We start from the raw sequence: 54,725 nt of genomic DNA on the forward strand, positions 1-54,725 counted from the left end.
CCCAGAACATCGCCTAACTGGCTCGTTCAGCAAAATCCGCTCACCGGACGCTCACCAACGAACGCCGGCTTCTTCTTGATGTCCTTAAGCGGGCTTTATTGCCACGCATAGCCGATCCGACACCGCGTGAGTCTGTCGCGGCAGGCCTTGTGCCCGAGGGCACGGGCCAACCAGATTCTGCCGACGCCGGATGGTCCATAAATGGCAAGGTTGTCGTGGGCATCGATCCAGTCGCCGTCCATCAGCTTCATGAGCAGGGCGCGATCGAGACCGCGCTCACTGCGGTAATCGACATCCTCAGGCACGCCATGACAATAGGGATTTTCGCCAGGAAATTGGGGCCAGTAACGGCAGGGTTGTCCGGGGTTGTGCTGCGCAGTGCAGGCCGATGATACGTCGTATGCCGTTGTGCGTTTGGGAGGCGAGCTGCGCCATTTATGAAAAAAAATTGCACCGAACAGGAAAGCTGCACGACCCGTATGCGTGCACTACGGCAGCGTCGCGGCGGACGACCAAGGAGGGTTATCCGGCAAGACGATGATTGGGGGACCCGCCGGACCCCTCGATCAGGGTAATGTTCCTGCCCTCTGATTTCGCCCGTAGCAGCGCGGCATCTGCCCTTTGCAATAGTGTGGCGGCTGACTTGCCATCTTCGGTCGAGGCAATCCCGATTGACACGGTCACTGCTCCCAGCGGTCGACCCTGATAGGTAATGGGGGTGGCCTCCACCGCCATGCGAAGCTTCTCCGCAATCCCGAAACCAGCGTCCTTTGTTGACTCGGGCAGAATGACCGTGAACTCCTCGCCGCCGAAGCGATAGACGGAGCCTGATTTGCCGGCCGTTTCGGTCATGAGCGTCGCGACTTGCCGCATCACGTGATCGCCGGCATCGTGTCCGAACTCGTCATTGAAGTGCTTGAAGTGGTCGATATCCACCATCAGGCACGCGGTCGGACGATCCAGGGAATCTCGGCGAAGGCGGTTCATTTCGTCATCTAGCGAGCGTCGATTCAGAAGGCCGGTGAGAGGATCCCTCACGGCAAGGTGCGTCAACCGATCTCTCAGCTGCAAATTGGCGATCGCCAGCCCGATATTCTCGGCGATGATTTCGATGTACAGCCTAGCGCTTTCCATCGCTTTGCCGCCATCCGCTCCCTCGAAATAGAGGAGACCGACCGTGTCGCCATGGGCAGACAGCGGTATGCAGATACAAGCATCATCCCCGGCCTCCAGATGTTGACAGGGCACATCGCCGCCCGAATGATCGCTGACATGGGGACTGCCTCGCCTCAACCCCCAGCATTCCGCCGGCGCCAAGATGTCGTGTGACCGTGTCGGCTGGCGCCATTGGCTGGCAGATGTTAGTGCCGACCGGCTGCTGTTCATGAGGTACAGGTTCCCGGCGAGGTGTGGAAAGATCCGTGGCGCGAAAAGTGAGACCACCTCGGCAAGCTCCTCGTGTTGCTGGCAGGCCTGAAGCCGATGCATCATTTGAAGGATGTGGTCCTTCGTCTTCTGGTCACGGCGCCGCTCGGCATCCAGGCGCTCCCGTTCGAGGCCATTGTCTCGGAAGATCTGGATCGCCTCGTTCATCTCCCCGATTTCGTCGCGACGACTATCGGGGAGCACCTCGACGTCGTAGTCCTGCTTCGCCAGTCGATTGACGATGCCGGTCATTCGGAGCAGCGGTGTTGCAACCCGACGCTTCAAGACAAAATACAAAACCCCGATAAAAACGGCGGCGGTTAGCCCGAGCATGGATTTGGCTATGTTGTCCCAAAGATCGGTGCGCGTCCTTGCGCCAGCGAACTCGTCGGCGGCGCGGGTTGCGACAAGATCGATGAAATGCTGAACGCTTGTGAGCAGGTCGGTCTGCAAGCGTTCGTGCTCCGGTCCGAAAAGGGTTTGCCGGGCGCCATCGCGATCGCCGTCTCCGTAGTCAGCAACCGCTTTTTCCTCGATCTGGTCCAATGCTTCCGCATCAGTTTCCAGCCGGCGCAGCGCAAAGAGCTCCTGTGGCGACAGGCCGGTGGACTTCAAGCCCTTGATTGCCTCTTCGCGAGCGCGTTCCTCTCCCTGGGCGCCGCGAAATGCCTGAAGATGGCGCTCTTCTCCCCGCATCACGAACAAACGAGCATCCTCGGTGGTCTGTTCGGCTGCTAGGGCGAGCTGATCGACAAGTTCGTCGAGCCGCTCGCGGGTCTCCACCGCGGCTCGTTCGCGAACAGCACTGTGGGCGGACAAAATGAAGGCTCCGCCCGAGAGAACGGTGAGCACAACCGTAACGGCATATGCCCAGTTGGTGATCGTGCTGATCCGCATCCTGTCCCGTGCTCCGCGACACGTTGGTTCGCCTGCGTAGGCGTCCTGTATTGCTAAACTAGAGCGATAAATGAGCACTTAATTCAGACTAGCCAGCAGAAACGCCTGGCTGGCACCAGCGAAAGCGTCGCCGGCAGTCTAGCACGTTGTTGATGGTTACCGCCGCCCTTTTGTCTATTTGACGCGACGCCCGGCCTTCGCTCGCCGGGGGTGCCGGCTATTGATCCGACGCGAAAGAAAAAGTATTCCTTTTGTCGACAAAAGGATTCCAGATGACTGATAGCGACACGAATTCCACTCCCGAACGCAAGCGTGGTTCTGGCGTCAAGATGGTCTATGACCTCCTGCGCGACGAGATCCTTGATCTGGTTCTACCGCCCGGCAGCCCGATCGATGAGGTGCAGTTGGCCGAGCGGTTCAAGATGTCGCGCACACCGATCCGCGAGGCGCTGGTGCGGCTCGCGGGCGAGGGGCTGATAGATACGTTGCCCAATCGTTCGACCATGGTCTCGAACATCGATTTCCTTAACATGCATACCTTCTTCGATGCCTTGGTGCTGATGTATCGCGTGACCACGCGTCTAGCCGCCCAGTATCACCGCGCCGAGGATCTGCAGGTGATCCGCGCACATCAGGCTGATTTTGCTGCCGCCGTGGCAGCACAGGACGCCTTGGCAATGATTGCCACCAATGCCGCCTTCCATTCGGCCATCGCCGAGGCTGGACGCAACGCCTATTTCACGGGCCTCTTCAATCGCCTTCTCGATGAAGGACGGCGCATTCTGCGGCTCTATTACCAGTCTTATGAGGATCGCTTGCCGCAACGTTTCGTCGAAGAGCACGAGGACATTATCGCTGTCATCGCCGCGCGCGACAGTGAGGCCGCCGACCGCTTGGCGACGATCCATGCTGAACAGATCGTCCAGCAAATACAGAAGCTTTTTGCGCGCGGCGGAAAGTTGGATATCGCCCTTTGACGAGCTGCATAATTGTTGTCGACAAATAATATGCAAGTGGTATAACCGCCTTCGAAGATACGGGGGACGGCGCCATTGGAGGCGCGACTGTCCCTGTCCTTCCCGCCAGGCAATAGGAGTTTTCCAATGAAGGCCAAGATTTTCTCCGGTGTAATTCCGGCTCTGATGACCCCCTGCAAGGAGGATCGCACCCCCGATTTCGACGCCCTCGTACGCAAGGGACAGGAGTTGATTGCCCAGGGCATGTCGGCCGTTGTTTACTGCGGCTCCATGGGCGACTGGCCGCTGCTGACCGACGCGCAGCGCATGGAAGGTGTCGAGCGTTTGGTAAAGGCCGGTATCCCGGTCATCGTCGGCACCGGCGCTGTCAATAGCGCATCTGCCGTCGCGCATGCGGCTCATGCTCAGAAGGTCGGAGCAAAGGGCCTGATGGTCATCCCGCGCGTCCTGTCGCGTGGTTCGGTAATTGCCGCCCAGAAGGCGCACTTCAAGGCAATCCTCGCTGCCGCTCCCGATCTTCCGGCGGTCATTTACAACAGCCCCTACTATGGCTTCGCCACCCGCGCGGATCTGTTCTTCGCGCTGCGTGCGGAACATCCGAACCTCGTCGGCTTCAAGGAGTTCGGCGGCGCGGCTGACATGCGTTACGCAGCAGAGAACATCACCAGCCGCGATGATAGCGTTTCGCTGATGATCGGCGTCGATACGGCCGTCTTCCACGGCTTCGTGAACTGCGGTGCGACAGGCGCCATCACCGGCATTGGCAATGTGTTGCCGAAGGAAGTGCTGCATCTGTGCAACCTGGCGCAGGCCGCGGCTTCCGGCGATGCGGATGCCCGCCAGCGGGCGCTGGAGCTCGAGCAGGCGCTGGCCGTTCTCTCCTCCTTCGACGAAGGCCCGGACCTCGTGCTCTTTTTCAAGCACATGATGGTGCTGAAGGGAGACAAGGAATACACGCTTCACTTCAACGAAACCGACGTCCTGACGGATAGCCAGCGCGGCTATGTCGAATCTCAGTTCAAGCTTTTCAACACGTGGTACGCCGAATGGAGCAAACTCCCGGGCGCTGTTGAAAAGTACAAGGCCTGATTTCAAAGGCCCTCCGTTCGGAGGGCCTTTTTTCATTGTAGGCAGATCTGAAGCACGGCTCAGGCCACCGCCTCCAAACCGAGCGCGAAAAGCCGTTCGAGCTGGTTGATTTCGGCGTCGGTCAGCGTGATGCCGTCGGCCTCCGATTTTGCGCGCGCCACATAGCGGCGCTGCGAAGGCAGGCGGGCGCCCTGACCAACGATCGCCTCGAACAATGTCTCTGCCCGCGCAAATGGATTGCCCGGCCGGCCGGCGGCGAAGGCTTCGGGGGAGAAGGCAATGATCAACTCGCCGTGGAAGGGGGCAAGCGTCGTCGTGCCGAGATAGTCGAGCACCTCGGGGCTTGTCAGGTCGCCGATCATGATGCCCGCCAAAAGCTCGATCATCGTGCCGATCGCAGATCCCTTGTGCCCGCCGAAGGGCAGCATGGCGCCGGCAAGCGCAGCTTCAGGATTGGTCGTCGGATTGCCGTCGGCATCGATTGCCCAGCCCTCGGGCAACGACGTGCCGGCTCGCCGGTGCAGTTCGATTTCGCCGCGTGCGGCGACCGAGGTTGCAAAATCGAAGACATAAGGGGGCTGACCGATGCGCGGCCAGGCGAAGGCAAAGGGGTTGGTGCCGAGCAGCGGCTTGTTGCCGCCGGTCGGTGCAACGGTCGCATAGCTTGGGCACATGACCAGGCCGGCAAGGCCCTGTTCGGTCAGTGCTTCCGCTTCCGACCACAGCGCGGAGAAATGTGTGCAGTCGTTGATGACGAGTGCTGCAAGTCCACAGGAGCGGGTACGCTCAACGAGTGCCGGCAGGCCGAGTTCGAAGGCCGGATTAGCAAAGCCGCCCTTGGCGTTGACCTTCACAATGGCCGAGCCCTCCTGCCGCAGCAGTTCCGGCACCGCATCCGGCTTCACCTTGCCCGCCTTGACAGTACGCAGCGCACCCTCGATCCGGTAGATGCCATGCGATTTGCAGGCATCGCGTTCCCCGGCGACGATCACCCGAGCGAGCGCCCCGGCTTGGATCTCGTTGAGGCCGGCGTTGCGGAAGATCGCATCGACCCTTTCCTGCAGGGCCGGGACGGTCAGGGTGGTATTATCGCTCATCTTGTGTCTCTCATGGATGGCCCGGCCGCCGATGGCGATCGAGTGTTGATGTTGTAAATACATAGAGTATACAAAGATCTGACGCGCGCAATTCGCCTGCGGATGGATTTTCGCGTAAAGCACCCCGGGCTCTCAAGAAAGGAATCGCAGATGGTCTTCACTCCCAATGGAAAACACCTCGTCGCGGGCGAATGGCTCGACGGAGCGGGTACTTTTGCATCCGCGCCGGCGCATGGTCCAGTGTATCAATTCGCCGTTGGTACGGTCGACTTGGTGAATCGCGCTTGCGAGGCAGCAGAAGATGCGTTCTGGAGTTACGGCTACTCCACGCGCGCGCAGCGGGCGGCGTTCCTGCGCGCCATCGCTGACGAGATCGAGGCTCGCGCCGAGGCAATCACAGAGATCGGTAGCCAGGAAACGGGGCTGCCCGAAGCCCGCTTGCAGGGCGAACGCGGTCGCACGACCGGTCAGCTACGGCTCTTCGCCGACCATATCGAAAAGGGCGAATATCTCGACCGCCGCCACGACACAGCACTGCCCGACCGCCAGCCCGCACCGCGGCCGGAGATCCGGCTCATTCAGCGCCCTGTGGGCCCGGTTGCCGTCTTCGGCGCCTCGAACTTCCCGCTGGCCTTCTCGACTGCCGGCGGTGATACGGCGGCAGCACTTGCCGCGGGTTGCCCTGTCGTGGTCAAGGGTCACTCCGCGCATCCGGGGACCGGCGAAATCGTCGCGCAGGCTATCGAGGCGGCCATCCGCAGGACGGGTGTCCATCCAGGCGTGTTTTCGCTGATCCAGGGCGGCAGCCGCGACGTCGGCCATACGTTGGTGCAGCACCCACGGATCAAGGCGGTCGGCTTCACCGGCTCGCTTGGCGGCGGCCGCGCACTCTTTAATCTCTGCGCCGCGCGGCCGGAGCCTATTCCGTTCTTCGGCGAGCTCGGCTCGGTCAATCCAATGTTCCTGCTGCCCGAAGCGTTGAAGGCACGTGCCGAAACGCTCGGCCAGGGCTGGGCGGGGTCGCTGACCATGGGTGCGGGCCAATTCTGCACCAACCCCGGCATTGCCGTGGTGACTGAGAGCGCTGACGCCGATCGCTTTGTCGCCGCGACAGTCGAAGCACTCGGCAAGGTGGCGCCGCAGACCATGCTGACAGATGGGATCGCGAAGGCCTATCAGGATGGGCAGGCGCGCTTCACAACTCGCAACACGGTCAAGTCGCTGTTCACCAGCGAATCCTCCGGCCGCTCGGCCGCTCCCAACCTGTTTGAGACGACTGGCGCACAGTTCCTCGCCGATCACGCCCTAGGCGAAGAGGTCTTCGGGCCGCTTGGCCTCGTGGTTCGTGTGCGGACGATCGATGAGATGGAGCAACTGGCTCGCGGTTTCGAAGGTCAGTTGACGGTGACGATTCATATGGATGCAGGCGACATTGCCGACGCACGCCGTCTGCGCCCCGTGCTGGAGCGCAAAGCAGGACGCGTACTGGTCAATGGATTCCCGACCGGGGTCGAGGTGGTCGATTCTATGGTTCACGGCGGACCCTATCCGGCTTCGACGAACTTCGGCGCCACCAGCGTCGGCACGATGTCGATCCGGCGTTTCCTGCGCCCGGTCTCGTACCAGAACATGCCCGAAGGACTTCTGCCGGAAGATTTCCTCGGCTGATTCCCATCACGGGTAAAAAAGCAAGGGCGGCCACGACTTGGCCGCCCTTTTTTGTCGACATGGCCGCTATTTGACTTATACTTTTTGCATACGTTATGTATTTTAGCATTGATTTGCGCGCGCCGACGGGGAATAGTGCGCCTCGCTGTCAATGGACAATCCAACTCTGGGAGAGAGAAAAATGAAACCCTCGGTCCTCGCCTTCGGCCTTCTGGCCGCCGCCACCCTTCTGATCAGCCCGGCCAAGGCCGACAAGCTGGACGACATTATCGGCTCGGGCACGCTGCGCTGCGCTGTCGTGCTGGACTTCCCGCCGATGGGTTCGCGCGACGAGAACAACAATCCGATCGGCTTCGACGTGGACTATTGCAACGATCTGGCCAAGGCGCTCGGTGTAACAGCCGAAGTCGTTGAGACACCGTTCCCCGAGCGCATTCCGGCACTGATGTCCGGCCGCGTCGATATCGGCGTTGCCTCCACGTCCGACACGCTTGAGCGTGCCAAGACCGTCGGCATGACGGTTCCCTACTTTGCGTTCGAAATGGCAGTTACAGCCAACGAGAAATCGGGCGTTAAGTCCTTCGAAGACATGAAGGGCAAGGTCGTCGGCGCCACGGCGGGCACCTATGAAGCGATCGCGCTCGAGGAACAGGTCAAGGCCTGGGGCACCGGCGAGTTCCGTCCTTATCAGACGCAGGCAGACGTCTTCCTCGCGCTGAGTCAGGGCCAGATCGATGCCACCGTTTCCACCTCGACGGTTGCGCAGGCAAACGTCAAGACCGGCAAGTTCGCGGGCATCGCAGTGGTCGGCAAAGCCCCGTTCGACATCGACTACGTCTCGCTTTTCGCCAACCGCGAGGAGTACGGCCTGATCAACTACCTGAATCTGTTCATCAACCAGCAGGTTCGTACTGGCCGCTACGCCGAACTTTACAAAAAGTGGGTCGGCGGCGACGTCCCGTCGCTCGCGGTCAACGGCGTCTACCGCTAATCCGGGCCGTTTCTCCCACGGCGCGAGGTTATCCCTCGCGCCGTAGCTTTACGAAAAGGTGAGACGGTCATGTTCAACTACACCTTCCACTGGAACCAGGCGCTCAAGGCATTGCCGCAAATGCTCGACGGCGCGCTGGTCACGCTACACATTGCGCTCTTGTCCATGATCATCGGGCTTGTTTGTGCGATCGCGCTGACTTTGTTCCGGCTATCCGGAAACCGCATCCTTGGTGGCTTCGCCACCGCCTGGGTCGAGATCGCGCGCAACACGCCAGCGCTGTTCCAGATCTATATGACCCATTTTGGTCTTGGCAACTTCGGCATTCACCTTACCCCGTTTACCGCGCTCCTGGTTGGCATTGCTTTCAACAACGCCGGTTATCTGGCCGAGAATTTCCGCGGCGCCCTGAAGGCGATCCCAGACACGCAGACACGCGCCGGACGTTCGCTTGGCATGACCTCCATGCAGGCTTTTCGCCTGATTGTCTTGCCACAGATGCTGCGCGTGGCCTTTCTGCCGGCGACCAACCAGATGGTCTGGGCCGTCCTGATGACATCGCTCGGCGTGACCGTCGGCATGAACACCGACCTTGCCGGCGTGACGCAGGAACTGAACGCGCGCTCCTTCCGCACCTTTGAATTCTTCGCCTTGGCAGCCGTGATCTACTACGTCATCGCCAAGGTTTTGACCCTTGCTGCCCGGGCGCTTGCCTGGCGTATCTTCCGTTACTGAGAGAGGTGAGAGATGTTTAACACTGCCCTCACCTGGGGTGACCTGGCCTTCCTGGCGCAGGGCGCGGGGATGACGCTTGCAGTCACCGCCGTTTCAGTCGCTGCGGGAACGGTCCTCGGAATCCTTTTCGGGATGATGCGTGTCGAACTCGGACCCTATTGGTCGGCACCGCTGACCTTCGCGCTCGACGTCTTCCGCTCGGTGCCTCTGTTGATCCAGCTTGTGCTCGGCAATGCTTTGCAGTCGATCATGCGGCTTGGCTGGCCTCCGTTCACCACTTCCTGCGTGGTGCTGTCGCTCTATACGGCCGCCTATTGCACGGAGATCGTACGCGGCGGCATTTCCTCGGTGCCACCAACTACGCGTCGCGCGGCTCGCTCACTCGGCCTGACCTGGTGGCAGGATTTGCGCTATATTGTTGCGCCGCTTGCTACCCGCGTTTCGCTGCCGTCCTGGATCGGCCTGACGCTCGGCGTCATGAAGGATTCCGCGCTGGTGCTCTGGCTCGGCCTGATCGAGTTGCTGCGCGCGTCGCAGATTCTCGTGACCCGGCTGCAGGAGCCGCTATTCATTCTGATGATCTGCGGCGCCGTCTACTTCATCATCAGCTTCCCTATCGCCCGGATTGGCGGGTATCTCGAAAAACGGTGGTCCCCCAATGATTGAGATTGAAAATGTCCGCAAATCCTTCGGCCCGTTGGAGGTACTGAAGGGCATCAACCTGACTGTTTCGAAGGGCGAGGTGCTCACCGTCATCGGCGGCTCCGGTTCGGGGAAGTCGACGCTGCTGACCTGCATCAACGGTCTTGAAGGCATCGACAGCGGCCGCATCGTTGTCGATGGGACCGATGTGCATGCCAAGTCCACCGACCTCAATAAACTCCGTCGCAAGCTCGGCATCGTTTTCCAGCAGTGGAACGCGTTCCCGCATCTCACGGTGCTGGAAAACGTCATGCTCGCGCCACGCAAGGTACTCGGTCTTTCCAAGGCGGAAGCCGAAACGATCGCCGTAAAGCAGCTCACCCACGTGGGCCTCGGGGAGAAGCTCAAGGTCTATCCGAACCGCATGTCCGGTGGCCAGCAGCAGCGCATGGCGATTGCCCGCGCGCTCGCCATGTCGCCGGAATACATGTTGTTCGACGAGGTCACCTCGGCGCTTGACCCGCAGCTGGTTGGCGAAGTGCTCGACACGTTGCGCATGCTCGCCTCCGAGGGGATGACCATGATATGCGTCACCCACGAAATGAAGTTTGCGCGTGAGGTTTCAGACCGGGTTGCCTTCTTCCACAAGGGCGTGATGACCGAGATCGCTCCGCCGGAAGAGCTGTTCGGCGCGCCGAAGCATCCGGAGCTGCAAGCTTTCCTTGCTGCCACCCATTGAGGCGATGATGAACAATCAAACCCAACCTGATGTCATCGTGATCGGCGCGGGGGTCGTTGGGCTATCCGCGGCGATCGCAGCGCAGGCAAGAGGGCTTTCGGTGGTCGTACTCGACCGAGAGGGGCCCGCTGCCGGAGCATCGGCAGGCAACGCCGGCGCCTTTGCCTTCACCGACATCCTGCCGCTTGCCTCGCCTGGTATTCTGAAGAAGGCGCCGCAGTGGCTGCTCGATCCGCTCGGGCCGCTGTCGGTACCGCCCGCCTATGCCTTGCAGATCGCGCCCTGGATGTTCCGGTTCTGGCGCGCCTGTGCGCCGGGCCGCGTCGCCCATTCCACAGCGGCGCAGACAGCGCTGATGGACCTTTCGAAGGCGGAGCTTGAGCCGTTCCTGCAGCAGACCGGCACCGCTGCCATGCTGCGCAAGGATGGCAATCTCCAGGTCTACGAGGGCGAAGCCGAATTGAAGGCCTCGCTCACCGGCTGGAAGGCGCGGGAAGCGCACGGCGTCGAGTTCCATCACCTCGATGCGGCCGGGATCGCGGAGATCCAACCCGGCCTCGCCCGGCGCTTTACGCATGGCACCTTCACGCCCGGGTGGTATTCCATCGCCGATCCCAAGCTCTATACACTTGCCCTGGCGGGTCATTTCCGCGCCATGGGCGGCACGATTGAGCGCGCGGAGGTAACGGCATTGCGTCCCGTCGAGGGCGGCGTCGATGTTGTGAGCACCGGCGGCGGTTCGCGACGTGCCGCGCGGGTGGTCCTGTCGGCAGGCGCCTTTTCCCATCAAGTGGCCCGCACGATCGGCGAAAACATTCCGCTCGAAACGGAGCGCGGCTACAACACCACGCTTCCACCCGAGGCTTTCGATCTGCGAACGCAGATCACGTTCAGTGGCCACGGCTTCGTCGTTACCCGGCTATCGACGGGTATCCGCGTCGGTGGCGCCGTCGAGCTCGGAGGGCTCAAGCTTCCGCCGAACTTCCGTCGCTCGGAGGCGATGCTGGAGAAGGCGCGCAGTTTCTTGCCCGGGCTGAAGCCGCAGGGCGGCGTGCAGTGGATGGGGTTCCGCCCGTCCTTGCCCGACAGCTTGCCCGCCATCGGCCAAGCGCGCGACATGCAGCGGGTGGTCTATGCTTTCGGTCACGGCCATCTCGGCCTGACGCAGTCGGCAGGCACCGCGCGGATCGTCGCGGATATGCTGACAGGCAGGAAACCCGCCATCGACATCGCGTCCTTCTCGCCGCAAAGATTCTGACGGAGGCCAAAAGCGCGCCAACCGCGATGTTGGTTCGCAACGCCCCCGTTGGTGACCGTCCTCTCTCCGCTCAAGGCTTCGCGCGAAATGAACCAGTCCGCGCTCGATCGCAGCATTCTCGGCGGCTTCGCCAAAGGTCCAGTCATTGCCACCAAGGAGGCCTTGAGCTTCTGGGGTGGGGTCGACCCGGCGACCGGCAGCGTGATTGACGTGCACCACCCACTTCACGGGACCTGCCTGACCGGTGGCATCCTGATGATGCCGTCGAGCCGCGGGTCCTGCACGGGTTCCGGCGTTCTCCTCGATCTTGTGCTGACAGGGCGTGCACCGGCGGCTTTGGTTTTCTCCGAGGCCGAGGATGTGCTGACGCTCGGCGCGCTGATCGCGTCGGAAATGTTCGGCAAGCCGCTGCCCGTCCTGCGGCTTGGGCCGGAAGCCTTCGCGGCGCTTGCCCGCGCGAAGACCACTGCGATCAGCGATACGGCCGTTGTCGCTGACGGGCTGGAGATTCCGATTGATCCGCCGGCGACCGCTGCGCTCGACCTCACCGATTCTGATCGCGCCATGCTTGAAGGACGGCAGGGCATCGCCGTGCAGCAGGCCATGCGCATCATCTGCGCGATGGCGGCGCAGCAAGGTGCGCACGGGCTCGTGGATGTTATGCAGGGCCACATCGACGGCTGCATCTACGCCAGCCCGGCAAATCTGACGTTTGCCGAGAAGATGGCCGATATGGGCGCTCGGGTTCGCATACCGACAACCATGAACGCCATTTCCGTGGATCGTGCCAATTGGCAGAAGCAAGGCGTACCGTCGACCTTCGGCGACCCGGCTGCGCGGCTCGCCGATGCCTATGTCCGGATGGGCTGTCGGCCGACTTTCACGTGCTCTCCCTACCTGCTCGACAGCGCGCCAAAGGCGGGCGAATCCATTGCATGGGCGGAATCCAACGCGGTGATCTTCGCCAACACGGTCCTCGGGGCGAGGACGGCAAAGCACCCCGACTTCCTCGATCTCTGCATCGCGCTGACGGCCCGCGCACCGCTATCCGGCGTCCATCTTGACGAGCACCGGAAGGCTCGGCGGATCATCGATATCGAACTGCCAGAACAGGTCGATGACGCCTTCTGGCCGCTGATCGGCTATCTCGCCGGTCGCGCGGCGCCGGACCGCATTCCGCTTCTGCGCGGTCTTAGCCCCGCCCAGCCGACGCAGGACGATCTCAAGGCTCTGTGCGCCGCCTTCGGCACCACTTCTGCGGCGCCCATGCTGCATGTCGAAGGTGTTACGCCCGAAGCTGCTGGCGCTGCGCGGGACGATGCCGATCGTGCATCGATCTCCCGCGCCGACATGGCTGCGGCCTGGACGGTTCTGAATGGCGGGCCTGAAGAGGTGGAACTCGTCGCTATCGGCAGCCCGCATGCCTCCTTATCCGAGTGCCGCGCTTTGGCGGAGGTTCTGGCTGGCCGCCGCCGGCATGCCGACGTCGCGGTGATCGTCACTGCCGGTCGTCAGGTCATCAGTGATGCCCGCGACGAAGGCCTGCTCGGCAGGTTGGAGGAAGCGGGCGTGCAGGTCCTCCCTGATCTTTGCTGGTGCTCGATTTCCGAGCCGCTATTCCCGACGCACACGCGTGCCCTGATCACAAATTCGGGCAAATACGCTCATTACGGTCCCGGACTTTCGGGGCGGGCCGTTCGTTTTTCCAATCTTGCCGATTGCGTCACGGCGGCTCTGACGGGTCGCGTCGCCGCCCGGCTCCCCGAGTGGCTTTCCTGAGGAGGTATCATGCGCAGCACCAAGACCATCCATGTGATTTCCGCCCATGCCGAAGGCGAGGTGGGCGATGTCATCGTCGGCGGCGTCACGCCCCCTCCGGGCGAAACGATCTGGGAGCAGAGCCGCTGGATCGCCCGTGACGGGACGTTGCGCAATTTTGTGCTGAACGAACCGCGCGGCGGCGTCTTCCGTCACGTCAACCTGCTGGTGCCCCCGAAGCATCCCGATGCCGATGCCGCCTTCATCATCATGGAGCCGGAAGACACGCCGCCGATGTCCGGATCGAACTCAATCTGCGTGTCCACGGTGTTGCTGGACAGCGGCATCCTGCCGATGCAGGAGCCGGTCACTGAGATCACTCTGGAGGCCCCCGGCGGCCTTGTTCGCGTACGTGCCGAGTGCCGCAACGGCAAGGCCGAGCGGATCTTCGTACAGAACCTGCCGAGTTTCGCGGAGCGGCTGGATGCGAAGCTGGAGGTCGAGGGCCTGGGCACGTTGACCGTCGACACGGCCTATGGCGGCGACAGTTTCGTCATCGTCGATGCGGCTGCAATGGGCTTCAGCCTGTCGCCCGACGAGGCGCACGATATTGCGAAGCTCGGCGTGCGCATCACCAATGGCGCCAATGCCGCACTCGGATTTCATCACCCTGAGAATCCGGATTGGAAGCACTTTTCCTTCTGCCTCTTCGCCGGTCCCGTAGAGCGCACCGCCAAGGGCCTGCGTGCCGGCGCAGCGGTTGCGATCCAGCCCGGCAAGGTCGACCGCTCGCCGACCGGCACGGCGCTATCGGCGCGCATGGCCGTGCTGCACGCGCGCGGTCAAATGAAGCTCGAAGATCGTCTGACGGCTGTCTCGTTGATCGGCTCCACCTTCTCCGGCCGCATAATCGGCACCACGCAAGTCGGCGGCCGCCCGGCCATCCTGCCGGAAATTTCCGGCCGCGCCTGGATCACCGGCACGCATCAGCATATGCTCGACCCATCGGACCCCTGGCCGGAGGGCTATCGCCTCACCGACACCTGGGGCGCGCGCTGAACGTAAAGGGAGGCCTGCCCGACGGCGGGCCTTCTTTCCAGAACTCGCTTGCTCAACGATCCATGTGATAGCAGGCAGCGGTCTGCCCTGGCCGAACCTGCTCTGTTGGCGGCATTTCCGTGCGGCAGATATCCGTCGCCTTCCAGCAGCGCGGAGAAAACACACAGCCCGGGGGCGGATTGAGCGGCGAGGGAGGATCGCCCTGAAGCCGGATGCGCTGACGGTTCCGCGCGAGCTTCGGGTCGGGCACCGGTGCGGCCGAGAAGAGGGCCTGTGTGTAGGGGTGCGCTGGCCGGTCGAACACGGTGGCGCAATCACCGGCCTCGACCACCTTGCCGAGATAGAGCACCAGCACGTCGTCGGAGATCAGCCGGACAACCGAAAGATCGTGGCTGATGAAGATCAGCGTCAGCCCGAATTCCTTCCGGAGCTTGCGCAGGAGGGTGATCACCTGCCCCTGGATCGACACGTCGAGCGCCGAAACGGGCTCGTCGCAGATGATGAGCTTCGGTCGTGTCACGACAGCACGGGCGATGCCAATACGCTGTGCCTGGCCACCCGAGAACTCGTGCGGATAGCGGTTGATCATCTCCGGCACTAGGCCGACGGCACTCATGATTTCCCGTACGCGCGCCAGCCGCTCCGCTTTCGTGAGCTTCCGTTCGAAGACAGTGAGCGGTTCGGCAATAATGTCGCCGACGGTCATGCGCGGGTCGAGGGAGGCGATCGGATCTTGAAAGATGATCTGCATGTCGCGGCGAGCGGCACGCATTTCCTCGTCCGACAGGTCGAGTAGGTTGCGCCCCTGCCACAGGATGCGGCCCTTCTGCGACTTCAGGAGACGCAGGATCGAGCGGCCGAGTGTCGACTTGCCGCAACCGGACTCGCCGACGATGCCGAGCGTCCGGCCTTCTCTTAGGTCGAAGCTGACGTTGTTCACGGCGGTCAGCAGCGTCGGCGGTTTGAAAAAGCTCTTTGACGCTATCTCGAACTGGGTGGTGAGGTTCTCGACTCTCAAAAGCGATCGGTCAGCCATGGTTCAGAACCTCCTCACGGCGCGGGAAGGGATGAAAGCAGGCCGCGGAATGGCCTTGCGCGAGCATTTCGAGCTTCGGCGACGTGTCGATGCAATCGTTCTGCACCAGGGGACAGCGCGGCGAGAAGCTGCAGCCCTTCGGCAGGTGTTGAAGATTGGGTGGGCGGCCGGGGATGACGGCGAGCTGATCGACGTCCTGGTCGGGCCGGGGGATCGAGGCGTGCAGCGCCGCTGTATACGGATGCGCTGGTACTTCGAAGAGCTCGTCGACCGGCGCTTCCTCGACGATCCGCCCGGCATACATGACGGCCACCCGGTCCGCGAGGCCCGCAACGACGCCCAGATCATGGGTAATCATGACAAGAGCCGTGTTCATTTCCGCCGTCAGATCGTTAAAGAGATCGAGGATCTGCGCCTGGATCGTTACATCAAGCGCCGTCGTCGGTTCGTCGGCGATGAGCAGCTTCGGTTTGGTCAGCAGCGCCATGGCAATGACGATGCGCTGGCGCATGCCGCCCGAGAGTTCGTGTGGATACAGGTTGAAACGCCGCGAGGGGTCGGGAATACCAACACGCTTAAGCATGTCCAAAGCTGCGGTGGAGGCCGCCCGCGCTGTAAATCCCTGGTGGACCTCAAGCTGTTCCGTCAACTGGCGGGAAATCCGAAGCGACGGATTGAGCGCGGTCATGGGGTCCTGGAACACCATGGCCATGTCCTTACCACGGACACGGTCGAGCTCGCGTGGCTTCAGCGCCAAGACGTCCTTGCCCTCGAGCAGTGCCTGGCCGCTGGTGCGGCCGTTCTTGGCGAGCAGCCCCATGACGCCGAGGAAGGTCTGGCTCTTGCCCGATCCGGATTCGCCCACGATCGCCACGCGCTCGCCGCGCCGGATCGAAAGGTTCATGTTCGACACGGCTTTCACCTCGCCATCCGGCGTCGCAAAGGTGATCGAATAGTCTCTCAGTTCGAGAAGCGTATCGTTCTTGGTTTCTTGTTGCATCCTATCGATCCTTCGGGTCGAACGCGTCGCGCAGGCCGTCGCCGATGAAAAGCAGGCTCATCAGCAGGGCGACGAGGAAACAGGCCGGGAAGATCAAGAGCCACGGCATGCTTTCCATGGCGTCGGTGCCCTCGGCGATCAGCGTGCCGAGCGAGGTCAGCGGTTCCTGAACGCCGAAGCCAAGATAGGACAGGAAGCTCTCTGTCGCGATGATTTCGGGGACAGTCAGCGCGGCAAAGATCACGACCGGCCCGACGAGGTTCGGAATGATGTGCTTGAGGATGATCTTGAACGGCTTCTGACCGGACGCGCGGGCGGCTTCGATGAACTCGCGCTGCTTGATCGAGAGTGTTTGTCCGCGCACGATTCGCGCCATGGTCAGCCATTCCAGTGCACCGATTGCCGCAAACAGCAGGTAGACGTTGCGGCCGAACACGACCATCAGAAGGATGACGAAGAGAATGTAGGGCAGCGCATACATGATATCGACGAAACGCATCATGATCGCGTCGAGCCTGCCGCCGATGTAGCCGGAGACTGCTCCATACAGTACGCCGATCACCACTGAAACGAAGGTGGCGGTCGCCGCAACCGCCAGCGAAACACGGGTGCCGTAAAGCACGCGCGCAAGCAGGTCTCGGCCATTCGGATCGGTTCCGAAATAGTGGCCACTCTCCATGTCAGGCGGCATCCGGAAAGCCGCCCAATCCGGTTCCTCATAGTCGAACGGAATGAGGTACGGGCCCACAAACGCGGCCAGGATCAGGAGGACGAGAACAATAATGGCAACGACGGCTGCCTTGTTGCGGGAAAGACGACGCAGGGCATCGCCGGTCAGCGAGCGGCTCTTGTGGGACAGCCCTTCGGCCTCGAGAAGTTCGGCCGCGAGCAGCTCTCTCTTTGCGGGATTGAGGATCATCGATTTCTCACTTTCGGATCGAGCCACGCATAAGCGATGTCGACGAGAAGGTTCAGAAAGACGATCAGGACCATGTAGAAGATGACCGTGCCAAGAACCATGCCGTAGTCGCGGTTCAGCGCTGCGTTGACAAAATAGCGGCCGATGCCGGGCAATCCGAAGATGCTCTCGACAACCAGTGAACCAGTGAGGAGGTAACTCGCGGCCGGACCGAGATAGGAAACAACCGGCATCATGGCAGGCTTCAGCGCGTGACGCATCACGGTCAACCGCGGACCGATGCCCTTGGCCTTGGCGGTGCGGATGTAGTTCTGGTTCATCACTTCGATCATCGAGCCGCGGGTCATGCGCGAGATGCGACCCGCATGCGGCAATGCCAGCACGACGATCGGGATGACGAGGTACTTGAACGAGCCGTCACCCCATCCGCCGACAGGCAGCCAGCCGAGCCGGATGCCGAAAATCAGCTGCAGGATGGGCGCGATCAGAAAGTTCGGAAGAACCAGGCCGACGAGAATGACCAGGCCGAGGAGATAGTCAGGCGCCTTGTTCTGATAAAGCGCCCCAAGACAGCCGACGGTCACGCCGATGAGGATGGCAAGGATGAAGGCGAGGCCACCAATCGTGAACGTGTAGGGCAGGCCGATCATGATCTGCTGGGCAACGGTAAAGTCTTCGTTGGCAAATGATGGCCCAAGGTCGCCCTTCAACACGTCGAATAGGTAGATCAGGTATTGGTCGATCAGCGGCTTGTCGAGATTGTAGTGAGCCGCGAGGTTCTTCAGGATCACCGGCGGCAATGGCCGTTCGCCATCGAATGGGCCGCCGGGAGCAAGGCGCAAGACAAAGAAGCTGAGTGTAACGGCGATCCACATGACGGGGATCGTCGATAGCAGGCGACGGAGTGCGTATTTGATCATGGTCTTGGATCGGCCCTTCCCACAGCAGGCAGGAAGGGCCGGCGTTCCTTATTCTTTGATCGACAGCCAGCGCGTGCGATGGATGTCCTGAATGTTGTCTTCGAAGCCCTGAACCTTCGGCGAGACGACATTCTTCGAGACGTAGTAATACAGCGGAATGGCGGCGCTGTCGTCGAGCGCAAGCCGCTCAGCCTTCTTGAAGATCTCGGCGCGCGTCTTCAGATCGGTCTGAGCGTTGGCTTCCTTGATCAGCTTGTCATATTCCGGATTGCTCCAGCGGCCGTAGTTCATCGAGACGCCCGAAACGAGCAGGCCGAGGAAGTTGTCCGGATCGTTATAGTCCGCGATCCAGCCGGCGCGGCCGATCTCCACCTGACCATGCTGCATTTCGTCGTAATGCACCTTGGTTTCGGTGTTGTAGAGCTCGATCTGAACGCCGAGCGGCTTCCACATCGAGGCGATGGCGACCGCCACGCGCTTGTGGTTGTCGTTGGTGTTATAGCGAAGCTGTGCCTTCAGCGGGTGGTCAGGTCCGAAACCTGCTTCCTTAAGCAGCTTCTTCGCCTCTTCAACCTTCTCCTTGTATGGCATGTCCTTCCAGCTGACATAGGCTGGATCGCCGTAGTTGGCCGTGCCCGGCGGCACCCAGGAGTAAGCCGGTAGTTCGCCGGTGCCGAGAATCTTCGGACCGATCACTTCGCGGTTGACGGCCATCGAGAGGGCCTGACGGACGCGCTTGTCGTCGAATGGCGGCTTCGTGGCATTGAGGACGTAGTAGTAGCTCGCGAGGAATGGCGTGACGTGCGCCTGACCCGGCAGGTTCTTCTTCATCCACTCGTATTGATCGGTCGGGAAGTCGGTCATGATGTCGAACTCGCCGGCGCGATAGCGCTTCAGAGCCGCTTCTTGGTCTTCCAGGGTGAAGAACTTGACGCCGTCGATCTTCAGGTCCTTCTCGCCGTAGTACTGGTCGTTCTTGACGGTCGTGACGGACGCGCCCGGGATCCATTCGGTCGGCTTATACGGACCATTGGTGACGATGTTGCCGATCTTGACCCAGTCATTGCCCTTCGCCTCGACCACGTGCTTCGGCAACGGATAGGCGGTGTAGTGCATCAGCGAGTTGACGAAGTAGGGGGTCGGGTTCTCGAGCGTGATCTCGAGCGTCTTGTCATCGATCGCCTTGACGCCGAGCTGGTTGAAATCGGTGATCTCGCCCTTGTTGATCTTCTCCGCGTTCTTGATCGTGAACTGCAGATAGGCGTATTCGGCGGCATTCTTCGGATCGAGAAGGCGCTGGAAGGCGAAAACGAAGTCCCCCGCGGTCACCGGCTGGCCGTCCGACCACTTGATACCGTCGCGCAGCTTAAAGGTATAGACCTTGCCGTCCGGCGAGACAGTCCAGCTTTCGGCCTGGCCCGGGATCGGATCGTCCTTCGGGTCTTCCGTTACGAGGCCCTCGAAGATGTCGCCTGCAATGCGGTTCTCATAGTCGCTCGACAGCTTCTGGGGGTCGAGCGACTGCGGGTCGCCACCATTGTGGATATTGAGCGTCGCTGCGTGCGCCGACACGGCCAGTAGTGAGCCAAACACTGCTGAAGCCAGGAATTTTTTCGTAAGGAAGTTCATTTGGGGGCCACCTTTCTAGGCTTTGCGCCTTTTATTAGTCGTTTGTTCCCGTGACCAGTTACGTTCAGGTCAATGCGCAACCTATCGTAAAGGTCTGGCGTTGCAAGCCCCCAAATGAAACAGCGAACGACGCTTCCTGAGGCTGTAATTTTTGGTCTCCATGCCATCACCAGGCCACAGAATGGGCGATTTTTCGCAGCAGCGAGGCATTTCGATCGAATGGGCGTGTTGTGCGAGTATCAATCTTTGGTTGAATAAACTGACTATAGCCGGCTTAGCATTTCATGCCTTTGCGACGAATTGCATTGATAAATCAATGGCGAATGCGTCCATTTGGCGTCTGTTTGCGACATGTGGTCGCCATCGATTTTTGAAATGTTGCGTTGTCCCCGGCGGTCCCATGAAAGACCAGACCAAATCATGCAAAGAGACTTCAGAGAATCATGATCCGAACAAGGCCACGCTTGTCTGTGAAGCAGGCGCCGCCCGAACGATATCCGCACCTGAGCTCCACGAGTCCACGACCTCCACGTCGTTGGCGGCAGGTTTAAAAAAGCCTTCTGTAGGACAGGACGTGTGAGCCTGGAAAGTAGAGCGATGCTGGCCAGCATCGCTCTACGCCATCAATCTCAAAGAATCTGCAGCGTCGGGATCGCCACCACGAAACGTCCGTCCCATGCTCGGATGTAGTCGTTCGATCTGACGATCTCTTCTGTAAGATTCCAGGGCAGGATAACGAGATAGTCCGGCTTCGCGACTTCGATATGCCTCGGCGCATAGACAGGAATATGGCTTCCCGGCAACAACCTGCCCTGCTTGATGTCGCTGCGATCGACGACAAAGGCGATGTCGTCGGCGCTGACGCCGCAGACGTTCAGGAACGTGTTGCCCTTGGCCGCAGCGCCATAGGCGGCGACCGTTTTGCCTTCGGCCTTCGCACGACGAAGGAAGTCTTTGAACGCCTCGCACACACCCTCGATCCGGGTACCAAACCGTTCGTAGGTCGCCATCTCCTTGAGGCCGAAAGCCTCTTCCTTTGCACGGAGCGCAAGCAGCCTGTCCGTCACAGCGCGGGTGCCTTCCGCCTTTTGAGCGAAGATGCGCAGCGAACCGCCATGCGTCGGAATTTCCTCGACATCGAAGACCTTCAGCCCGCAGGCGCCGAAAATGCGCTCGACCGCGAGCAGCGACATGTACGAGTAATGTTCGTGATAGATCGTGTCGAATTGGATGCCATCGATCATCGTCAGAAGATGCGGGAACTCGAATGTCGAGACGCCGTCCGGCTTCAATAGGATCGCAAAACCACTGACGAAATCGGCGATATCAGGCACGTGCGCGAGGACATTATTGGCGGCCGTCACGTCGGCGCGTACGCCACCCTCGACCAGCGCCTTAGCGGTTTCCCTGCCGAAGAAGGCCACCTTGGTCGCCACGCCGCGGGCTTCCGCGATCTTCGCGGCGTTGGCGGCTGGCTCCACGCCGAGCACCGAGATGCCTTTGGCTGCGAAATATTGCAGGAGATAGCCGTCATTCGACGCGACCTCGACCACTGTCGAATCCGCCGAAAGTCCGAAGCGCTCCGTCATCATCTCGGCATAGCGCTTGGCATGCTCAAGCCAGCTGGTCGAGAACGAAGAGAGGTAAGCGTAGTCGGCGTTGAAGATTTCGTCCGCCGGCACGTTCTCGGTCGTCTGGACCAGAAAGCACTCCGAGCAGACCATGACCTTCAACGGGAACGCGCGTTCTTTGGCGATCGCTGCCGCGTCCGGCAGAAAGGAATTGGACCACGGTGTCGATCCAAGATCCGCGACAACGGTCGTCAGCGGCGCTGAGCAGAAACGGCATTGGTGAGACATGTGGTTAGGAGCCTTTCGTGAAAGCATCAATCTGGCCCGCGACGAGCGAGAACGGGTCTTCGCCCCGGCGCCATTGATCGTACCAGCGTGCAGCCCAGTCTATCGCTTCGGCTTGGCTCAACCTTGCCCGCCACGCAAGGCAGCGATAGGCTTCGGCAGGATCGAGACCAAGCGCATGCATCTCTCGCGGCTTGTCTGACGCCGAGGTGTCCTGCCAGCTCTGTCCGAGCCCCATGGCTGCTTGGACCGATGAGGCGACAACGCCGACGGGGATTTGAGCTTCGTCGGGTGATGGGCCGAAATTCAGCGCGTTTGCCGATGCCGTGCCGGCATACAGGGTCTCGCAGAACAGGAAATAGCCGTTTAGGCAATCGAGCACATGCTGCCATGGGCGCGTTGCAAGCGGGCTGCGGATATCAAGAATCTGTCCGGCAATGGCGGCGCGGACGATGTCGGGAACCAGGCGGTTCTCCGAGAAGTCGCCGCCGCCGAGCACGTTTCCGCCGCGTGCCGTGCCGACATGCACTCCCTTCTGGTGGAAAAAGGAATCCCGATAGGTCGCGGTAGCGATCTCGGCTGCGGCCTTCGAGCCGGAGTAGGGGTCATGCCCGCCAAGTCGATCCGTTTCGACGAAATGCCGTCCGCTTTCGTCGTTACTGTAGACCTTGTCGGTCGTCACGACGAGGATGGCCCTAAGCGCCTCTAGCGGACGCGCTGCCTCTAGCAGGCGTATCGTTCCCATGACGTTGACATCGAACGTATCAACCGGCTCGCGATAGCTGCGTCGCACCAGCGGCTGCGCTGCCATATGCAGGATGATATCGGGATTGCACTCGCTAAGCGCCTCCGTGAGCCTCGTTCCGTTGCGAATATCGCCGATCGTTTCGGCAGCCAGTCCGGCGGGGCCTGCGAGTGCATGCAGCGACGGTGTCGCCGCCGGCGCGAGCGCATAGCCTGTTACCTCAGCGCCAAGCCGTGCAAGCCATATCCGCGCCCACGTCCCCTTGAAGCCGGTATGGCCTGTCAGGAAGACGCGCTTGCCTGACCAGAAACGCTGATCCGGCAGCCGGCTCATGACCAGACTTTCCACGGCGCATGGCCGCTCTGCCAGAGCTCCTCGAGCTGGTTCTTGTCCCGCAGCGTATCCATTGGGCGCCAGAAGCCGTCATGCGGGAAGGCCATCAACTGGCCGTCGCTGGCAAGTCCTTCAAGCGGCGCACCCTCAAACGGAATGAGATCTCCCTCGATGCGATCGAGCACCGTGCGGTTGAGCACGAAGAAACCGCCATTGATGCGTCCGTTGTCGCCTGCTGGCTTCTCGGTGAAGCTCTTGACCTGCCCGCCCTCCGTCAGCAGCGCGCCATAGCGTCCGGGGGGCACGACGCTGGTTACCGTTGCCTCGCGTCCGTGGCTTCGGTGGAATTCGGTCAGCGCCATGATGTCGACATCGGCAACGCCGTCGCCATAAGTCAGACAAAACGTATCATCGAGATAGTTGGCGACACGTTTCAGGCGTCCGCCGGTCATCGAACCCTCGCCTGTTTCCACAAGCGTCACGCGCCAAGGCTCGGCCTTGGTGGCGTGATAGGTGGTCTCGCCGCGCTCCATGTCGAAGGTCACGTCCGCCGAATGCAGGATGTAGTTGGCGAAGTATTCCTTGATCATGTAGCCGCGATAGCCAAGGCAGATCACGAAGTCGTTGAAGCCGAAATGGCTGTAGATCTTCATGATGTGCCAAAGAATCGGTCGCCCCCCGATCTCGATCATCGGCTTCGGCCGCAGGTGGCTCTCTTCGGAAATGCGGGTACCGTATCCACCCGCGAGAATGACGATCTTCATAGCAGTGTTACCTAGGCTCGACGCCGAAGAAAACCATCCGGCGCGACAGTTACCATCAGTTTGCTTTCGAAGTCGCGATCGATCTCGAATTCCGAGTGCGACTTGAGATAGGTGTGTACAGCCGTTTTCGGATTATCGCCGACGTTCCAAGGACGATCGGCAAAAAAGCCTGGCGGGAGATCTTCGACGAAGGTATCGAAAACGACACAGTAGCAGTCGGGGGTAACGAGCGGTGCGTAGGCTTCGAGTTCCGCCAGAACATGCTCATGGGTGTGCATCGAATCGAGGCAGACCATTACGCGTTCGTAGCCGCGTGCCATCGACTTGACCTGATCGACGACGTCACGGGCAATCGACGAGCCCTGCAGCATCGAAATTCTGCTGGACATCGGATGAGCTTCGATCGCCGCCCGGTTATGGGCACGGATGTCGATATCGATGCCGACGACCTTCCGCTTTGATACCCTCGGGTCGATCGTAGCTCCCACGGCGATCGCGTCACACATGTCAAGCATTGCAAGGAGCGAAGCACTCAGAACCAGCGAGCCGCCATGCGCAATGCCAGTTTCGATGATGAGGTCTGGCCGCGTGCGCCAGACCAACTCTTGCACTGCCTGGATATCCTGCGGGTACTGGATGATCGGGCGGCCCAACCAATCGAAGTTATAGACATAACGCTTATCCATAGACAGTTCGCGCCAATGGCGGGATGCCTTCTGGAAGTCGACGTCTGCGTTGTAGGTGGCAGCTGTTGCTGCTCGCTCGTCCATGAATTGCTTGATGGGATCCATATGAAATCCTCTGTTGCCGCCGTGTTCGTGCGCGGATCCTAAAATGTTGCGGACGAATGTTCCAGAATCGTCGAAATCCGCTGCAACACGGGTTGTGGGTGAAAGTCAAACTCCTCGCGTATGCGACTCGTAGCAATTGGCGGGAAGCTGCTCATGGGAGCGTTGTCGTCTACCGAAAAAGAGCAACCGGTTTGTGTCGAGATTGCTGAGATCCATTGCGCGTGACTGATCTGCATGCCACTTGCGACATTGTAGATCTTGTGCCGCCCTGCCAGGCTGATGCGGTGCAATAGAGCCGCAACATCGTCTATCCAGATGTAGTCTTTGGAGGAGTTGAGGTCGGTTTTGAGTTGGATATGGCCACGTGCTCCTTCGCGGCACAAAGCGCCTGCGAAGCTCTCTGTCGCTGCAGTTTGCGGCCCCACCACATTGGATAGCCGTGCGATCCGAACGTTGGTTCGTCCGCTGGCCAAGCATACCGCCTCACCGGCCAGCTTCGAAATGTTGTAAAGGTCGGATGGATCCTCGGGCAAAACTGAAAGCGACCTATCCTCTGATGTATCCGAACTGCGGACGTAAACGCGCGTAGAGGAAAGATAAAGGAATGACTTGAAGTCCGCCTGCCTGAGGAGGTCCGCTGCGACGCTGACATGCGCTTCAATTGTGTCAAACGGCCGCTCTCGAAAATCCGCCGTTAGGCCGATAGCGTAGATAACGTGCGCCCCATTGCAGGCATCCACCAGGGACTGGGAGCGATCGGGCACGAAAGCAGTATGCCCCAATCCTGTGAGGTAGCGCGCCACGTGGCTGCCGACAAAGCCAGTTCCTCCCAGAATGGTAAAGTTCAATTTCGCTGCCCCACGACCTTCAACGGATTGCCCGCGCAAACGGTAAAAGGCGCCACTTCGCCGCGAACCAATGATCCGGCCGCGATCACACAGCCTTGACGCAAGATCGCTCCATCCAGGACAACGCAGTTTGCGCCAATCCAGACATCATCCTCGACAATGATACCTCCCCGGCTTGGCAGAAATCCCTGTTCCCGAATCAGTTTCCCGCTATCCTTATAGGCATGGTTGACGGGCGCAAACGTGCAGTTAGCGGCGATAAGAACATTGTCTGAAATCGAGATGCCGTTACCGGTGTAGAACACGCAACCGCTATTGACGTAGGAGAAACGTCCGATCTGGAGATCTCCCGCTCCACCGGCCGGCTTGATCTTGACGAAGCTGTCGATCATCGATCCTTCACCGATGGAAATCGAAGTTCCTCGTGTTGAATCCTCGATATCGGCCAAGGCACTTATCCGTGCCGTGGGATGGATAGTGATCACAGCGTTTCTCGTTCTCGATTCGCGCAGGGGACTGCTCGCTTATACAGATGTGCGTAGCCAACTCAATGGCCTGAGGCGAACTTGGTGTACGTCTTGAATTGCCGGCGCTATGGAGTATGACGCTAGATAGCGTGCTTGCTTCTCGATCGCGAACAGATGTCCCGTTTCACCCGCATCCCCACTGCCCTCAGCAACCTCGTCGTCATCGAGCGCCAGCGCCTCGGCGATGAGCGCGGCTTCTTCTCGCGCTTCTTCTGCACTGCGGAGCTTTCCGATTTCGGCGTCGGCTGCATCGCGCAGATCAATCACACGATGACACAGGCAAAGGGGGCCATTCGCGGGATGCATTTCCAGCAGGCCCCGCACGACGAGGCGAAATTCGTCTCCTGCCTCGCCGGCGCCGTGTTCGATGCGGCTGTCGATCTGAGGCCGGGTTCGCCGACCTATCTCCAATGGCATGGTGAGGTTCTCTCCGCCGAGAACGCTCGTTCGATGATGATCCCGCCGGGTTTTGCCCATGGTTTCCAGACGCTGACGGAAAACTGCGAGTTGATCTACCTGCACGACAAGCCTTACGCGCCGGGGGCCGAAGGCGGGGTCAACGCGCTCGATCCCAAAATCGCGATCGCCTGGCCACTGCCCGTCGCGCAGATGTCCGAGCGGGATCGCAACTTCCCGATGCTCTAGGAAGCGCTGCGGCTGTCGGTATACGTTTGCCGTTCGCGGCGGTTAGGTTTGACGCCGGACTGCCTGCCGCTAGATTGAACATGACGAAAGGAGGACGTGATGAGCGAAGTCAATCTGCCTTGGGAGGGCGGCTGCCGATGCGGCCGCGTGCGACTGAAGATTAGCACCAAGCCGCTGCTGACCATGGCCTGCCATTGCACGGGCTGCCAGAAGATGTCGTCGAGCGCCTATTCGCTGAGCGCCGCGATCCCGGCGGAAGGTTTTGCGATCACGGAAGGGGAGCCCGTGATCGGCGGTCTGCACGGTGCCGAGGCGCATCACTATTTCTGTGGTCACTGCATGACGTGGATGTTCACACGGCCGGAGGGAATGGATTGGTTCGTCAACCTTCGTCCGACGATGCTGGACGATCCGCGCTGGTTCAAACCGTTTATCGAAACCTGGACGCGCGAAAAGTTGCCCTTCGCCGAAACCGGCGCGGTCCGCAGCTATGAGGCGCTACCTGAGATGGACGCCTATGAAGGACTGGTGAAGGAGTACATGGCCTGCAGCTAAGGCAAGGCGGGATCATGTAGCAGCCCGGCCATGCGTCGCGCCGGCCGGGCTGAAAATGGTTCCTTACTCGTCGCCCATCTTGAGGGCAGCGATAAAGGCCTCCTGCGGGATCTCCACCTTGCCGAACTGGCGCATGCGCTTCTTTCCTTCCTTCTGTTTTTCCAGAAGTTTGCGCTTGCGGGTGGCGTCGCCGCCGTAGCACTTCGCCGTCACGTCCTTGCGCAGCGCCGAGATGGTCTCGCGGGCAATGACGTTGCCGCCGATCGCTGCCTGGATCGGGATCTTGAACATGTGCTTTGGGATCAGCTCCTTCAGCCGCTCGCACATATCGCGGCCACGCTTTTCGGCGGCGGCGCGGTGTACCAGCATCGAGAGAGCATCGACCGGCTCGCCGTTGACGAGGATCGACATCTTTACGAGGTTGCCGGCGCGATAGCCTTCGAGGTGATAGTCGAAGGACGCGTAGCCCTTCGAAATCGACTTCAGACGGTCGTAGAAGTCGAAGACGACTTCGTTGAGCGGCAGCTCGTAGGTCACCATCGCGCGGGTGCCGACATAAGTGAGTTCGGTCTGGATGCCGCGGCGATCCTGGCAGAGCTTGAGGATGCCGCCGAGATAGTCGTCGGGCGTCATGATCGTCGCCTTGATCCAGGGTTCGCGAATCTCGTCAATCTTGACGACGTCGGGCATGTCGGCCGGGTTGTGCAGCTCGCGCTCGGTGCCGTCCGTCATCGTCAGCTGGTACACGACCGAAGGTGCGGTGGCGATCAGGTCGAGATTGAATTCACGTTCAAGGCGTTCCTGGATGATTTCGAGGTGCAGCAGGCCGAGGAAGCCGCAGCGGAAACCGAAGCCGAGGGCAGCCGACGATTCCATCTCGAAAGAGAAGGAGGCGTCGTTGAGGCGAAGCTTGCCCATGGCCGCACGGAGATCCTCGAAATCGGCCGCATCGACCGGGAAGAGGCCGCAGAAAACCACCGGCTGTGCCGGCTTGAAGCCGGGCAGGGCTTCGGCGGTCGGGCGCTTGTCCTCGGTGATTGTATCGCCGACGCGGGTATCGGCGACTTCCTTGATCGAGGCGGTGATGAAGCCGATCTCGCCGGGGCCGAGGCTGTCGGCATTGACCATCTTCGGCGTCAGTACGCCGACGCGCTCCACCTGGTACTTGGCATCCGTGCCCATCATGCGGATCGTCTGGCCCTTGGTCAGCACGCCGTCGATGACGCGGACAAGAACCATGACGCCGAGATAGGTGTCGTACCAACTGTCGACGAGCAATGCCTTCAGCGGCGCCTTTTCGCCGCCGGGGCTCTTTGGCGCCGGCAGCTTCTGCACGATCGCTTCCAAAACGTCGGGGATGCCGAGGCCGGTCTTCGCCGAAATAAGCACTGCTTCGGAGGCATCGATGCCGATCACTTCCTCGATCTGCTCCTTGATGCGGTCAGGCTCGGCCGCCGGCAGATCGATTTTGTTGAGGACGGTGACCAGCTCATGGTTGTTGTCGATCGCCTGGTAGACGTTCGCAAGCGTCTGCGCCTCGACCCCTTGGCTGGCATCGACGACGAGCAGCGAGCCTTCGCAGGCAGAGAGTGAACGGGAGACTTCGTAGGCGAAGTCGACGTGGCCGGGTGTGTCGATCAGGTTCAGGATATAGGTTTCGCCATCCTTGGCCTTGTAGTGCAGGCGCACCGTCTGGGCCTTGATGGTGATGCCGCGCTCACGCTCGATATCCATGTTGTCAAGCACCTGCTCGGACATCTCGCGTTCGGCCAGGCCGCCGGTCGATTGGATCAGGCGGTCGGCAAGCGTCGATTTGCCGTGGTCGATGTGGGCCACGATCGAGAAGTTGCGGATATGGGAAAGCGGAGTCGTCGGATTGGTGCTCATGCGCGCCATATAGCAGCGCCGCCCCTTGCCGCAAAGCGGAAAAGCAGGGGTTCGTTTACGATAAATGACTGTTTCTCGGACGGAAACGTAGCGCTTGATTCCACCATCAGACTATGCATTTCTATTATAGTGGAGAAAATGGAATCGGGTGATGGATCAGGGACTGGAAACGGCGATCGGCGTTCGCATCCGCAAGCTGCGAGTGCAAAAGAAGCTGACGCTGGATGATCTCGCCAACGAGTCGGGCGTCAGCCGCGCAATGATCTCGCGTATCGAGCGCGGCGAGGCGAGCCCGACCGCGTCGCTGCTGGCACGGGTCTGCGCAGCACTGGGTCTATCGCTTTCCGCCTTCTTCGCAGAGGAGGGCGAGGTTTCGCCGCTGTCGCGCCGGCAGGAACAGCAGGTCTGGCGGGATCCGGAGACGGGTTATCTCAGACGCTCCGTCTCGCCGCCGGGAACCGCCTCGGACGTCGATATCGTCGACGTCGAATTTCCAGCCGGTGCCCGCGTCACTTTCCCGCCGCATGCGGCCAGCAGCGGCATGATGCAGCATATCTGGCTGTTTGATGGCGAAATGGAGATGACGACAGGCGAAACGGTCTACCGTCTCCTGCCTGGCGACTGCCTGTTCATGCCGGTCAGCGAAGGCCATGTTTTTCATAATCCTGGCCCCATTCCCGCCCGCTATTGCGTCGTGCTCGACCGGCGCGGGCGCTAATTCATTTCAGGAGAAAAGTGATGATGGCAACGATCCGCCTTCTTGATGCGGCAGAAGCCCGCGCGGCGATCCCCGACCTCTGCGAGGTGCTGGCCGACTGCGTAAGCGATGGCGCCTCGGTCGGCTTCATGCAGCCCTACACCAATGCCGATGCCGAGCCTTATTGGCAGGGCGTCGCGGATGCTGTTGCATCAGGCGCGACGCTGCTTTTCGTGGCCGAGATCGACGGCAGGGCCGTCGGCACGGTGCAGGTCGGCGCGGCGCAGATGCCGAACCAGCCGCATCGCGGCGATCTGAAGAAGCTGCTGGTGCATCGCTCCGCTCGCGGTAAGGGACTTGCGCGCCTGCTGATGGAGGCTGCGGAACGAGAAGCCGCCGTGCGCGGCAAGACGCTTCTCGTGCTTGATACAGCAACCGGCAGCGATGCCGAGGCCATCTATCCGCGACTGGGCTGGGAGCGGGTCGGTGTCATCCCGGATTATGCGTTGTGGCCGGAGGGCGGCCTCTGCGCTACCACGCTTTTCTACAAGCGTGTTGCTTGAAATAGCTTAGGCGGGCTTGCGCTGCGGGTCGTCGAGCGCCGGATTGTAGAACAGCGATAGCGTCAGGCTCCTGGCGATCCGTTCGGCGGTCGCCATGAACCAGGCTTTGGCATCCAGGTTCGGGGCGATATCGCTGAGCGTCTCGGAAAACAGCGCCAGCCATTGCGGGAAGAGATCGGGCGACATGTTCGCAACACCGGTATGCGCCTGCACCGGCTTGCCGCCGTAGGCGCCACTGCGGAACGCGACGGACGACCAGAAGCTCTTCATCTTCTGCATATGCTCGGTCCAACGGCCGGAAAGCCGGGCATCGAACACCGGTCCAAGCGTCGGATGCTGCAGCACGCGGCCATAAAACGTCTCGACCAGCCGATCAATGAACGCTTCGTCGATGCCCATCGCCTTCATTTCGGCTTCGGCGCGCTCGCGAATGGCGGCCACATGCGCTGCACGGCCCTGTATTTCGGTATCCATCATGAACTCCAGCACGTCGCAACCCGCGACCTCGCTCATATAGGCGGTTGACGTCTTAAGATGAAGGCCCTGCGACGCAAGGCAGCATTGCGCGTCAATAGCCGCTTCTGTCTTCGCTTCTGGGATCGTCGACCATCTTCTCGCGATAGATGTCACCCTGCCGCGCCTTCAGCCGCCATGGCCCGGGCCCTCTGCAATGGAATGTCGTAGTCAGGGTCGTCGCGATCGAGCACTGCGGTTACCAAGCTTGGTTCGGGAGTGTCGGGACACTGCCTCAGCCATTTCCCGTCCGGGCCGATGACGCCTGCCGCCCTTTGGCGGCCTTCTGCACCGGCGTCGCACCGCCGATCCAGATGCAGTTCAGCCCCGCCTGGGCGCGGAGCGCAATCTGGAAACATTCGGCAATGCCATACGAGGAAAAGAGTACGGCATAGACGTCGAGATTCGCATATTCCTGGAACACTTCCGGAAACGTAGATTCGATGCAGATAGCGCAGCCGAATCGATAGCCGTCGATAACGTGATCGGTGCGGTGCCCGGAGAGTACCAGCCGCCCAGTTCGCTGTTCGACAAGAACCTCTTGTCGTAGTGAGTGAGAAGTGTCCCGGTGTAGGAGAAGACATAGAGGCTGTTGGTAGCCCTCCGCCAGCCGATGTGCTCCACCGACAACCGCAAAGATGCGAAGATCACCGCACAGGTCGGCGATCGCCCTAAGCTCCGCCTCCTGCTGCCTCCAAATTTCACCCAATCGTCGGGATGCATGATCTGGAACTTCGAATATTCCGAAAGCGCGCCTTCGCAAAAGTTGATGACACGCGCGCCGCTGTGGCCGCGGCTGCTATCGTGCTGCGTATTGTGCTGCCGTTCGCCGCGATATCAGGCGAAACCAAGGTCTGTGCTGCGGAAATCTTCAAGGGCGCACCTCCCGTGATTCGGCCCGTATCCTCCACCGATTTCACGCGGCGTGGAAGCGAGCTTACTGCGTGGTGGCGCCGCGCAGGACGCCGATCAGTGCTTTCCCATCGGTGAAATACGGGTCGCCGCCACCGTTGCGGCCGGTCTTCGTGGCACCGATGCCCGCGATCTCGTAGGTCGACGACAATTGCCCGGCTGTCTGAAGATCGCCGATAGTCAGATCCCGCTCGGCATCGACATCAGGTGCAATGTGATGGGTGATCTGGCCGGTGTCGTGGCTGAAACCGACCCCGCGGTCAAAGCTCGCCGAGCCGAGCCACAGTGGGCGCCCATCTTCACCGGTATTCTTGGTTTCCCAGAAACGGACGTGGTGGCGCTCGTCGGCGCTCTTGCCCACGGCCTTTTCAAACGCCAGATCCTGCTTGCGGCCCTCAAACAGCAATGGGCTCACGGGAGCGTCGAGGTCGGGTCGATCGAGCACGACGCTCAAGCCGATTTCGGCCGATGTCTGCAGCGTGATCTTGTCGGCCGGATCCCATCCTGCCGCTGCGAATGCCCGAAGCACTTCCTCCCTCGAGCCGACAAGCCCCACATTAATGGGGTCGCCGGGAATGTCCTGTTCGGTGGTTGTCACCATTGGACCGAATTCCGCGATGCGGCCGGCATCGCGATGGATCCATATTTCAGGAATGAAGAAATAGGCGACAACCAGATACGCAACCAACAGGGCCGCTACACCGCCAATCGCCGTCCGCGTTCTCGTCAAACGTCTCATCACACACCCCACCACCCGGTCTCGACATTATCATACGATCCTCCTGCGATGCACCTTCTATCGCGTCGATGCCGCGTCCGCATGCACGCTCATGCGCGCATCGGCATCGCTACTGCGTCTCGCACCCTTGCCATCCGCCCCCGTTGCGCTTAGCTCTCGGGCATCACGAATCCGGATGTCGCATGCCGCACAAGGTCTCCCTGTCCCGTCTCAAGCTGACCGACTTTCGCAACTACGCGTCGGTCTCGCTGTCGCTCGACGGTCGGCATGTGGTGTTGACAGGAGACAATGGCGCCGGCAAAACCAATCTGATGGAAGCCGTTTCCCTCCTGTCGCCGGGCCGCGGTTTGCGCCGTGCTACCTATGGCGACATTACCCGCGTCGGCGCGAATGGCGGCTTTTCGATTTTCGCTGAACTCGACGGCATGGAAGGCGAGGTGGAGATCGGTACCGGCGTCGACACCACCGATGATAGCGTCTCCCGGCGTTTGCGCATCAATGCCACGCCGGCAAAGTCGGCTGACGAACTGACCGACCATTTGCGCCTCCTGTGGCTGACGCCCTCGATGGATGGCCTCTTCACCGGCGGCTCGTCCGAGCGCCGCCGTTTTCTCGATCGCTTGGTGCTTTCGCTCGATCCTGCTCACGGCCGTCGGGCCAGCGATTTCGAGCGCGCCATGCGCAGCCGCAACAAGCTGCTCGACGAGCGCCGCTTCGATCCCGCTTGGCTTTCCGGCATCGAACAGCAAATGGCGAGCCTTGGTATTGCCATGGCGATGGCGCGCCAGGAGATGCTCGGCCTTCTCACCCGCCTCATAGAGGAAACGCACGATACCTCCCCGTTTCCGGCTGCGGCACTCGAACTCGCTGGCTTTATGGACGGCCAGTTCTCGCGGCCAGCTGTCGATCTCGAGGACGAGTACGCCGCCATGCTTGCCGAAAGCCGTTATCGCGATGCCGCCGCCGGCCGCACGCTCGACGGCCCGCATCGCGGCGATCTCATCGTCCGCCACCGGCAAAAGCAGATGGAAGCGGCGCGCTGTTCGACCGGCGAGCAAAAGGCGCTGTTGGTGGGGCTGATTCTCGCCCATGCCCGGCTGGTTGCCAATCTCACCGGCCACGCGCCGATCTTGCTGCTCGATGAGATCGCCGCGCATCTTGACGAAGGCAGGCGTGCTGCCCTTTTTGACCTCATCGACGCACTGGGCGGTCAGGCCTTCATGACGGGTACAGACCGCGCGATGTTTTCCGCCCTCGGTGAGCGTGCGCAATTCTTCACCGTTGCCGACGGAAAGGTTTTCGAATGACCGATGTCGCTTCCCCCTTAGCCAAAGGCCGTGTTAGCATCGCGCTTATGGAACCCCTCAGCCCGGAAGAAATCGCGCGATATCAGCGTCATATCCTGCTTCCCGAGATCGGTGGCGCAGGCCAGCAGAAACTAAAAGCCGCCCGTGTGCTGGTCGTCGGCGCCGGTGGGCTGGGAGCGCCGGTCCTGCAATATCTCGCCGCCGCCGGTATCGGCACGCTCGGCATTGCCGATGACGACCGGGTTTCGCTTTCCAACCTGCAACGGCAGGTGATCCACGATTCCGGCACGATCGGCGAGCTGAAGACGGAAAGTGCGGCCTTCGCGATCGCCCGATTGAACCCGCACGTCAATGTGATCCGCTTCGAGGAGCGCTTTTCACCGGAGTCTGCCCGCCGCCATCTCTCGGGTTTCGACCTCCTGATCGATGGCTCGGACAATTTCGATACCCGCTATACTGCAGCCGACGCCGCCGAGACGGCACAAATCCCGTTGGTGACGGGCGCCGTCGGACGCTTCGACGGCTCCGTCACGGTGCTCAAACCCTATGAGAGGGCGCAGGACGGCACGCCGAACCCGACCTATCGCGATCTATTTCCGGAGAAGCCACCGGCTGGTCTGATCCCGGCCTGTGCGGAAACCGGCATCATCGGCGCGCTGACCGGCGTGATTGGCACGCTGATGGCGATGGAGGCAATCAAATTGATTACCGGCACCGGCGAACCGCTAATCGGCCGGCTACTGCTCTACGACGCGCTTGCTGCGCGCTTCGACACGATCCGCTATAGGCGTCGGCGCCCGAGGCAGAGCCAGGCCTCATGAAAATCGTCCGCATCGACGAAGGCTTTCAGCGATGGGATGAGCTGCTGGCACTGATCCTGTCGTCGTTCGCCTATATGAACGACCGCATCGATCCGCCATCCTCTGCCTTGAAGCTCACGCCGGCGACGCTTGCCGACAAGGCGTGCGCCGAAATCGCCTATGCGGCGATGCAAGGCGACACCTTGAGCGGGTGCATCTTCCTGCGGCCGGAGGAGGATTGCCTTTACATCGGTAAGCTGGCGATCGCGCCGGAGTCGCAAGGCCGGGGCGTCGGCCGCCGGCTGCTGGCGGTGGCAGAACAGGCGGCGCAGGACCGCGGTCTCGCGTCGCTGCGGCTCGAGACACGCATCGAGCTCGTCGAAAATCACGACGTCTTCTCGCGCTGGGGATTTGAGAAAGTCGCCGAAAACGCGCATCCCGGCTTCACCAGGGCGACCTCGATCGAGATGAGCAAGCCGGTCTCGGTCTAAAGCAATTCCAGGAAAAGGGCGGCTCGGTTTTCCGTCCAGAATTGCGTAAAAACAATGGGATAATCAGTTCAGTGATTCCGCGAAGCACTGAACTGCTTTAGCGGCCGGGCAGCACGCGGTTCGGCGGACGATGGCCGTCGATGAAAGTGCGGATATTGATGATCACCTTGTCGCCCATGTCGATGCGGCCTTCGATCGTCGCCGAACTCATGTGCGGCAAAAGTACGACCTTGCCCTCGTTGGCAAGCTTGATCAGCTTCGGATTGACCGCCGGCTCATTCTCGAACACGTCGAGACCAGCGCCTGCCAGCTTGCCCTCCCGCAGGCTCTTGATCAGCGCCGCCTCATCGACCACGTCGCCGCGGGCAGTGTTGACGAGGTAGGCCGTCGGCTGCAGCAGCGCCAGACGGCGCGCCGATAGCAGATGAAAGGTCGCCGGTGTTGACGGGCAGTTGACCGAGACGATGTCGACGCGTGCCAGCATCTGGTCGAGGCTCTCCCAATAGGTTGCCTCCAACTCGTCCTCCGTTGCCGGGTTGACCCGCTTGCGGTTGTGGTAGTGGATTGAGAGTCCGAAAGCCTTGGCGCGGCGGGCGACGGCGCTGCCGATCCGGCCCATGCCGACGATGCCGATGCGTTTGCCATGGATGCGCCGCCCGAGCATCCATGTCGGTGACCATCCAGCCCATTCACCCGGCTGATCGGTCAGCACGCGCGCACCTTCCCCCAGCCGGCGCGGCACGGCGAGGATAAGCGCCATTGTCATGTCGGCCGTGTCCTCGGTCAGCACGTTCGGCGTGTTGGTAACCGTGATACCCTTGCGAGCTGCCGCCTCCACGTCGATGTGGTCGGTGCCGTTCGAGAAGCTGGCAATCAGCTTCAGCTGCGGTCCGGCCTCCTCGATCAGGGCTGCGTCGATCCGGTCGGTGACCGTCGGAACCAGTACATCGGCGCTTTTGACGGCAGCAATCAACTCGGCTTTGGAGCGCGGCGCATCGTCGATATTGAGTTCCGCGTCGAAGAGTTCGCGCATGCGCGTTTCGACCGCATCGGGCAGCTTCCGCGTGATGTAGACCTTCGGTTTTTTCTTCGTCGTCATGTGCGCTGGCGCTAACTTGTTCAGAGGTCCTTAACCAAGACGCGGGATAATTTTCCCGTTCCGGGCAATTTCTACCAGACCCGCGCGCGAAGACAAACAAAACTCGTCCAGCGTGCGTAGGAATGTCGAATTCCCGGAATCAGGCAGCAGTCCTGCCCTCCTCTGAGCAAACGGAAGCCCCATGCATAGCAAAGTCCTGAAATCTTGCCTCGCCCTTGCGATCGGTTTCGTACTTTCGGCGGGAACTGCTGAAATGGCCACCGCACAGGCGGCAAAGGGACCGAGCGGCCTGCCGCTGCCGCGTTTCGTCACGCTCAAGTCCAAGCGCGTCAACCTGCGCATTGGCCCCGGCACGGACTATGCCGCCGCGTGGATGTATCTGAAGGCCGGCCTGCCGGTCGAGATCATCCAGGAATACGATAACTGGCGTCAGATCCGCGATGCGGACGGCACCGAGGGTTGGGTCAACCAATCGTTGCTGTCGGGTTCGCGTGCGGCGATCGCTGCCCCGTGGATGAAAGGCAAGGGCAAGTCCGTCTACGTCAACATGCGCCGCGACGCCCTGCCGTCGGCAAGCGTCGTTGCCAAGCTGGAGCCCGGCGTCATGATGAACATCGGTGAATGCAATGGCGACTGGTGCTTCGCCAAAACCGACGGCGCCGAAGGCTGGGTGGCGCAGTCGGAAATCTGGGGCGCTTATCCGGGCGAAGCCTTTAAATAAGGTTCGCCTGCTTGCCGGCCTCGGCTAGAGACTTCATCGGACGCGGGCCGATCTGCTGGATCACGATGCCGGCCGCAAGGCAGCCGAGCTTGCCGCAGTCTTCCAGCGTCCGGCCCTGCGTGTAGCCATAGAGGAAGCCGGCAGCGAACAAATCGCCTGCGCCGGTCGTATCCACCAATTCCTTGATCTTGATCGCATCCACATAGAAGCGATCGTTGCCCTTCAGGATCACCGCGCCGTTCTCGCTCATCGTCACGGCTGCGATCTTGCAGTCCTTGGAGATGCTGTTCAGCGCTTCTTCGAAGTCGTCGGTTTCGTAGAGCGCCAGCGCTTCCTGGCGATTGGCGAAGACGATATCGATGGTGCCGGAGCGCATCAGGTCGAGGAATTCGCCGCGATAGCGATCAACGCAGAAGCTGTCGGAGAGCGTCATCGACATCTCGCGGCCGTTCTCATGAGCGATGCGGGCGCATTCACGGATCGCTTCCTTGGCGCGCGGCGGATCCCAGAGGTATCCTTCGAAATAGGTGACCTTGGACTGGGCAACCACGTCGGCCTCGACGTCCTCAGGCCCGAGTTCGACGCAGGCGCCGAGGTAGGTGTTCATCGAGCGCTCGCCGTCGTCGGTGACGAAGATCATCGAGCGCGCGGTCGGCGGGAATGTCCCCTTCGGCTGCGTCTGATAGTGAACGCCCTGTGCGCGGATGTCGTGGGCGAAGATCGCGCCAAGCTGGTCTTCCGCGACCTTGCCGAAATAGGCCGCTTTGCCACCGAAGCTCGCGACGCCAGCTGCCGTGTTGCCAGCGCTGCCGCCGGAGGCTTCCACCGCTGGTCCCATGCGCGCATAGAGAAGTTCGGCGCGCTCGGCGTCGATGAGATTCATCGCCGCCTTGGTGATCTCGTTGTTAATGAGGAACTGGTCGTCGCAACGCGCGATGATATCGACGATAGCGTTGCCGACAGTCAGAACATCGAATTTGGTCATGAAAGGGAAGGTCCCGGTTTTGGTGATAGCCGGTGACCGGTCTTAGCGAATTTTTGCCGCATGGGAAGCGGAAATGCCGCTTCGAGCGTCCATCCTGTCACAAAATCCGCCCCTGCCGATGCAACGAACCCTCCGTGGCATTGTAGTGGTTCGGCGAGAGGTTATTCAGGCGACCGCGGCATAGATGAGGTCGGGGAGGGACCACAAGCCACTCGTTCTTGCGCAAGGCGGACACATCGAGCCTGCCACGTCGATCGCGGCGGACAACGCCGACGAAGCGATAGCGGCTGCCTCGAACGTCGATCACGCGAGCTGGGATCGGCCTGCCGTCGATATGGCCGATAACCGGTCCGTCGGACCGCGAGCCGTTGAGGAAAAAATACTCATGAGGGAGGCTCCTGCTCACCATCCTAGTTGCCTTTCGTCGCTTGGTCGCGCGCCCGGTGCAAACTCGTTGTGGACGCGCTTCTCATCGTCGAGGTTGGCCTTCTCCAAAGGAACGTCGCTTTTTGATGGCGGCCTGGGAAAAAGCCGGCGTGTTTTCTTGATCTCCACGACAAATGGCTTCTTTTGGCGACGCATGTACGGTTCCTGCTGGTTGGCAAACGGCGATGTGAAGATGCCGTCGACCGTTGACCGACGTTCGCCACGTCCCGTCATAAGGATGGGGACCAAGCCATAGTCATGCCATTCGGACGCCGGGCACCCGGAATTAAGATCTCATATGACCTGAAACGGCTGCATGGCCTGTGGCGGGCGATCTAGTGCTCGATCTGCTGCTCTGCCACAGCGCTGGCGATAATCTGATCGGAGCCCTTTGCATAGAGCGGAAGTGTCAGGGTAATCGCTTCGCTGCGCCCGTTGATGGTGGCGGTATAACGCTTATAGACGCGATCCTGCCCTTGCTCTTGACCTGCCGAGATAGCGTTCGCCTTCTCGACCAAGGCCTTCTCGAAGACGGCTGCGTCGACGTCGCCCAATGCGACCGTGCAGCCTTCGACGATCTTGCCGCCGACCTCCGCCCGTGAGATCACAAGCGCTCGAAAGCTCTCAGCTTCGCCACCACTGACGATCCATCCTTCCAGCGTCTCCGGGTTTTCCATCGGTGTGAAAGTCAGCGCCAGGTCCTGTGCCATTGAAGGCCATTCGCCTGCCTTCGCACGCTCGGACGTGCGCTCGAAATCTGGACCGGAGGAAACGCAGCTGTCGTAGAAAAACGCAAGTTTGGAGCTCGCATCATCGGCAAATGACGGTCCGGTAGCCGCAAGCACGAAGAGGCCGACAGTCAAGCTACGCTTCATATTGTCTCCGCACGTCAAAGCCAGTGCGGCCTTTCGGCCGCACTGATCATTTCAAAGCTGCCGGATATTATCGGCAGAGGTTCTGCCGGTCCGACGATCCTGCGCCACTTCGAACGCTATGTTCATGCCTTCCTTCACGGCGTCGATTCCACCTCTTTGAGCGGCCGTGATGTGCAAGAAAATGTCGGTGCCTCCGTCATCCGGCGTGATGAACCCAAAGCCCTTGTCCTGGTTGAACCACTTGACTTTACCTGTTGGCAAAATTTACCCCCATGTTGGTCTCCCCAGCCGATATGGGACATCGCACGATTTTGCCGGCCGGCACAAGAGCCGTTGACAACAGGGATGTGGTGGCCGGCCGCGCCGGCAACATTTCATGCGTCGATCAGCGTTGTGCCTTTGGTGGGAAGCAGTCGCTTTGCGCCGCCGACTTCTTCGAAAAAAATGCGCCCTGATGTCATCCCCGTGTCATTTTCCGTCCCTATAAAATCCTCAACGAGATTGGCATGAGCGGCTTGCAGGCCGCAGCCAATGAAGAAGGGATGATGCCCTTCGACGATACCGGAGCGACGCTGACCACGGATGGACTGGCAGTATCGCGAACCGGCTGTCCGGCAAGACCGGATGCGAAAAGCGGGCGAGGCCCGCTTTTTTTGTTTTTGTGACAAGCGTGTTTGTCATCCCGTCCGATTTGCTGCTACGCATAATCATCTCTCGCAAGGCAGCCGCATTGAATGTCAGCCATCATTTTCGACGTCCTTCCCATCTTCATCATGATCCTTATCGGTTGGTTGACCGTGAAATTGCGGCTGATGAAGGCGGAGATCGGCGATGCGCTGAGCGAATTCGTCTTCAAGATCGCCGTGCCGCTATTGTTGTTCCGCACGATCGCCGAGGCCGATTTTCACGGTGCTTCGCCGTTCCGCCTCTGGATCGCCTATTTCGCCGGTGTTGCAGTGACATGGGTCGCGGCCCATATCGCCGCGACGCGTTTCTTCGGGCGCGATGACCGCATTGGCGTGCTCGCCGGCGTGTCGTCAGCCTTCGCCAACACAATCTTCATCGGCCTACCGCTCGTCCAGCGAACGGTAGGCGACAAGGGCCTCGTGCCGCTCTCCATCTTGATCGCGGTCCATCTGCCTGTGATGATGATCATCGGGACCATCATGATGGAGCGCGCCGAACACAAGATCGCCGGCAAACAGGAGCGCAGTATCGCCAAAGTGGTGCGCCAGATCGCTCAGAATCTCCTCAGAAACCCGCTGGTGATCGGCCTAGCCGGGGGTGCTGCGATGCATCTTGTAGGCCTCACCATGCCGGGACCCGTGGAATCCATCGTCGATCAGATTGCCGGCGTCGCCGGGCCGGTTGCGCTGATCTCACTCGGTATGGCACTCGAAAGATACGGACTATCCGGCAACGCGGGCATCGCCAGCGTCACCTCTGCCTTCAAGCTGCTGCTGTTGCCCGCCTGCGTCTGGACGGCCAGCCATCTGGTCGGGCTCGACAGCGACTGGACGGCCGCCCTTGTGCTGATTTCGTCCGTTCCGACGGGCGTCAACGCATGGCTGATCGCCAATCGTTTCGGCGTCGGCCACAGCCTAGCGGCATCGACGATCACGCTGACGACGGCGCTTGGTGCCATCTCCGTATCGTTCTGGGCGTTCTTGCTGGGCGCCTAGCGCAAAGAAAAAGCCCGGCCTGGGGCCGGGCTTCAATCTTCCTTCTGGAACCGAGTAGCACTTACTGCGTCGCGCTATCCGGTGCGTTTGCATCGGGAAGCGGAACCGGCGAATCGGCCAGAGTGTGAAGGTAGAGGATGACGTTGGCGCGATCCGTGTCCTTCGGAAGCCCCGCAAAGCCCATTGCCGTGCCGGCAACATACTTCTTGGGCGCTGCCAGGAAGTGGTTCAGATGGTCGAAAGTCCACTTCTCGCTGCCGCCCTTGGAGAAGTCCTTCATAGCTGACGAATAGGCAAAGCCCTCGTGTGTGGCGATTGGACGATCGACGAGACCATAAAGGCCCGGGCCAACTTTGTTTGGCCCCCCCTTGGTCGCGTCATGACAGGCCTGACACTTCTTGAATACAGTCTCACCGGCCTTGGCGTCCGCTTTCGCAAGCAGCTGCGCGATCGGAACGGCTACAGCCGGTGCGGCCTCGCCGCCACCAGAGGCGGGGGCCTCTTCGGCGACGATCGCGAAACCTTCCTTCTCGGGCTTTTCCGAATGAAAGATCCCCTCCGACGCGATGGAGATAGACATCAGGACGAAAACCGTCCCGAGCAGTGCCCCCACCGCCGTATTCACGTATGAATTCATCTGCAATGCTCCCCTTGCAGCCGGCAGACATAAAACCGGACCATCTTGAAATCGCGCGGAACCTATGTCTTTTGGCTATTCGTTGCAACAGTCTAAATGGGCTGCTGCGTGAGACTTTTTGACACCTTTCCGCCCGGATTAGAAGGCCCGAACAATGACCAGTCCAAATTTAGATGACGTGCTCGTGCTGATCCCGGCCCGCATGGCGTCGACCCGTCTTCCGGGCAAACCGCTTGCCGATATTTGCGGCCTGCCGATGATTGTTCAGGTGGCCCTGCGTGCCAGGGAGGCGGCAATCGGTCGTGTTGTCGTCGCGGTTGACGATCAGCAGGTCTACAATGTCGTCGCCGAGGCGGGCTTCGACGTCATCATGACAAGCAAGGATCATCAGTCCGGTTCGGATCGTATCTATGAAGCTCTCATAAAGGTGGATCCGGAAGGGAAGGCCAAGTTCGTCGTCAACGTGCAGGGCGACTTGCCGACGATCGAACCGGAAACCGTTCGTGCCGCGCTGCGCCCGCTGGAGGATCCGAGCGTCGACATCGCAACACTCACGATCGCGATCGATAACGAGGCAGACAAGACGGCGCCGCATATCGTCAAGGTCGTCGGCTCACCGCTCTCCGAAAGCCGTCTGAAGGCTCTCTACTTCACGCGCGCGACAGCACCCTACGGCGATGGACCACTCTATCACCATATCGGCCTCTATGCTTACCGCCGGTCGGCCCTAGAGCGTTTCGTCACGCTTGGACCATCGACGCTGGAAAAGCGCGAGTCGCTCGAACAGCTGCGTGCTCTGGAGGCCGGAATGCGCATCGATGTCGAGATCGTTGACACGGTTCCGCTCGGTGTCGATACTCCCGCCGACCTTGAAAAGGCGCGGCACATTCTCTCCGCAAGATCGAAGTGACGGATTTTCCATGAATATCAAGACCAACAGGATCGCCTTTCAGGGTGAATTCGGCGCGAACTCCGACATGGCGTGCCGCGACATGTTTCCGACCATGGAACCGCTGCCATGCCAGACGTTCGAGGATGCATTCGTGGCGGTTGAGAATGGCGATGCCGATATCGGGATGATCCCGATCGAGAACACGATCGCTGGTCGCGTTGCCGATATCCATCACCTTCTGCCGGAGTCCCGCCTGCACATCATCGGCGAGTATTTCATGCCGATCCGCTTCCAGCTGATGGTGCTTCCCGGCGTCACCAAGGATGAGATCCGCACGGTTCACAGTCATATCCATGCGCTCGGCCAGTGCCGCAAGATCGTTCGCTCGCACGGCTGGAAGCCAGTGATCGCCGGCGACACCGCGGGCGCCGCAAAGCTCGTCCAGGAGACCGGAGACCGCTCGATGGCGGCGCTCGCGCCGCGTCTTGCTGCGGATCTCTATGGCCTCGACATCGTGGCCGAGAACGTCGAGGACACCGAAAACAATGTCACCCGCTTCGTCGTCCTCTCGCGCGACGAGGAATGGGCGCATCGCAACTCGGACGAAGAGAAGCTTGTCACCACGTTCGTCTTCAACGTCCGCAACATCCCGGCCGCGCTCTACAAGGCGCTCGGCGGCTTTGCGACGAACAACATCAACATGACCAAACTGGAGAGCTATCAGCTCGGTGGCAAGTTTGTCGCGACGCAGTTCTATGCCGACATCGAAGGACATCCGAACGATCCAAACGTCCGGCGCGCACTGGAGGAACTGCGCTTTTTCTCCGAGAAGGTCCGCATCCTGGGCGTCTACAGGGGCCATCCGATGCGGGGCCAGCTACAAAAATGAAGGGGCGCCTGCGGGCGCCTTTTTTGTTTACTTATCTGGCTCACACACACGCAAGCGATGGCCGTCCGGGTCGAGAACGACGAAGGTCGGACCGAAATCCATGTCTGTTAGATCCTGCGCGATGGGCAGCTGGCGTTTGCGCCAGTCCTCGTAAAGCGTGGACACGCCGTTCTCTCCGGGAACCATGAAGGCGATCTCGGCACGGCTGCCGGTGGCGGACGGCTGCGGCGTAACCTTGCTCAGGCGCCAGAGGCCGAGCGTGAAGCCGCCGTCGAGTGCGAAAGCGACGAAGTTCGGGGCTTCGGCCACCGGCTCGCGGTTGAGCAGGGACTTGTAGAAATTAGTGCTTTCGGCAGGGTCCTTGACGTAGAGAATGATAAGGTTCGGGCTATTCATCGGGTGATCCTCGTCGTGAGATGATGGCAGGCGAAGAAACGCCGCTGCACTCATCGGCAGCGGCGGCGGTCGGTTATGCGTTTTGGGAGTTCGTTCTTGCAGTCTATCCTTCGTGGCAGGGGCGACCCCAGTCCACGAAACCGAGATCGCGTTTCATCGTCTCGGACAACGCTTCCGGATCGAGCCGTGGATACTTGCTCCGCGCCATCTGGCGCGACGCGTTTAGCATCATGCGAAGGAGCGTGGATTGCGGGTATCCTGCATGGTCGGGGCTGTCCTCGACCGGATCAATTCCACGCGTCGATCGGGAGAGTTTCGAGCTCGTCATCATCGGTCCTCCTGTTGGATTGGTACCGATAGTAGCGCTGACCACTGTCAGTTTATGGCAGTAGCATCGAGTTCAGTGCGCAATTTCCTGCTGGTCTCGCCATTCCTTCAGAAGCACCGCGCGTCGGCGCGGATAACGCCCGTCCTGCGGGGTCATCTCGACGATTCGGTCGGTGCGGAAGTGACGGTAATCCTGACGCAATTCGCACCAGGCGACAACAACGCGCACCTGTTCGAAATAGCTCAGCGCGAAAGGCCAGATATTGCGGACGGAGACGGTGCCGCTCTCGTCGGAATAAGTCAGCGTGAGGATGCGTTCACTGCGGATTGCCTTGCGAATGGCGCCGAGGTCGGCCTTGTCGGCGACGGGCGGCTTTAGGTGGACGAGCAGCGTCGATGTTTCGATTTCGTCGCGCATCTCTTGCGGTAGCACATCCCCGATCTTGGCCAGCGCGTCTGCACCGGCAGCGGCAAGCCGCGGATCTGCAGCACGCGCGACCCATCGCGAACCGAGAACGAGCGCCTCGATCTCGTCCTGTGAAAACATCATCGGTGGCAGCATGAAGCCCGGCTTAAGTACATAGCCGAGGCCCGGCTCTCCTTCGATCAAAGCGCCCTGCGCCTGCAGGCTCGAAATGTCCCGGTAAAGTGTGCGGATGCTGACGCCGGTCTCCGTTGCGAGCACGGCACCACTGACCGGGCGGCGATAGCGTCGCAGGGTTTGCAGCAGCGTCAAAAGGCGTTCGGAGCGCGCCATGTCATTGGCCTTATTCTATCTGGCCTCATTGCCTCTTCCACTCCACCCAGTCGCGCATCAGCCGGTGGGCGATTGCCCCCTTGGGGGGCGGTGCCTTGCCGGTTACGCTGGGGCGCTCGAGCATCTCCAGCGTTTCCTCGCGCGTGAACCAACGGCAGTCTTCCAGCTCCTGGCTGTCGAACTTGACGTCCTTGGACTTGGCTTCGGCGTAGCAGCCGATCATCAGTGTATGCGGCATCGGCCAAGGCTGCGAGGCGTGATAGCGGATTCTTCCCGTATGAATTCCGGATTCTTCCAGTGTCTCGCGTCGCACGGCGTTCTCGATCGTCTCGCCTGGCTCCACGAAACCGGCGAGACAGGAATACATGCCCGGCGCAAAATGAGGGCTGCGGCCAAGAAGGCAGAGATCGCGCTCCTCGTCGATGACAAGCATGATCACGACGGGATCTGTGCGCGGGAAGATTTCGTGTCCGCAGGCAGCGCAGACGCGCTTGTAGCCGCCGATATGGATCTCCATGGTCGAGCCGCAGCGGCCGCAGAACTTGTTGTCCCGGTTCCAGCGGATAAGGCTTGCTCCCTGGGCGAACTCACCGAGCAGGACTTCGTCGATCAGCATTTCGCGGAACAGCGAACGCCCATCCGAGGGCTTGTAATGGCTGGTGAGCTCCTCTTCCGGCACACCCACCGGCACGGCGAGACGCGGTTCCCCGGTCTTGCGATAGCCGAGCAGCACTGTTTCGTCCCAGTTCGGCTGCAGGTCCTTCAGTTCATAGCGTGCAAACAGCGGATCGAGCACCTGCCCGTCATGTTTGAGGACCAGCTTGTCGCCGGCGAAGGCGAAGATATGCGTCCCTTCCTTGGCCAGGGCCTTGTCGACCGACGTCTCGTCGCGATGTTCGGAATCGCGGATCAGGTCGTTGGCAGCAAAGGCAGTCAGGCTGCTGGGTTCCGGATGCGGAACATCCGAATCGAAAAGCGAACGGCTCATGATGAAAGGGCTTCCCGCAACTTCTCTATAAGGTCATCTCTCTTATCCGCCGCATAAGGTTCCGCCTTGCCAAAGCCCCAAACCGGATTTGGCCAATTGGCATCGCCTTCGAAGCGGGCAATGACGTGAACATGAAGCTGGCGGACGATGTTGCCAAGAGCCCCGATATTGATTTTTGTGGCGCCGGTCGTCTTCTTCAGTGCGGCGGCGACCATCTCGGTCTCGAACGTCAGCAACACCTGATCGAGTGGGGTCAACTCGAACACTTCGGTGACCTCGGTCCTCCGCGGCACGAGGATCAGCCACGGCCAGCGGGCATCCTTCGACAGCCGGAGATCGCACAGCCCCGTCTGCATGACGCTGTCGCTGTCGCTTTCCAACCGACGGTCGAGCTTGAAATCATCCAACAGGCATTCCTCCATGTTTTCTGGAGGCTAGCAGTTTTTTTTGAGCTTGGCTTGCTTTTGATGGCGATATTGCCGATATGTGCATCCGGGAGGTTGGTGGTGGACGAGCCACTCGCCAACCGGGTCAGGTCCGGAAGGAAGCAGCCCTAACGAGCCCGGCACGGGTCATCGTGCCAGCCTCCCACCCTTCTCTCCATCCTTTGCCCGATTAGTCCGGGCGCTAAGCAGGGCGATGAGCGACACCGAGCGACAGTCAAAAGATGCCGCCTCGACGGGCACCGGATACCGGGTGCTGGCACGCAAATACCGCCCCAAGGATTTCACGGATCTGATGGTCGGCCAGGAGCCGATGGTCCAGACCCTGACCAACGCCTTCGAGACCGGCCGTATCGCCCAGGCCTACATGCTGACCGGCGTTCGCGGGGTCGGCAAGACGACGACGGCCCGCATCCTTGCCCGCGCCCTGAACTACAAGACGGCGGAGATTGACAAGCCGACGATCGATCTGCGCATCCCCGGCGAGCATTGCCAGGCGATCATGGAAGGCCGGCATGTCGACGTCATCGAGATGGACGCCGCCTCTCATACCGGTATCGATGACATCCGCGAGATCATTGAGCAGGTGCGCTACCGCCCGGTTTCGGCGCGCTACAAGGTCTACATCATTGACGAAGTGCATATGCTCTCGACGCAGGCCTTTAACGGTCTGCTGAAGACGCTCGAAGAGCCACCGGAACATGTGAAGTTCATCTTCGCCACCACCGAGATCCGCAAGGTCCCGATCACGGTCCTGTCGCGCTGTCAGCGCTTCGACCTGCGCCGCATCAGCGCCTCTGATCTCGTCGGCCTTTTCACCACGATCGCATCGAAGGAAGGCATCGAGGCTGAGCCCGATGCGCTGGCGATGATTGCCCGTGCCGCCGAAGGCTCGGCGCGTGATGGCCTATCGCTGCTCGATCAGGCAATCGCCCATGGTAATGGCGCAGTGTTGGCTGAAACGGTGCGTGGCATGCTCGGCCTTGCCGACCGCGCCCGCATCGTCGATCTCTTTCATCACATCGTCAAAGGCGATGTCGCAGCAGCGCTCAGCGAATTCGAGAGCCAGTACGAAGCCGGCGCCAACCCGGTTGCGGTGCTGACCGACCTTGCCGATTTCACGCATCTGGTCACCCGGCTGAAATATGTGCCGGATGCGGCGAACGATCCTTCGCTGAGTGAAATCGAACGCTCCAAGGCTGCGGAATTCGCACAGGGCGTGGCAGTGACAGCGTTGTCGCGCATTTGGCAGATGCTGCTGAAAGGCATTCCGGAGGCTGAAGGCTCCTCGCGCCCGGCCGGAGCCGCTGAGATGGTACTCATCCGACTGGCGCACGCCGCGCATCTGCCGGCGCCTGAGGATGCTGCCCGTCGTCTCGCGGAGTTTTCCGAGACGAACGGTGACGGGCGTCCGTCCGCCCCATCGGGCAATGGCGGTGGCGGCGCAACGGTGAACTATCAGGGCAATCTGGCCGCACGATCGACGGAATCGATCCCGCGTCCGCAGCCCGCCGGGCCGACCGCCATGCTGCGTGCGGTGCCCAATCCGGATCCCCAGAGCATGCCGGTCGGTCGCGTTGAGACAAAGCCCACCGAGGCGCCGAAGCCATCGGTGCCGGTCAATTCCATCGCTGATATCGCCAATCTGGCCGGCGAAAGGCGCGATGCCAAGATCAAGGCACTGGTGCGCAACTTCGTTCGCCCCGTTCGCATTGAGCCCGGCCGCCTCGACGTCAATCTGACGGAGGGCGCCCCTGGTACGCTGTTGAACGAACTGGCCGTCAAGCTCAAGGACTGGACCGCCATCCATTGGATCGTTAGCCTCAGCCGCGAGGAAGGCCAGCCGACGATGGTCGAGGCTGAAGCCAGCGCCAAGGCGCAGCAGGTCAGCGACGCCCGCCAAGATCCGGATGTGGCGGCGATCCTCGCACAGTTTCCGGGCGCCAAGATCATCGACGTTCGCGTGCGGGCGCCGGAGCCCGATGAGGAAGAGGAGGTTAAGGCGCCGGCCGCTGCCGAATCCGACGAGGGCGATATCCTGCCAGGCGACGACATAATTTTCTAAAGTATCGAGAAGGAGCGAGACAATGCGCGACATCATGGGCATGATGGGCAAAGTCAAGGAAATGCAGGCCAAGATGGAGAAGATGCAGGCGGAGATCGCCGAACTCCATGCGGAAGGCAAATCGGGTGGCGGTCTCGTTACCGTGATTCTCAACGGCAAGGGTGAGATGCAAAGCCTGAAGATCGACCCGTCGCTGTTCAAGGAAGACGATGTCGAGATTCTCGAAGACCTGATTGTTGCCGCGCACAAGGATGCCAAGGACAAGGCGGAAGCTGCTGCTGCTGAAAAGACCAAGGCGCTGACCGCCGGCCTGCCGATTCCTCCCGGCTTCAAGATGCCGTTCTGACCAGTCACGAACCTTTAAGGCGATACTGGCATCGTTTCTATCACACAATAGGAAGGATTCGAATGACGTTGACCAGTCTGTTCGTTTTTGCCTGCGCGCTGTTCGTGGCTGCCGGCTCTCCGGGGCCGAGCGTTGCTGCGCTCGTCGCACGTGTCATCTCTAAGGGCGCCCGCGACGTTCTTCCCTTCTTGGCGGCCATGTGGCTTGGCGAGGCGATCTGGTTGACCTGCGCCGTCGCTGGTCTCGCCGCAATTGCCGAAACCTTCCATTATGCTTTCGTTGCCATCAAGTGGCTCGGCGTCTGCTATCTGCTTTATCTTGCCTGGAAGATGTGGTTCGCCTCGCCGGATAGTAACGGTGAAACGCTGCCTGATGCGCAATCACCCTTGAAGCTTTTCCTTGCCGGCATGACGGTGACGCTCGGCAACCCGAAGATCATGATGTTCTACATGGCGCTGCTGCCGTCGATCATTGATATCCGTGCTGTGACGATTGTCGGCTGGGCCGAACTCGTGGCGACGATGTTTCTGGTGCTGATCGTCATCGATATCAGCTGGGCACTGCTTGCAGCCAAGGCGAGGGGGTTCCTGAAGAGCCGTCGCGCCGTGCGTGTGGCCAATCGCGCCAGCGCCGGCACGATGGCCGGCGCTGCAATGGCAATCGCGATGCGCTAGGCTATCTCTGTGAGATATGCCGCTTGGGGGCCGGTGGCGGTGGTGCCGGCGGTACCCAGGTAAGGATCATATTGGCAACGCCTGCCGCAATATTGAGTCCGGATGTGCCTTCCGCCGAGACCGGTTGCAGAGCGATCGAGCCTTCGAAGCCGCCGATAAGGACATTGGCTCCGACACCGAGGCCGACCGTCGCGTTGGCCGCAACGCCGGAATAACTGCCCTGCAGAGCCCCGTCGAGCCGGTTGGTCGGTGCATAGACGAGCCAAATCATTCCTCCGCCGGCGAGAGTGCCAATATCGACGCCGAGTTTGGTGATGGTACCGGTATAGCGTTCGCTCGGCCGTCCCGGTGAAGATGGAGTGAAGATGCAGTTGAGCGTCCGTTTCGAACCGATGATGACGCCGAATCCAGGAGAAATGTCACAGCCTAGCGAGCCGACCTTGACGCGGGCTGCCGCCGGCGTTGCTGATAGGAAGGTCGTGGCTGTTGCGGCGATAATTGCCGCCGCGATAAATCGTGCGATGGACATGCGAGCCTCCTTCGATTTACACCCCGTGCGTGAAAATCTAGGACCCTCGGCCGCATCAACAAGTGGCAGTGGTCGAAATCACGTTAGAGGTAGTGTCGCGCCAGTTTCACCAGTTCGCGGCCGATCGGCTTCATCGGTTCGTCGCGCAATACGAGGGAGGTCGTAACCGCGCCATAACGCGCGATGCTGTCGACGATGATTTCAAGCTCGGATGGTGAAGGGACCAGAACCTTGAGCACGAAGCAATCCTCGCCTGTCAGCCTGAGAACCTCGACAATCTGTGGCATTTCCGAGAATTGCTTGAGACAGGCGCGAATATGTTCGTGGGTGGTACGCAGCCGAATGACTGCCATCATGCCCAGCCCGAGTGCAGCAGCATTAACGCGGGCGCCATAACCCTCGATGATTCCCCGTTCTTCCAGACGCTTCAGCCGCTCGGACGCGGCCGGCTGCGAAAGACCGACCTTGCGCCCCAGTTCGGAAACGGAAATGCGCCCGTCTGCCTGCATGATCTCGACGATCAGCAGGTCAGTCGGGTCGAGTTGTCGGTTCGAGAAATCGGCCATCTTTATTCGCCTTTAATTCATCGGTTGAACGATGGTTTCTCCGATGATTTCCTATGTCGTTTACCGACTATCTCACGCAGCTTATGCGCGGAGCAACAGGAAGGAAGCGATGAGAGATATTATCATGGTGCCTGGCATTGGCGGATCTGGCGAAACACATTGGCAGTCGCGATGGGAAGCGACCGACCCGCGCATGCGTCGTTTTTCGCCTTCGAGTTGGGATCTGCCGGATTTTGACGATTGGATTGCTGCGCTGGACCGGGCTGTCGGCCGATCGAAGGCCGAACCGCTTTTCGTCGCCCATAGTCTTTCCTGCCTGCTGGTTGCGCACTGGGCACAGCGTACCACGCATCGCGCCAGCGGTGCCTTGCTGGTTGCGCCGCCGGACCCGCGCTCGGCGGCTTTCCCCCCGGAGGCTGCCGGCTTTGCCGATCCACCTGTCGCGGCCCTTCCATTCCCGTCGCTTGTCATCGCCAGCAGCAACGATCCTTACGGCTCGATCGACTACGCGCGAGCAAAGGCTGATGATTGGGACAGCCAATTCGTCGATATCGGTGCCCGCGGTCACATCAACGGGGCGAGTGGGCTGGGCGATTGGCCCGAGGGGAGGGCAGTTTTGGCGGAGTTTGAGGCACACTTGCGCTAGGCGCCAGACTGTACCTCCAGGATATTGCGAAGCTTGTAATGAATCGGAGCCGAAAGATAGCGGCTGCGATCCTGCGCTGTGAGCATCCTACCAAAGGTGGCGATCATCTCCGGCATCGTGACCTTCTCGCCGTTATAGGGCAGATAATCGACCGTCATTCCGGCCGCAACTGGGCCACCGTGAAGAACGCGGCAATAGACGCCTGGCCGCGCTGCCTGCGTATAGCGCTTGATGAACCGGGGGTCGCCCATGCGAGCGGCAAATGTAGAGCAAGGAATGCGCGCGCTGGTGACCTCCAGAACAAGATCGCCGGCTATGAATCGATCGCCGACAGACACGATGCGGTTATCGAGACCGTCGATCACCATGTTCTCGCCCAAAGTGCCCGGCTCGATCGGTCGCCCAAGCTCCTTCGTCCACCAGTCAAGGGTCAGCGATCCCTCGAGATAGACGGCCTGGTCGACACCGCCATGGTGCTTCCGGTTACAGATGGCGTCGCCCACAAGCCGCTCGGCGTCGACAAGCACGCTGCCGCCGACCGGATGCTTGTAGATGCCCGTCTTGTAGCTCTTGCCGGGCAGCCGCTCGGCATTGCCGATGCAGACGGCGAGGATTTTCATCGAGCGGCGCTCCCAACATGTTTCCGTTTTTGCAGCATATGGCTAATAACCGCTTCTCTAATCGGGCATTTTGGTCAAGCTCTTTCTTTCTGATCTCGTCGGCCTGATCGTTCACGCGGGTCACGCTTCTCTTCGCAGTCTATTGGCTCGTTGAGTTTGAGCCGCTGCACGCATGCATGGGATCAGGGTCTGGAGAGCCTCGCTTATGGACGCGCTTATGGACGCGCTCGAAGCGCAGCAGTCATTATCGGCTTCATCCATCCCATCGTCCGCATGGGACGATCCGGCCAGGATCGGTTTCGAGGGCCGTGTTAAATCATGCAGCAGCCTCCGATCCGAACCGGAACTCTGTGCCATCGGTCCACATGCGATGCGGCACGACGGCAACCTTGTGGGCGACGGCGACGATAGCTCGCCGCCGTCCTTTTGTCTTCATCAGCTTCACGCCCCATGCCTTCAGACTGCTCCAAGCGATCGACCGCATCAGCATCGCATTTGCGGCGGCATAGAGTGTCGCCCGTACATCTGGTCCCCGGCATGGGAGATGCGACCTGGATTATCTTTTTCCCCGGATTGAAAGCGTCGGGGCGTTAGCCCGAAGTGCGCACCGACGGTGCGCGAACTCTTGAAGCGCGTCGGATCGTCAACGGCAGCCTTAAAGCTTAGAGCCGTGATCTCGCCGACGCCTGGGATGCTCATGAAGCGCATACAGACAGCATCTTCGCGGGCTGCCCTGCGGACACGCCGATCAAGTTCGAGGAAGGTTTCAAGAAGCATCTGCCTAGCCTGCAGCATCGGCAGGAGCCCGTTGCAGAGAGCAAGATCGCTTTCTATCGTGTCTCGGACAGCCGCATCGAATGAGCCGCGCGAGAGATGCATTGGCAGTTTGACACCGAAGACCTTCAATAGCCCTCGAATTTCGTTTTCTAGATCGATGCATTTCCGCTGCATGACCTTGCGGCTGGAGAGCAATGCTCGGATGTAATGGCTTTCGACGCTTTTTACATGCACCCGACTATACCACCCCGACCGCAGGATTTGTGCAATGCCACGGGCGTCGTGCTTGTCCGTCTTGTTGCGCATGGCCGAGAGAGCAGCATTGACCTGGCGGGCCTCCATGCACACCACGTCAAAGCCTGCTTCTTTCAGTCCGTAGGTGAGATGCTGGGTAAGAGTACCAGCTTCCAACCCCACCTGGTGAATCGGTTCGCCAAACGCGCGCAGACACCGGACCAAGTCAGGCACGTCCGATGGAACGGACCGTTCAAACCGAACCTTTCCTTCCTGATCAATGATGCAGATCGCCACTGAGCGCAGCGACACGTCTAAAGCAGCATAAAACATCGTTGTCTCCCTTCATCTCGGCAACGCCGGGACTGTAGTGGGAGCTTGACCCTTGTGGGACCGCCCGATTACACATGCTCATGGCAAAGCGAGTCACCGGCCCCGAAATCGAAAAACTGATCCAGCTTCTGGCAAAGGTGCCCGGCCTCGGGCCGCGCTCCGCGCGCAGGGCTGCGCTTCACCTTATCAAGAAGAAGGACCAACTCCTCGGCCCTTTGTCGAATGCGATGGGTGAGGCCTATGACAAGGTCAAGATCTGCTCCCATTGTGGCAATGTAGATACGGTTGATCCCTGCACGGTCTGCACGGACGACCGGCGCGACCAGTCGGTCATCATCGTCGTTGAAGATGTCTCCGATCTCTGGGCGCTGGAACGCGCGGGCGCCTTGAACGCGGCCTATCATGTCCTCGGCGGCACCCTGTCGCCATTGGATGGCGTTGGGCCCGACGACCTCAACATCCGCGGCCTGATCGAGCGTGTCAGCGCCGGCGGCATCCGAGAGCTGATCATTGCCGTCAATGCGACCGTCGAGGGACAGACAACAGCACACTATATAACCGACCAGCTGAGCGGCCTGGACGTGAAGATCACGCGCCTCGCCCACGGCGTCCCGGTCGGCGGCGAACTCGACTATCTCGATGAAGGAACGCTCCAGGCGGCGCTCAGGGCACGCACGGCAATCTAGGGGGAAGCATGAACAAGCGCATTTTCGGCCGCCTTTTGATCGCAACGGCGGCGCTGCTGCCGCTGCTGTGTTCGCCGGCGCTCCCTGCATCCAAAGCCGATGTCGAGGCGCAGTTTGAACGATGGGTGCAGACCGATCTTTGGCCGGAGGCGCAGAAGAATGGAATTTCCGAGAAGGCGTTTCGCGCAGCCTTTGCGGGCGTCGAACTGAATTGGGGTCTCACCGATCTCGCTCCTCCTGGCTTCCCGTCGCCGAAGCAGCAGAAGCAGACGCAGGCCGAATTTTCTTCCCCGGCACCGTATTTCAACGAGGATCGGCTGAAGCGGCTGGCCGCTACCGGTCGTAGTTTTGCCTCGCAATATGCCTCGACCCTGAAGAAGATCGAAAGAACCTACGGAGTTCCCGGTTCGATCGTGTTGGCCGTCTGGGGGCGTGAAACAGGTTTCGGGGCCGCCAGGATCCCGAACTCTGCGATTGAGGTGCTGGCGACGAAGGCCTTCATGTCGACGCGCAAGGAAATGTTCCGCACCGAACTGCTCGCCGCCCTGCACATCATCGATCGCGGTGATGCGACGCCAGCTGAATTCAAAGGATCATCGGCCGGCGCGCTCGGCCAACCGCAGTTCATGCCGACCAGCTATCTGAAGTATGCCGTCGATTTCGACGGCGACGGCCATCCCAATATCTGGACCTCGGTGCCCGACACGCTTGCCTCGATCGCCAATTTCCTCGTCCAGAAGGGGTGGCAGCGCGGCCGTGGCTGGGGCTATGAAGTAACGATTCCCGCTCAGGTTTCCTGCGCGCAGGAAGGGCCGGATCTCGCCAAGCCCGTCTCGCACTGGGCCTCGCTCGGTATCGAGCGCATATCAGGCAATGCCTTCCCTTCCGACGAAGGCAAGGCGTCCGGCATGATGCTCGTTCCGGCCGGCCGCGACGGGCCGGAATTCGTCGTTACGCCGAACTTCTACGTGATCAAGGAATACAACAACTCCGACCTCTACGCGCTCTATATAGGCAACCTCGCGGATCGGATTGCCTACGGTTCCGGCGCCTTTCAGGGGCCGTGGGGTGATGTCGGCAGGATGCTGCGCTCCGACGTCGCAGCCATGCAGAAGGCGTTGGAGAAAAAGGGGTACGATGTCGGCGGCTCCGACGGGCTGCCCGGCTACAAGACGCGTCGGTCCATCGGCCAGTGGCAGGAAAAGAACGGCATGAAGCCGACCTGCTATCCGGAGGCGTCGATGATCGGCAAGTTGAAGTAAGTCTATAGGTTGCGCTTCAGGCCTTCGTGGCTCGCGACAAACCCCAGCTTCTCATAGA

At 60.7% G+C, this 54,725-nt stretch carries 60 protein-coding genes, 1 other RNA gene and 1 pseudogene (1 of these 62 running past the window's edge); 28 read left to right on the forward strand and 34 right to left on the reverse strand.

Annotated features, from left to right (window positions below; genetic code table 11):
• Window positions 1–134: 134 nt before the first annotated feature.
• A pseudogene (locus K9B32_RS05165) lies at window positions 135–311 on the reverse strand (ATP-binding protein); the annotation flags it as partial.
• Between the two features lie 211 nt (window positions 312–522).
• Window positions 523–2,322 carry a diguanylate cyclase gene (locus K9B32_RS05170; protein ID WP_224560848.1) on the reverse strand — a complete coding sequence of 600 codons (1,800 nt, stop codon included), beginning with the start codon at window positions 2,320–2,322 and terminating at the stop codon, window positions 523–525.
• A gap of 272 nt (window positions 2,323–2,594) precedes the next feature.
• On the opposite strand from K9B32_RS05170, the gene K9B32_RS05175 reads away from it, so the two are divergent.
• Window positions 2,595–3,299: a GntR family transcriptional regulator gene (locus K9B32_RS05175; protein ID WP_007799107.1), complete on the forward strand. Its 705-nt coding sequence runs from the start codon at window positions 2,595–2,597 to the stop codon at window positions 3,297–3,299.
• Window positions 3,300–3,425: 126 nt separating this feature from the next.
• Entirely contained in the window at window positions 3,426–4,388 is a 963-nt protein-coding gene (locus tag K9B32_RS05180; protein WP_224560849.1) for a dihydrodipicolinate synthase family protein, read from the forward strand.
• A 59-nt stretch (window positions 4,389–4,447) separates the two neighbouring features.
• On the opposite strand, the gene K9B32_RS05185 is transcribed toward K9B32_RS05180, so the two are convergent.
• On the reverse strand, window positions 4,448–5,485 hold the full coding sequence (locus K9B32_RS05185) for an Ldh family oxidoreductase (protein ID WP_224560850.1): 1,038 nt from the start codon (window positions 5,483–5,485) through the stop codon (window positions 4,448–4,450).
• Between the two features lie 150 nt (window positions 5,486–5,635).
• Between K9B32_RS05185 and K9B32_RS05190 the strand changes: the two genes are divergently transcribed.
• The 8 genes from K9B32_RS05190 (at window position 5,636) to K9B32_RS05225 (ending at window position 14,335) form a co-directional block, all read left to right on the forward strand.
• Window positions 5,636–7,153, forward strand: a complete 1,518-nt coding sequence (locus K9B32_RS05190) for an aldehyde dehydrogenase (NADP(+)) (RefSeq protein ID WP_224560851.1) — start codon at window positions 5,636–5,638, stop codon at window positions 7,151–7,153.
• A 181-nt stretch (window positions 7,154–7,334) separates the two neighbouring features.
• On the forward strand, window positions 7,335–8,144 hold the full coding sequence (locus K9B32_RS05195) for a transporter substrate-binding domain-containing protein (RefSeq protein WP_224560852.1): 810 nt from the start codon (window positions 7,335–7,337) through the stop codon (window positions 8,142–8,144).
• A 69-nt stretch (window positions 8,145–8,213) separates the two neighbouring features.
• The gene (locus K9B32_RS05200) at window positions 8,214–8,879 is read left to right on the forward strand and encodes an amino acid ABC transporter permease (RefSeq protein ID WP_224560853.1); all 666 of its coding nucleotides are present in this window, start codon (window positions 8,214–8,216) and stop codon (window positions 8,877–8,879) included.
• A gap of 12 nt (window positions 8,880–8,891) precedes the next feature.
• The gene (locus K9B32_RS05205) at window positions 8,892–9,545 is read left to right on the forward strand and encodes an amino acid ABC transporter permease (RefSeq protein ID WP_224560854.1); all 654 of its coding nucleotides are present in this window, start codon (window positions 8,892–8,894) and stop codon (window positions 9,543–9,545) included.
• Complete coding sequence (locus K9B32_RS05210) at window positions 9,538–10,260, forward strand: amino acid ABC transporter ATP-binding protein (RefSeq protein ID WP_224560855.1); 723 nt, start codon at window positions 9,538–9,540, stop codon at window positions 10,258–10,260. Before K9B32_RS05205 ends, K9B32_RS05210 begins: the two co-directional genes overlap by 8 nt.
• Window positions 10,261–10,267: 7 nt before the next feature.
• Window positions 10,268–11,518, forward strand: coding sequence for an NAD(P)/FAD-dependent oxidoreductase (locus tag K9B32_RS05215; RefSeq protein ID WP_224560856.1), 1,251 nt, complete (start codon window positions 10,268–10,270; stop codon window positions 11,516–11,518).
• An 87-nt stretch (window positions 11,519–11,605) separates the two neighbouring features.
• A complete protein-coding gene (locus K9B32_RS05220) occupies window positions 11,606–13,297 on the forward strand; it encodes an aconitase X (RefSeq protein WP_224560857.1) in 1,692 nt (563 codons plus the stop codon).
• A gap of 9 nt (window positions 13,298–13,306) precedes the next feature.
• A complete protein-coding gene (locus K9B32_RS05225) occupies window positions 13,307–14,335 on the forward strand; it encodes a trans-3-hydroxy-L-proline dehydratase (RefSeq protein ID WP_224560858.1) in 1,029 nt (342 codons plus the stop codon).
• Between the two features lie 52 nt (window positions 14,336–14,387).
• On the opposite strand, the gene K9B32_RS05230 is transcribed toward K9B32_RS05225, so the two are convergent.
• The 11 genes from K9B32_RS05230 to K9B32_RS05280 form a co-directional block, all read right to left on the reverse strand.
• Complete coding sequence (locus K9B32_RS05230) at window positions 14,388–15,371, reverse strand: ABC transporter ATP-binding protein (protein ID WP_224560859.1); 984 nt, start codon at window positions 15,369–15,371, stop codon at window positions 14,388–14,390.
• Window positions 15,364–16,371 (reverse strand): ABC transporter ATP-binding protein, encoded by a 1,008-nt coding sequence (locus tag K9B32_RS05235; RefSeq protein WP_224560860.1) that lies wholly within the window; start codon window positions 16,369–16,371, stop codon window positions 15,364–15,366. Before K9B32_RS05235 ends, K9B32_RS05230 begins: the two co-directional genes overlap by 8 nt.
• A 1-nt stretch (window position 16,372) precedes the next feature.
• Window positions 16,373–17,290, reverse strand: coding sequence for an ABC transporter permease (locus K9B32_RS05240; RefSeq protein ID WP_224560861.1), 918 nt, complete (start codon window positions 17,288–17,290; stop codon window positions 16,373–16,375).
• On the reverse strand, window positions 17,287–18,210 hold the full coding sequence (locus K9B32_RS05245; RefSeq protein WP_007799079.1) for an ABC transporter permease subunit: 924 nt from the start codon (window positions 18,208–18,210) through the stop codon (window positions 17,287–17,289). Before K9B32_RS05245 ends, K9B32_RS05240 begins: the two co-directional genes overlap by 4 nt.
• Window positions 18,211–18,258: 48 nt before the next feature.
• The gene (locus K9B32_RS05250; RefSeq protein WP_224560862.1) at window positions 18,259–19,839 is read right to left on the reverse strand and encodes a peptide ABC transporter substrate-binding protein; all 1,581 of its coding nucleotides are present in this window, start codon (window positions 19,837–19,839) and stop codon (window positions 18,259–18,261) included.
• 629 nt (window positions 19,840–20,468) lie between these two features.
• The gene (locus K9B32_RS05255) at window positions 20,469–21,698 is read right to left on the reverse strand and encodes a class I SAM-dependent methyltransferase (RefSeq protein ID WP_224560863.1); all 1,230 of its coding nucleotides are present in this window, start codon (window positions 21,696–21,698) and stop codon (window positions 20,469–20,471) included.
• Window positions 21,699–21,702: 4 nt separating this feature from the next.
• Window positions 21,703–22,773, reverse strand: a complete 1,071-nt coding sequence (gene rfbG / locus K9B32_RS05260) for a CDP-glucose 4,6-dehydratase (protein ID WP_224560864.1) — start codon at window positions 22,771–22,773, stop codon at window positions 21,703–21,705.
• Window positions 22,770–23,537, reverse strand: a complete 768-nt coding sequence (rfbF, locus tag K9B32_RS05265) for a glucose-1-phosphate cytidylyltransferase (RefSeq protein ID WP_224560865.1) — start codon at window positions 23,535–23,537, stop codon at window positions 22,770–22,772. The genes rfbG and rfbF overlap by 4 nt, the downstream gene beginning before the upstream one ends.
• Before the next feature lie 11 nt (window positions 23,538–23,548).
• A complete protein-coding gene (locus tag K9B32_RS05270) occupies window positions 23,549–24,328 on the reverse strand; it encodes a cephalosporin hydroxylase family protein (protein ID WP_224560866.1) in 780 nt (259 codons plus the stop codon).
• A 38-nt stretch (window positions 24,329–24,366) separates the two neighbouring features.
• Window positions 24,367–25,176 carry an NAD-dependent epimerase/dehydratase family protein gene (locus K9B32_RS05275; RefSeq protein WP_224560867.1) on the reverse strand — a complete coding sequence of 270 codons (810 nt, stop codon included), beginning with the start codon at window positions 25,174–25,176 and terminating at the stop codon, window positions 24,367–24,369.
• A complete protein-coding gene (locus tag K9B32_RS05280) occupies window positions 25,173–25,625 on the reverse strand; it encodes an acyltransferase (RefSeq protein WP_224560868.1) in 453 nt (150 codons plus the stop codon). The genes K9B32_RS05275 and K9B32_RS05280 overlap by 4 nt, the downstream gene beginning before the upstream one ends.
• A gap of 192 nt (window positions 25,626–25,817) precedes the next feature.
• Here K9B32_RS05280 and K9B32_RS05285 point away from each other — a divergent pair, with 192 nt between their 5' ends.
• Window positions 25,818–26,348 carry a dTDP-4-dehydrorhamnose 3,5-epimerase family protein gene (locus K9B32_RS05285; RefSeq protein ID WP_224560869.1) on the forward strand — a complete coding sequence of 177 codons (531 nt, stop codon included), beginning with the start codon at window positions 25,818–25,820 and terminating at the stop codon, window positions 26,346–26,348.
• Window positions 26,349–26,447: 99 nt separating this feature from the next.
• Window positions 26,448–26,903, forward strand: coding sequence for a GFA family protein (locus tag K9B32_RS05290; protein ID WP_224560870.1), 456 nt, complete (start codon window positions 26,448–26,450; stop codon window positions 26,901–26,903).
• 63 nt (window positions 26,904–26,966) lie between these two features.
• On the opposite strand, the gene lepA is transcribed toward K9B32_RS05290, so the two are convergent.
• Window positions 26,967–28,799: a translation elongation factor 4 gene (gene lepA, locus K9B32_RS05295; RefSeq protein ID WP_224560871.1), complete on the reverse strand. Its 1,833-nt coding sequence runs from the start codon at window positions 28,797–28,799 to the stop codon at window positions 26,967–26,969.
• Between the two features lie 142 nt (window positions 28,800–28,941).
• Between lepA and K9B32_RS05300 the strand changes: the two genes are divergently transcribed.
• Window positions 28,942–29,508, forward strand: coding sequence for a helix-turn-helix domain-containing protein (locus K9B32_RS05300; protein ID WP_224560872.1), 567 nt, complete (start codon window positions 28,942–28,944; stop codon window positions 29,506–29,508).
• 23 nt (window positions 29,509–29,531) lie between these two features.
• Window positions 29,532–30,050, forward strand: a complete 519-nt coding sequence (locus K9B32_RS05305; RefSeq protein WP_224561295.1) for a GNAT family N-acetyltransferase — start codon at window positions 29,532–29,534, stop codon at window positions 30,048–30,050.
• A gap of 6 nt (window positions 30,051–30,056) precedes the next feature.
• Here K9B32_RS05305 and K9B32_RS05310 read toward each other — a convergent pair whose 3' ends face one another.
• From K9B32_RS05310 to K9B32_RS05320, 3 genes are all read right to left on the reverse strand, one after another.
• Entirely contained in the window at window positions 30,057–30,524 is a 468-nt protein-coding gene (locus K9B32_RS05310; protein ID WP_224561296.1) for a group III truncated hemoglobin, read from the reverse strand.
• 274 nt (window positions 30,525–30,798) lie between these two features.
• Entirely contained in the window at window positions 30,799–31,272 is a 474-nt protein-coding gene (locus K9B32_RS05315) for a hypothetical protein (RefSeq protein WP_224560873.1), read from the reverse strand.
• 228 nt (window positions 31,273–31,500) lie between these two features.
• Window positions 31,501–32,214 carry an LssY C-terminal domain-containing protein gene (locus tag K9B32_RS05320; protein ID WP_224560874.1) on the reverse strand — a complete coding sequence of 238 codons (714 nt, stop codon included), beginning with the start codon at window positions 32,212–32,214 and terminating at the stop codon, window positions 31,501–31,503.
• Between the two features lie 182 nt (window positions 32,215–32,396).
• On the opposite strand from K9B32_RS05320, the gene recF reads away from it, so the two are divergent.
• From recF to K9B32_RS05335, 3 genes are read left to right on the forward strand one after another with little or no spacing between them, the layout of a single operon-like run.
• Window positions 32,397–33,521 (forward strand): DNA replication/repair protein RecF, encoded by a 1,125-nt coding sequence (gene recF / locus K9B32_RS05325; RefSeq protein WP_224560875.1) that lies wholly within the window; start codon window positions 32,397–32,399, stop codon window positions 33,519–33,521.
• A complete protein-coding gene (locus tag K9B32_RS05330) occupies window positions 33,518–34,342 on the forward strand; it encodes a molybdopterin-synthase adenylyltransferase MoeB (protein WP_224560876.1) in 825 nt (274 codons plus the stop codon). Before recF ends, K9B32_RS05330 begins: the two co-directional genes overlap by 4 nt.
• Window positions 34,339–34,812, forward strand: a complete 474-nt coding sequence (locus K9B32_RS05335) for a GNAT family N-acetyltransferase (RefSeq protein ID WP_224560877.1) — start codon at window positions 34,339–34,341, stop codon at window positions 34,810–34,812. The genes K9B32_RS05330 and K9B32_RS05335 overlap by 4 nt, the downstream gene beginning before the upstream one ends.
• 97 nt (window positions 34,813–34,909) lie before the next feature.
• On the opposite strand, the gene K9B32_RS05340 is transcribed toward K9B32_RS05335, so the two are convergent.
• Window positions 34,910–35,911, reverse strand: coding sequence for a 2-hydroxyacid dehydrogenase (locus K9B32_RS05340; RefSeq protein ID WP_224560878.1), 1,002 nt, complete (start codon window positions 35,909–35,911; stop codon window positions 34,910–34,912).
• Between the two features lie 181 nt (window positions 35,912–36,092).
• Between K9B32_RS05340 and K9B32_RS05345 the strand changes: the two genes are divergently transcribed.
• A complete protein-coding gene (locus tag K9B32_RS05345; protein WP_224560879.1) occupies window positions 36,093–36,632 on the forward strand; it encodes an SH3 domain-containing protein in 540 nt (179 codons plus the stop codon).
• On the opposite strand, the gene K9B32_RS05350 is transcribed toward K9B32_RS05345, so the two are convergent.
• From K9B32_RS05350 to K9B32_RS05360, 3 genes are all read right to left on the reverse strand, one after another.
• Window positions 36,625–37,617, reverse strand: coding sequence for an adenosine kinase (locus K9B32_RS05350; RefSeq protein ID WP_224560880.1), 993 nt, complete (start codon window positions 37,615–37,617; stop codon window positions 36,625–36,627). The two genes, K9B32_RS05345 and K9B32_RS05350, sit on opposite strands and share 8 nt — an antisense overlap.
• A 761-nt stretch (window positions 37,618–38,378) precedes the next feature.
• On the reverse strand, window positions 38,379–38,918 hold the full coding sequence (locus K9B32_RS05355; protein WP_224560881.1) for a hypothetical protein: 540 nt from the start codon (window positions 38,916–38,918) through the stop codon (window positions 38,379–38,381).
• Window positions 38,919–38,969: 51 nt separating this feature from the next.
• Window positions 38,970–39,179 carry a cold-shock protein gene (locus K9B32_RS05360; protein WP_037083657.1) on the reverse strand — a complete coding sequence of 70 codons (210 nt, stop codon included), beginning with the start codon at window positions 39,177–39,179 and terminating at the stop codon, window positions 38,970–38,972.
• Between the two features lie 473 nt (window positions 39,180–39,652).
• On the opposite strand from K9B32_RS05360, the gene K9B32_RS05365 reads away from it, so the two are divergent.
• Window positions 39,653–40,600, forward strand: a complete 948-nt coding sequence (locus K9B32_RS05365) for an AEC family transporter (protein WP_224560882.1) — start codon at window positions 39,653–39,655, stop codon at window positions 40,598–40,600.
• 61 nt (window positions 40,601–40,661) lie between these two features.
• Here the strand turns inward: K9B32_RS05365 and K9B32_RS05370 are convergent, their stop codons facing one another.
• Window positions 40,662–41,237, reverse strand: a complete 576-nt coding sequence (locus K9B32_RS05370) for a c-type cytochrome (protein ID WP_224560883.1) — start codon at window positions 41,235–41,237, stop codon at window positions 40,662–40,664.
• 154 nt (window positions 41,238–41,391) lie between these two features.
• Between K9B32_RS05370 and K9B32_RS05375 the strand changes: the two genes are divergently transcribed.
• A complete protein-coding gene (locus K9B32_RS05375) occupies window positions 41,392–42,147 on the forward strand; it encodes a 3-deoxy-manno-octulosonate cytidylyltransferase (RefSeq protein WP_224560884.1) in 756 nt (251 codons plus the stop codon).
• A gap of 10 nt (window positions 42,148–42,157) precedes the next feature.
• Window positions 42,158–43,018: a prephenate dehydratase gene (locus K9B32_RS05380; protein WP_007799024.1), complete on the forward strand. Its 861-nt coding sequence runs from the start codon at window positions 42,158–42,160 to the stop codon at window positions 43,016–43,018.
• 27 nt (window positions 43,019–43,045) lie between these two features.
• Here K9B32_RS05380 and K9B32_RS05385 read toward each other — a convergent pair whose 3' ends face one another.
• The 5 genes from K9B32_RS05385 to K9B32_RS05405 all read right to left on the reverse strand — a co-directional run bounded on the left by K9B32_RS05385 (window position 43,046) and on the right by K9B32_RS05405 (window position 45,893).
• Window positions 43,046–43,414 carry a VOC family protein gene (locus tag K9B32_RS05385; RefSeq protein ID WP_224560885.1) on the reverse strand — a complete coding sequence of 123 codons (369 nt, stop codon included), beginning with the start codon at window positions 43,412–43,414 and terminating at the stop codon, window positions 43,046–43,048.
• 103 nt (window positions 43,415–43,517) lie between these two features.
• Complete coding sequence (locus tag K9B32_RS05390) at window positions 43,518–43,745, reverse strand: hypothetical protein (protein ID WP_224560886.1); 228 nt, start codon at window positions 43,743–43,745, stop codon at window positions 43,518–43,520.
• 69 nt (window positions 43,746–43,814) lie between these two features.
• Window positions 43,815–44,498, reverse strand: a complete 684-nt coding sequence (locus K9B32_RS05395; protein WP_224560887.1) for a helix-turn-helix transcriptional regulator — start codon at window positions 44,496–44,498, stop codon at window positions 43,815–43,817.
• Between the two features lie 25 nt (window positions 44,499–44,523).
• Window positions 44,524–45,486: an NAD(+) diphosphatase gene (nudC, locus tag K9B32_RS05400; RefSeq protein ID WP_224560888.1), complete on the reverse strand. Its 963-nt coding sequence runs from the start codon at window positions 45,484–45,486 to the stop codon at window positions 44,524–44,526.
• Window positions 45,483–45,893: an HIT domain-containing protein gene (locus K9B32_RS05405; RefSeq protein WP_224560889.1), complete on the reverse strand. Its 411-nt coding sequence runs from the start codon at window positions 45,891–45,893 to the stop codon at window positions 45,483–45,485. Before K9B32_RS05405 ends, nudC begins: the two co-directional genes overlap by 4 nt.
• A gap of 88 nt (window positions 45,894–45,981) precedes the next feature.
• Between K9B32_RS05405 and ffs the strand changes: the two genes are divergently transcribed.
• The 4 genes from ffs to K9B32_RS05425 all read left to right on the forward strand — a co-directional run bounded on the left by ffs (window position 45,982) and on the right by K9B32_RS05425 (window position 49,014).
• Window positions 45,982–46,078: signal recognition particle sRNA small type (gene ffs, locus K9B32_RS05410), an RNA gene on the forward strand.
• 47 nt (window positions 46,079–46,125) lie between these two features.
• Entirely contained in the window at window positions 46,126–47,994 is a 1,869-nt protein-coding gene (locus tag K9B32_RS05415; protein ID WP_224560890.1) for a DNA polymerase III subunit gamma/tau, read from the forward strand.
• Window positions 47,995–48,016: 22 nt separating this feature from the next.
• Entirely contained in the window at window positions 48,017–48,340 is a 324-nt protein-coding gene (locus K9B32_RS05420; protein WP_007799011.1) for a YbaB/EbfC family nucleoid-associated protein, read from the forward strand.
• A gap of 62 nt (window positions 48,341–48,402) precedes the next feature.
• Window positions 48,403–49,014 (forward strand): LysE family translocator, encoded by a 612-nt coding sequence (locus K9B32_RS05425; RefSeq protein WP_224560891.1) that lies wholly within the window; start codon window positions 48,403–48,405, stop codon window positions 49,012–49,014.
• Between the two features lies 1 nt (window position 49,015).
• Here K9B32_RS05425 and K9B32_RS05430 read toward each other — a convergent pair whose 3' ends face one another.
• A complete protein-coding gene (locus tag K9B32_RS05430; protein WP_224560892.1) occupies window positions 49,016–49,543 on the reverse strand; it encodes a DUF992 domain-containing protein in 528 nt (175 codons plus the stop codon).
• 83 nt (window positions 49,544–49,626) lie between these two features.
• Window positions 49,627–50,109 carry an Lrp/AsnC family transcriptional regulator gene (locus K9B32_RS05435; RefSeq protein WP_224560893.1) on the reverse strand — a complete coding sequence of 161 codons (483 nt, stop codon included), beginning with the start codon at window positions 50,107–50,109 and terminating at the stop codon, window positions 49,627–49,629.
• A 109-nt stretch (window positions 50,110–50,218) separates the two neighbouring features.
• Here K9B32_RS05435 and K9B32_RS05440 point away from each other — a divergent pair, with 109 nt between their 5' ends.
• Window positions 50,219–50,755, forward strand: a complete 537-nt coding sequence (locus K9B32_RS05440; RefSeq protein ID WP_224560894.1) for an RBBP9/YdeN family alpha/beta hydrolase — start codon at window positions 50,219–50,221, stop codon at window positions 50,753–50,755.
• On the opposite strand, the gene K9B32_RS05445 is transcribed toward K9B32_RS05440, so the two are convergent.
• From K9B32_RS05445 to K9B32_RS05455, 3 genes are all read right to left on the reverse strand, one after another.
• Entirely contained in the window at window positions 50,752–51,375 is a 624-nt protein-coding gene (locus K9B32_RS05445) for an MOSC domain-containing protein (protein WP_224560895.1), read from the reverse strand. The genes K9B32_RS05440 and K9B32_RS05445 overlap by 4 nt on opposite strands.
• Before the next feature lie 316 nt (window positions 51,376–51,691).
• Window positions 51,692–51,859 carry a hypothetical protein gene (locus K9B32_RS05450; protein ID WP_224560896.1) on the reverse strand — a complete coding sequence of 56 codons (168 nt, stop codon included), beginning with the start codon at window positions 51,857–51,859 and terminating at the stop codon, window positions 51,692–51,694.
• Window positions 51,859–52,719 (reverse strand): IS110 family transposase, encoded by an 861-nt coding sequence (locus K9B32_RS05455; protein WP_224560897.1) that lies wholly within the window; start codon window positions 52,717–52,719, stop codon window positions 51,859–51,861. Before K9B32_RS05455 ends, K9B32_RS05450 begins: the two co-directional genes overlap by 1 nt.
• Window positions 52,720–52,799: 80 nt before the next feature.
• On the opposite strand from K9B32_RS05455, the gene recR reads away from it, so the two are divergent.
• Together recR and K9B32_RS05465 are read left to right on the forward strand one after the other, a co-directional pair.
• Window positions 52,800–53,405, forward strand: a complete 606-nt coding sequence (recR, locus tag K9B32_RS05460; RefSeq protein WP_007798999.1) for a recombination mediator RecR — start codon at window positions 52,800–52,802, stop codon at window positions 53,403–53,405.
• 8 nt (window positions 53,406–53,413) lie between these two features.
• A complete protein-coding gene (locus tag K9B32_RS05465) occupies window positions 53,414–54,667 on the forward strand; it encodes a lytic murein transglycosylase (protein ID WP_224560898.1) in 1,254 nt (417 codons plus the stop codon).
• Window positions 54,668–54,669: 2 nt separating this feature from the next.
• Here K9B32_RS05465 and K9B32_RS05470 read toward each other — a convergent pair whose 3' ends face one another.
• Window positions 54,670–54,725 carry the 3' portion of a GNAT family N-acetyltransferase gene (locus tag K9B32_RS05470; protein ID WP_224560899.1) on the reverse strand. 400 nt of this gene lie beyond the right edge of the window, so the window shows 56 of its 456 coding nt (coding positions 401–456); its start codon lies off the right edge, out of view — the gene reads right to left on this strand; its stop codon occupies window positions 54,670–54,672.

The sequence above is a fragment of the Rhizobium sp. 3T7 genome (assembly GCF_020166565.1).
Lineage (GTDB): Bacteria > Pseudomonadota > Alphaproteobacteria > Rhizobiales > Rhizobiaceae > Rhizobium.

Coding starts and splice junctions, on each gene's coding strand:
- K9B32_RS05170 (WP_224560848.1), bottom strand. CDS start 2,322: ATGCGGATCAGCACGATCACCAACTGGGCATATGCCGTTACGGTTGTG.
- K9B32_RS05175 (WP_007799107.1), top strand. CDS start 2,595: ATGACTGATAGCGACACGAATTCCACTCCCGAACGCAAGCGTGGTTCT.
- K9B32_RS05180 (WP_224560849.1), top strand. CDS start 3,426: ATGAAGGCCAAGATTTTCTCCGGTGTAATTCCGGCTCTGATGACCCCC.
- K9B32_RS05185 (WP_224560850.1), bottom strand. CDS start 5,485: ATGAGCGATAATACCACCCTGACCGTCCCGGCCCTGCAGGAAAGGGTC.
- K9B32_RS05190 (WP_224560851.1), top strand. CDS start 5,636: ATGGTCTTCACTCCCAATGGAAAACACCTCGTCGCGGGCGAATGGCTC.
- K9B32_RS05195 (WP_224560852.1), top strand. CDS start 7,335: ATGAAACCCTCGGTCCTCGCCTTCGGCCTTCTGGCCGCCGCCACCCTT.
- K9B32_RS05200 (WP_224560853.1), top strand. CDS start 8,214: ATGTTCAACTACACCTTCCACTGGAACCAGGCGCTCAAGGCATTGCCG.
- K9B32_RS05205 (WP_224560854.1), top strand. CDS start 8,892: ATGTTTAACACTGCCCTCACCTGGGGTGACCTGGCCTTCCTGGCGCAG.
- K9B32_RS05210 (WP_224560855.1), top strand. CDS start 9,538: ATGATTGAGATTGAAAATGTCCGCAAATCCTTCGGCCCGTTGGAGGTA.
- K9B32_RS05215 (WP_224560856.1), top strand. CDS start 10,268: ATGAACAATCAAACCCAACCTGATGTCATCGTGATCGGCGCGGGGGTC.
- K9B32_RS05220 (WP_224560857.1), top strand. CDS start 11,606: ATGAACCAGTCCGCGCTCGATCGCAGCATTCTCGGCGGCTTCGCCAAA.
- K9B32_RS05225 (WP_224560858.1), top strand. CDS start 13,307: ATGCGCAGCACCAAGACCATCCATGTGATTTCCGCCCATGCCGAAGGC.
- K9B32_RS05230 (WP_224560859.1), bottom strand. CDS start 15,371: ATGGCTGACCGATCGCTTTTGAGAGTCGAGAACCTCACCACCCAGTTC.
- K9B32_RS05235 (WP_224560860.1), bottom strand. CDS start 16,371: ATGCAACAAGAAACCAAGAACGATACGCTTCTCGAACTGAGAGACTAT.
- K9B32_RS05240 (WP_224560861.1), bottom strand. CDS start 17,290: ATGATCCTCAATCCCGCAAAGAGAGAGCTGCTCGCGGCCGAACTTCTC.
- K9B32_RS05245 (WP_007799079.1), bottom strand. CDS start 18,210: ATGATCAAATACGCACTCCGTCGCCTGCTATCGACGATCCCCGTCATG.
- K9B32_RS05250 (WP_224560862.1), bottom strand. CDS start 19,839: ATGAACTTCCTTACGAAAAAATTCCTGGCTTCAGCAGTGTTTGGCTCA.
- K9B32_RS05255 (WP_224560863.1), bottom strand. CDS start 21,698: ATGTCTCACCAATGCCGTTTCTGCTCAGCGCCGCTGACGACCGTTGTC.
- rfbG (WP_224560864.1), bottom strand. CDS start 22,773: ATGAGCCGGCTGCCGGATCAGCGTTTCTGGTCAGGCAAGCGCGTCTTC.
- rfbF (WP_224560865.1), bottom strand. CDS start 23,537: ATGAAGATCGTCATTCTCGCGGGTGGATACGGTACCCGCATTTCCGAA.
- K9B32_RS05270 (WP_224560866.1), bottom strand. CDS start 24,328: ATGGATCCCATCAAGCAATTCATGGACGAGCGAGCAGCAACAGCTGCC.
- K9B32_RS05285 (WP_224560869.1), top strand. CDS start 25,818: ATGTCCCGTTTCACCCGCATCCCCACTGCCCTCAGCAACCTCGTCGTC.
- K9B32_RS05290 (WP_224560870.1), top strand. CDS start 26,448: ATGAGCGAAGTCAATCTGCCTTGGGAGGGCGGCTGCCGATGCGGCCGC.
- lepA (WP_224560871.1), bottom strand. CDS start 28,799: ATGGCGCGCATGAGCACCAATCCGACGACTCCGCTTTCCCATATCCGC.
- K9B32_RS05300 (WP_224560872.1), top strand. CDS start 28,942: ATGGATCAGGGACTGGAAACGGCGATCGGCGTTCGCATCCGCAAGCTG.
- K9B32_RS05305 (WP_224561295.1), top strand. CDS start 29,532: ATGGCAACGATCCGCCTTCTTGATGCGGCAGAAGCCCGCGCGGCGATC.
- K9B32_RS05310 (WP_224561296.1), bottom strand. CDS start 30,524: ATGGATACCGAAATACAGGGCCGTGCAGCGCATGTGGCCGCCATTCGC.
- K9B32_RS05320 (WP_224560874.1), bottom strand. CDS start 32,214: ATGAGACGTTTGACGAGAACGCGGACGGCGATTGGCGGTGTAGCGGCC.
- recF (WP_224560875.1), top strand. CDS start 32,397: ATGCCGCACAAGGTCTCCCTGTCCCGTCTCAAGCTGACCGACTTTCGC.
- K9B32_RS05330 (WP_224560876.1), top strand. CDS start 33,518: ATGACCGATGTCGCTTCCCCCTTAGCCAAAGGCCGTGTTAGCATCGCG.
- K9B32_RS05335 (WP_224560877.1), top strand. CDS start 34,339: ATGAAAATCGTCCGCATCGACGAAGGCTTTCAGCGATGGGATGAGCTG.
- K9B32_RS05340 (WP_224560878.1), bottom strand. CDS start 35,911: ATGACGACGAAGAAAAAACCGAAGGTCTACATCACGCGGAAGCTGCCC.
- K9B32_RS05345 (WP_224560879.1), top strand. CDS start 36,093: ATGCATAGCAAAGTCCTGAAATCTTGCCTCGCCCTTGCGATCGGTTTC.
- K9B32_RS05350 (WP_224560880.1), bottom strand. CDS start 37,617: ATGACCAAATTCGATGTTCTGACTGTCGGCAACGCTATCGTCGATATC.
- K9B32_RS05355 (WP_224560881.1), bottom strand. CDS start 38,918: ATGAAGCGTAGCTTGACTGTCGGCCTCTTCGTGCTTGCGGCTACCGGA.
- K9B32_RS05365 (WP_224560882.1), top strand. CDS start 39,653: ATGTCAGCCATCATTTTCGACGTCCTTCCCATCTTCATCATGATCCTT.
- K9B32_RS05370 (WP_224560883.1), bottom strand. CDS start 41,237: ATGAATTCATACGTGAATACGGCGGTGGGGGCACTGCTCGGGACGGTT.
- K9B32_RS05375 (WP_224560884.1), top strand. CDS start 41,392: ATGACCAGTCCAAATTTAGATGACGTGCTCGTGCTGATCCCGGCCCGC.
- K9B32_RS05380 (WP_007799024.1), top strand. CDS start 42,158: ATGAATATCAAGACCAACAGGATCGCCTTTCAGGGTGAATTCGGCGCG.
- K9B32_RS05385 (WP_224560885.1), bottom strand. CDS start 43,414: ATGAATAGCCCGAACCTTATCATTCTCTACGTCAAGGACCCTGCCGAA.
- K9B32_RS05390 (WP_224560886.1), bottom strand. CDS start 43,745: ATGATGACGAGCTCGAAACTCTCCCGATCGACGCGTGGAATTGATCCG.
- K9B32_RS05395 (WP_224560887.1), bottom strand. CDS start 44,498: ATGGCGCGCTCCGAACGCCTTTTGACGCTGCTGCAAACCCTGCGACGC.
- nudC (WP_224560888.1), bottom strand. CDS start 45,486: ATGAGCCGTTCGCTTTTCGATTCGGATGTTCCGCATCCGGAACCCAGC.
- K9B32_RS05415 (WP_224560890.1), top strand. CDS start 46,126: ATGAGCGACACCGAGCGACAGTCAAAAGATGCCGCCTCGACGGGCACC.
- K9B32_RS05420 (WP_007799011.1), top strand. CDS start 48,017: ATGCGCGACATCATGGGCATGATGGGCAAAGTCAAGGAAATGCAGGCC.
- K9B32_RS05425 (WP_224560891.1), top strand. CDS start 48,403: ATGACGTTGACCAGTCTGTTCGTTTTTGCCTGCGCGCTGTTCGTGGCT.
- K9B32_RS05430 (WP_224560892.1), bottom strand. CDS start 49,543: ATGTCCATCGCACGATTTATCGCGGCGGCAATTATCGCCGCAACAGCC.
- K9B32_RS05435 (WP_224560893.1), bottom strand. CDS start 50,109: ATGGCCGATTTCTCGAACCGACAACTCGACCCGACTGACCTGCTGATC.
- K9B32_RS05440 (WP_224560894.1), top strand. CDS start 50,219: ATGAGAGATATTATCATGGTGCCTGGCATTGGCGGATCTGGCGAAACA.
- K9B32_RS05445 (WP_224560895.1), bottom strand. CDS start 51,375: ATGAAAATCCTCGCCGTCTGCATCGGCAATGCCGAGCGGCTGCCCGGC.
- K9B32_RS05450 (WP_224560896.1), bottom strand. CDS start 51,859: ATGCGGTCGATCGCTTGGAGCAGTCTGAAGGCATGGGGCGTGAAGCTG.
- K9B32_RS05455 (WP_224560897.1), bottom strand. CDS start 52,719: ATGTTTTATGCTGCTTTAGACGTGTCGCTGCGCTCAGTGGCGATCTGC.
- recR (WP_007798999.1), top strand. CDS start 52,800: ATGGCAAAGCGAGTCACCGGCCCCGAAATCGAAAAACTGATCCAGCTT.
- K9B32_RS05465 (WP_224560898.1), top strand. CDS start 53,414: ATGAACAAGCGCATTTTCGGCCGCCTTTTGATCGCAACGGCGGCGCTG.